The organism is Rudaea sp., assembly GCF_057139185.1.
Map to the genome: position 1 here is coordinate 115,343 of NZ_DBNHDN010000017.1, position 47,031 is coordinate 162,373.

The 47,031-nt window shown below is 64.6% G+C and carries 39 protein-coding genes and 1 riboswitch (1 of these 40 running past the window's edge); of the genes, 21 read left to right on the forward strand and 18 right to left on the reverse strand.

Going from position 1 to position 47,031, the window contains the following annotated elements:
• From rdgB to AC16HO_RS07050, 18 genes are all read left to right on the forward strand, one after another.
• Nucleotides 1-350, forward strand: the 3' portion of a protein-coding gene (gene rdgB, locus AC16HO_RS06965; protein ID WP_395643799.1) for an RdgB/HAM1 family non-canonical purine NTP pyrophosphatase. The gene continues 247 nt to the left of window position 1, outside the view; 350 of the gene's 597 nt are visible here — the last part of the coding sequence; its start codon lies off the left edge, out of view; the stop codon is at nt 348-350.
• Entirely contained in the window at nt 347-1,519 is a 1,173-nt protein-coding gene (gene hemW, locus AC16HO_RS06970; protein WP_395643800.1) for a radical SAM family heme chaperone HemW, read from the forward strand. Before rdgB ends, hemW begins: the two co-directional genes overlap by 4 nt.
• Entirely contained in the window at nt 1,516-1,716 is a 201-nt protein-coding gene (locus tag AC16HO_RS06975; RefSeq protein WP_395643801.1) for a CPXCG motif-containing cysteine-rich protein, read from the forward strand. Before hemW ends, AC16HO_RS06975 begins: the two co-directional genes overlap by 4 nt.
• Before the next feature lie 178 nt (nt 1,717-1,894).
• A riboswitch (cobalamin riboswitch) is annotated at nt 1,895-2,093 on the forward strand.
• A gap of 130 nt (nt 2,094-2,223) precedes the next feature.
• On the forward strand, nt 2,224-4,065 hold the full coding sequence (locus AC16HO_RS06980; protein WP_395643802.1) for a TonB-dependent receptor domain-containing protein: 1,842 nt from the start codon (nt 2,224-2,226) through the stop codon (nt 4,063-4,065).
• Nucleotides 4,066-4,325: 260 nt separating this feature from the next.
• Complete coding sequence (gene pepQ, locus AC16HO_RS06985) at nt 4,326-5,648, forward strand: Xaa-Pro dipeptidase (protein ID WP_395643803.1); 1,323 nt, start codon at nt 4,326-4,328, stop codon at nt 5,646-5,648.
• 120 nt (nt 5,649-5,768) lie between these two features.
• A complete protein-coding gene (locus AC16HO_RS06990; protein WP_395643804.1) occupies nt 5,769-6,245 on the forward strand; it encodes an EF-hand domain-containing protein in 477 nt (158 codons plus the stop codon).
• Between the two features lie 170 nt (nt 6,246-6,415).
• A complete protein-coding gene (locus AC16HO_RS06995) occupies nt 6,416-7,678 on the forward strand; it encodes a histidine kinase (protein WP_395643805.1) in 1,263 nt (420 codons plus the stop codon).
• Nucleotides 7,671-8,429 carry a LytR/AlgR family response regulator transcription factor gene (locus AC16HO_RS07000; protein ID WP_395643806.1) on the forward strand — a complete coding sequence of 253 codons (759 nt, stop codon included), beginning with the start codon at nt 7,671-7,673 and terminating at the stop codon, nt 8,427-8,429. The genes AC16HO_RS06995 and AC16HO_RS07000 overlap by 8 nt, the downstream gene beginning before the upstream one ends.
• 19 nt (nt 8,430-8,448) lie before the next feature.
• Nucleotides 8,449-8,829, forward strand: a complete 381-nt coding sequence (locus tag AC16HO_RS07005) for a hypothetical protein (RefSeq protein ID WP_395643807.1) — start codon at nt 8,449-8,451, stop codon at nt 8,827-8,829.
• 98 nt (nt 8,830-8,927) lie between these two features.
• On the forward strand, nt 8,928-9,674 hold the full coding sequence (locus AC16HO_RS07010) for an electron transfer flavoprotein subunit beta/FixA family protein (RefSeq protein WP_395643808.1): 747 nt from the start codon (nt 8,928-8,930) through the stop codon (nt 9,672-9,674).
• On the forward strand, nt 9,674-10,615 hold the full coding sequence (locus tag AC16HO_RS07015) for an electron transfer flavoprotein subunit alpha/FixB family protein (RefSeq protein ID WP_395643809.1): 942 nt from the start codon (nt 9,674-9,676) through the stop codon (nt 10,613-10,615). Before AC16HO_RS07010 ends, AC16HO_RS07015 begins: the two co-directional genes overlap by 1 nt.
• A gap of 165 nt (nt 10,616-10,780) precedes the next feature.
• The gene (locus tag AC16HO_RS07020; protein WP_395643810.1) at nt 10,781-12,739 is read left to right on the forward strand and encodes an acetoacetate--CoA ligase; all 1,959 of its coding nucleotides are present in this window, start codon (nt 10,781-10,783) and stop codon (nt 12,737-12,739) included.
• Between the two features lie 9 nt (nt 12,740-12,748).
• Nucleotides 12,749-14,176 carry a UbiA family prenyltransferase gene (locus AC16HO_RS07025; protein ID WP_395643811.1) on the forward strand — a complete coding sequence of 476 codons (1,428 nt, stop codon included), beginning with the start codon at nt 12,749-12,751 and terminating at the stop codon, nt 14,174-14,176.
• A gap of 1 nt (nt 14,177) precedes the next feature.
• Nucleotides 14,178-15,473 carry an FAD-binding oxidoreductase gene (locus AC16HO_RS07030; RefSeq protein ID WP_395643812.1) on the forward strand — a complete coding sequence of 432 codons (1,296 nt, stop codon included), beginning with the start codon at nt 14,178-14,180 and terminating at the stop codon, nt 15,471-15,473.
• 151 nt (nt 15,474-15,624) lie between these two features.
• Complete coding sequence (locus AC16HO_RS07035) at nt 15,625-16,365, forward strand: SDR family oxidoreductase (protein ID WP_395643813.1); 741 nt, start codon at nt 15,625-15,627, stop codon at nt 16,363-16,365.
• A gap of 77 nt (nt 16,366-16,442) precedes the next feature.
• Nucleotides 16,443-17,366 carry an NAD-dependent epimerase/dehydratase family protein gene (locus AC16HO_RS07040; protein WP_395643846.1) on the forward strand — a complete coding sequence of 308 codons (924 nt, stop codon included), beginning with the start codon at nt 16,443-16,445 and terminating at the stop codon, nt 17,364-17,366.
• 13 nt (nt 17,367-17,379) lie between these two features.
• Nucleotides 17,380-18,675, forward strand: a complete 1,296-nt coding sequence (locus tag AC16HO_RS07045) for an NAD(P)/FAD-dependent oxidoreductase (protein ID WP_395643814.1) — start codon at nt 17,380-17,382, stop codon at nt 18,673-18,675.
• A 7-nt stretch (nt 18,676-18,682) separates the two neighbouring features.
• Nucleotides 18,683-19,165 carry a GtrA family protein gene (locus tag AC16HO_RS07050; RefSeq protein WP_395643815.1) on the forward strand — a complete coding sequence of 161 codons (483 nt, stop codon included), beginning with the start codon at nt 18,683-18,685 and terminating at the stop codon, nt 19,163-19,165.
• Nucleotides 19,166-19,211: 46 nt separating this feature from the next.
• Here the strand turns inward: AC16HO_RS07050 and AC16HO_RS07055 are convergent, their stop codons facing one another.
• The 13 genes from AC16HO_RS07055 to AC16HO_RS07115 all read right to left on the reverse strand — a co-directional run bounded on the left by AC16HO_RS07055 (nt 19,212) and on the right by AC16HO_RS07115 (nt 34,593).
• Entirely contained in the window at nt 19,212-21,344 is a 2,133-nt protein-coding gene (locus tag AC16HO_RS07055) for a hypothetical protein (protein WP_395643816.1), read from the reverse strand.
• Nucleotides 21,341-21,973, reverse strand: coding sequence for a NeuD/PglB/VioB family sugar acetyltransferase (locus tag AC16HO_RS07060; protein WP_395643817.1), 633 nt, complete (start codon nt 21,971-21,973; stop codon nt 21,341-21,343). The genes AC16HO_RS07055 and AC16HO_RS07060 overlap by 4 nt, the downstream gene beginning before the upstream one ends.
• A complete protein-coding gene (locus tag AC16HO_RS07065) occupies nt 21,970-23,682 on the reverse strand; it encodes a glycosyltransferase (protein ID WP_395643818.1) in 1,713 nt (570 codons plus the stop codon). Before AC16HO_RS07065 ends, AC16HO_RS07060 begins: the two co-directional genes overlap by 4 nt.
• Nucleotides 23,673-25,964 carry a glycosyltransferase gene (locus tag AC16HO_RS07070; protein ID WP_395643819.1) on the reverse strand — a complete coding sequence of 764 codons (2,292 nt, stop codon included), beginning with the start codon at nt 25,962-25,964 and terminating at the stop codon, nt 23,673-23,675. The genes AC16HO_RS07065 and AC16HO_RS07070 overlap by 10 nt, the downstream gene beginning before the upstream one ends.
• Nucleotides 25,961-26,713, reverse strand: coding sequence for an ABC transporter ATP-binding protein (locus AC16HO_RS07075; protein WP_395643820.1), 753 nt, complete (start codon nt 26,711-26,713; stop codon nt 25,961-25,963). Before AC16HO_RS07075 ends, AC16HO_RS07070 begins: the two co-directional genes overlap by 4 nt.
• Entirely contained in the window at nt 26,710-27,495 is a 786-nt protein-coding gene (locus AC16HO_RS07080; protein WP_395643821.1) for an ABC transporter permease, read from the reverse strand. Before AC16HO_RS07080 ends, AC16HO_RS07075 begins: the two co-directional genes overlap by 4 nt.
• A gap of 3 nt (nt 27,496-27,498) precedes the next feature.
• Nucleotides 27,499-28,650, reverse strand: a complete 1,152-nt coding sequence (locus tag AC16HO_RS07085) for a DegT/DnrJ/EryC1/StrS family aminotransferase (protein WP_395643822.1) — start codon at nt 28,648-28,650, stop codon at nt 27,499-27,501.
• Nucleotides 28,651-28,660: 10 nt separating this feature from the next.
• The gene (gmd, locus tag AC16HO_RS07090) at nt 28,661-29,755 is read right to left on the reverse strand and encodes a GDP-mannose 4,6-dehydratase (protein WP_395643823.1); all 1,095 of its coding nucleotides are present in this window, start codon (nt 29,753-29,755) and stop codon (nt 28,661-28,663) included.
• Between the two features lie 118 nt (nt 29,756-29,873).
• A complete protein-coding gene (locus AC16HO_RS07095) occupies nt 29,874-31,034 on the reverse strand; it encodes a trans-sulfuration enzyme family protein (protein WP_395643824.1) in 1,161 nt (386 codons plus the stop codon).
• An 87-nt stretch (nt 31,035-31,121) separates the two neighbouring features.
• Nucleotides 31,122-32,492, reverse strand: coding sequence for a pyridoxal-phosphate dependent enzyme (locus AC16HO_RS07100; RefSeq protein ID WP_395643825.1), 1,371 nt, complete (start codon nt 32,490-32,492; stop codon nt 31,122-31,124).
• A gap of 253 nt (nt 32,493-32,745) precedes the next feature.
• Entirely contained in the window at nt 32,746-33,048 is a 303-nt protein-coding gene (locus AC16HO_RS07105) for an HP1242/YdcH family protein (RefSeq protein WP_484335343.1), read from the reverse strand.
• A 178-nt stretch (nt 33,049-33,226) separates the two neighbouring features.
• Nucleotides 33,227-34,204 carry an OmpA family protein gene (locus AC16HO_RS07110; protein WP_395643827.1) on the reverse strand — a complete coding sequence of 326 codons (978 nt, stop codon included), beginning with the start codon at nt 34,202-34,204 and terminating at the stop codon, nt 33,227-33,229.
• Nucleotides 34,201-34,593 (reverse strand): DUF4398 domain-containing protein, encoded by a 393-nt coding sequence (locus tag AC16HO_RS07115; protein WP_395643828.1) that lies wholly within the window; start codon nt 34,591-34,593, stop codon nt 34,201-34,203. Before AC16HO_RS07115 ends, AC16HO_RS07110 begins: the two co-directional genes overlap by 4 nt.
• Nucleotides 34,594-34,858: 265 nt before the next feature.
• Here AC16HO_RS07115 and AC16HO_RS07120 point away from each other — a divergent pair, with 265 nt between their 5' ends.
• Nucleotides 34,859-35,971, forward strand: a complete 1,113-nt coding sequence (locus AC16HO_RS07120) for a PilT/PilU family type 4a pilus ATPase (RefSeq protein ID WP_395643829.1) — start codon at nt 34,859-34,861, stop codon at nt 35,969-35,971.
• 74 nt (nt 35,972-36,045) lie between these two features.
• Here AC16HO_RS07120 and AC16HO_RS07125 read toward each other — a convergent pair whose 3' ends face one another.
• The 3 genes from AC16HO_RS07125 to hppD are packed head-to-tail and all read right to left on the reverse strand — an operon-like array spanning nt 36,046 to nt 39,460.
• Nucleotides 36,046-37,044, reverse strand: coding sequence for a fumarylacetoacetate hydrolase family protein (locus AC16HO_RS07125; protein ID WP_395643830.1), 999 nt, complete (start codon nt 37,042-37,044; stop codon nt 36,046-36,048).
• The gene (hmgA, locus tag AC16HO_RS07130; protein ID WP_395643831.1) at nt 37,041-38,360 is read right to left on the reverse strand and encodes a homogentisate 1,2-dioxygenase; all 1,320 of its coding nucleotides are present in this window, start codon (nt 38,358-38,360) and stop codon (nt 37,041-37,043) included. Before hmgA ends, AC16HO_RS07125 begins: the two co-directional genes overlap by 4 nt.
• A complete protein-coding gene (hppD, locus tag AC16HO_RS07135) occupies nt 38,357-39,460 on the reverse strand; it encodes a 4-hydroxyphenylpyruvate dioxygenase (RefSeq protein ID WP_395643832.1) in 1,104 nt (367 codons plus the stop codon). The genes hmgA and hppD overlap by 4 nt, the downstream gene beginning before the upstream one ends.
• Nucleotides 39,461-39,602: 142 nt before the next feature.
• On the opposite strand from hppD, the gene AC16HO_RS07140 reads away from it, so the two are divergent.
• Nucleotides 39,603-40,076, forward strand: coding sequence for a MarR family winged helix-turn-helix transcriptional regulator (locus AC16HO_RS07140; protein WP_395643833.1), 474 nt, complete (start codon nt 39,603-39,605; stop codon nt 40,074-40,076).
• A gap of 63 nt (nt 40,077-40,139) precedes the next feature.
• Here AC16HO_RS07140 and AC16HO_RS07145 read toward each other — a convergent pair whose 3' ends face one another.
• Nucleotides 40,140-41,699: a peptide MFS transporter gene (locus tag AC16HO_RS07145; protein WP_395643834.1), complete on the reverse strand. Its 1,560-nt coding sequence runs from the start codon at nt 41,697-41,699 to the stop codon at nt 40,140-40,142.
• A gap of 117 nt (nt 41,700-41,816) precedes the next feature.
• Nucleotides 41,817-42,686 (reverse strand): tryptophan 2,3-dioxygenase, encoded by an 870-nt coding sequence (locus AC16HO_RS07150; RefSeq protein WP_395643835.1) that lies wholly within the window; start codon nt 42,684-42,686, stop codon nt 41,817-41,819.
• Between the two features lie 204 nt (nt 42,687-42,890).
• Between AC16HO_RS07150 and AC16HO_RS07155 the strand changes: the two genes are divergently transcribed.
• The coding region (locus AC16HO_RS07155) for a lamin tail domain-containing protein (protein WP_484335344.1) at nt 42,891-47,031 on the forward strand (4,141 nt) is incomplete at its 3' end.

Genomic DNA, 47,031 nt, shown 5'->3' on the forward strand with positions numbered 1-47,031 from the left:
TGTACTCGGCGCGCTACGCAGGCAGGCACGGCGACAACGCCGCGAACAACGCCAAGCTGCTCGATGTGCTGCGCGATGTACCGGACGAACAACGCGGCGCGCATTTCCACTGCACCCTGGTGCTGCTTCGTAACGCGGACGATCCCGCGCCGCTGATCGCCGAAGGCCTCTGGCGCGGCCACATCCTGCGCGCGCCGCAAGGCGACAAGGGCTTCGGCTACGACCCGGTGTTCTCCAGCGCAGAGCACGGCCCCGCGGGCGAACTTGACGCGGCGACCAAGAATCGCGTCAGCCACCGCGGACTCGCGCTGGCGCGCCTGCGCGAGTTGCTCCACGCAGAAACGCGATGACGCTGCCACCACTGTCGCTGTACATCCACATCCCGTGGTGCGTGAAGAAGTGCCCGTACTGCGATTTCAACTCGCACAATGCACCCGATTCACTGCCGCAGCGCGAATACGTCGAGGCGCTGCTCGCCGATCTCGATCGCGATCTGCCGCTGGCGCAGGGCCGGCCGCTGCGCAGCATCTTCTTCGGCGGTGGCACGCCGAGCTTGTTTTCGCCGGACAATATCGGCCGCATTCTCGACGGCGTGAATGCGCGGCTCGCGTTTGCGCCAGGTATCGAGATCACGATGGAGACCAACCCCGGCACGGTCGAGCACGGTGATTTCGCCGCGTATCGCCGCGCCGGCGTCAATCGCCTCAGTTTCGGCGTACAGAGTTTCGACGACGCGGCGTTGCAGCGCATCGGCCGTATCCACGACGCGCGGCAAGCCGAACGCGCGATCAAGCGCGCGCAGGACGACGGCCTCGACAATCTCAATCTCGATTTGATGTACGCGCTGCCGCAGCAGACGCTGGACGGCGCGCTGGCCGATATCGAGCGCGCGATTGCATTCGGCACGCCGCACCTGTCGCACTATCAGCTCACGCTGGAGCCGAACACCGCTTTCGCCGCGAATCCGCCGCCGCTGCCCGACGAGGACTGCGCCTGGGATATGCAGGAAGCCTGTCAGACGCGCATCGCCGCCGCGGGTTTCGGCCACTACGAAGTCTCGGCCTACGCAAAGCCGGGACGCGAAAGCGCGCACAATCTCAACTATTGGCATTTCGGCGACTATCTCGGCATCGGCGCGGGCGCGCACGGCAAGTATTCGAGCATCGATGAAGTCGGCGCGCTGCAGGCGCGGCGGCGCTGGAAGGTGCGTGCACCGCGCGGCTATCTCGAACATGCGAAGTCGGAGCGCGTGATCGGCGGCGACGACGCGGTGGCGCACGATCAGTTGGCGTTCGAGTTCATGCTCAACGGCCTGCGCCTGAGCGGCGGTATTCCGCTCGCGGATTTCCACGCAACCACCGGGCTGGGCCTTGACGCCATCCAGCCACAACTGAACGAAGCGACCCGGCGCGGCTGGCTCGCCATCGAAAACGCGATGCTGCGACCGACCGAATCGGGCCAGCGTTTCCTCAACGACCTGATCACGCTGTTCCTGCCGGACAAAGGCCGCCAAGCATGAGCGACATGGCGCTCGAATTCGTGCGCATCGATTGTCCGTATTGCGGCGAGAGTTTCGAGACGCAGGTCGACCTGTCCGCCGGCTCGCAAAGCTACGTCGAGGATTGCGCGGTGTGCTGCAGGCCGATCGAGATCGCGCTGCGCGTGAGCGAAGAAGGCGAGCTGCTTGGCGTCGAAACACGCACCGATCGGGAGTAGATTTTCCTTCCCTGCTGCCGCCGGGAGAAGGTGGCGCTACGGCGCCGCGTGAGGGAAAGACGCCGGTTCTTCTGCGACATCATGAAGGAACGCAACGCCCTCCCCTCATCCGCCCTTCGGGCGCCTTCTGCCGGCGGGAGAAGGGAAGCAAGCGCTTGCCTCAACCCAGCCCCGCCCCTACACTGCGCGCCTCGCAGGTGCCCGGACGAGCAAATCCGGGTGAAACGGGAAGCTGGTGCAAATCCAGCGCTGCCCCCGCAACGGTAAGCAAGTTCGAGTTCGATCACACGCCACTGTGCATGCACGGGAAGGCGATCGGACCTGGCGTCGAGACGCCGCTTGCAAGCCCGGAGACCGGCCTGCGTCGGGGATCGCACTGCGATCCCGCAGCTTGCGGTGTTGCGGCGGGCAACGGACGGGCGTATCGCGCGTCGTCCGCACGCCGCTACTCCTCTCCGGAATCCTCCCATGCCGCGTCTTTCAGCGGGTGTGCTTCCGGAGTATAAAATGCCGCAAAAATCCATTCTGTTTCTTGCCGTCGGCGCCGCGCTATGCGGTTCCGTCCTTTTTGCTTCCGTCGCGCAGGCACAGGAAGCGCAGTTGCAGCCCACGATCGAAGTCACCGCCTCGCGCGTCGCGCAGACGGTCGACGCGAGCCTCGCCAGCGTTTCGATCATCACCCGCGCCGACATCGAAAAAACCAATGCGCCCGACCTCATCGAAGTGCTGCGCCTGCAGGCCGGCGTCGACGTCGCGCGTCTCGGCGGGGCGGGCACGCAGACCAGCGTGTTCCTGCGCGGCACCAATTCCAATCACGTGCTCGTGCTGGTCGATGGTGTGCGCGTGGCCTCGGCCAACACCGGCGCGTTCGCGTTCGAGAATCTGCCGCTGGATGCGGTCGAGCGCATCGAGATCGTGCGCGGCCCGCGCGCGAGCTACTGGGGTTCGGATGCGGTCGGCGGCGTGATCCAGATCTTCACGCGCAGGCTCGACGGCGCGCATCTCGCCGCGAGCGCCGGCAGCTACGGCAGCGCCGACGGCAGCGTCGGCTATGGCATGCAGACGGATACGTGGGGCGTTTCGGCGCAGGCCGGCGGTCGCCATGTCGATGGATTTTCCGCCTCCAACGCCCTCTCCGGCCCGTATGTCTACAACCCCGACGACAACCCGATGCAGAACCACAATCAGGTCGCGCAGGCCTGGACCAGGCTCGGCACGCAAACCTTGTCGGCCAGCGCGTTGCGCAGCGTCGGCACGCAGAGTTTCGACAACGGTGATTTTGGACCCGGCATTTCGCACACGCTCGATCAGGCCATCGGCATGAACCTCGAAGGCGCGATCAGGTCCGACTGGCAGCATCGGCTGTCCATCGGCACGACGCGCACCAACATCGACACACCCGCGTTCGGCTCCGCGTATCGCTCCACGCGCGAGCAACTGTCGTGGACCAACGATGTCGCCATCGCCGCGAACCAGCACCTCATCGCCGGCATCGACTACGTGCACGACCGCGGCCGCAGCCTCGACGCCTACGCGGGCACGCAGTACGACAAGACGCGCGACAACACCGGCGTCTTCGCCGGCTGGCGCGCGCAGGCCGACGCGCTCGACGGCGAAGTCTCGGGTCGCTACGACCACAACAGCGATTTCGGCGGCGAATTTTCCGGCTCGATCGCCGGCGGCTATCAACTCACCGACGGTCTGCGCTTCGTGGCCAGCTACGGCACCGCATTCAGCGCGCCGACGCTGAGCCAGCTCTACTCGCCGGGCTACGGCGGTTATTACGCCGGCAACCCATTGCTCGACCCGGAGCGTTCGCGCACGGGCGAGGTCGGCCTCGAGTGGAAGATCGACAGCGCCAATCGCCTCGACGCGCGCGCCTTCACCACACGCGTGCGCGACCTGATCGACTTCTCGGGCGGCGCGATGTTCCAGGCAATCAACATCAATCACGCCGCGATCGATGGCCTGGAGCTGACCCACAGCCTGCATGCCGGCGCCTATTCGTGGACGAACACGCTGACCCTGCAGGATCCGCGCAACGAGGACACCGACACGCAATTGCTGCGCCGGCCCAGGCGGAAATTTTCGAGCGTGTTCGACGCGCAGTTGAACGATGCAGTCAGCGCCGGCGCGGAGGTCGTCTATGCCGGCCGCGCGAACGACTTCGGCGGCAAGCTCGGCGCGTATGCGATTGTCAACTTGCGTGCGAGCTACGTGATCAATCCGCAATGGCGCCTCGGCGCGCGTCTGGAAAACCTCGGCGACCGGAGCTACCAACTCGCCTACGGCTACAACACGCCGGGGCGCTCGGGATATCTCACCGTGAGCTGGTCGCCGGGAAAGTAATCTTGCCTTTTCCCGACGGGAGACACTTCGGCAGGATTGCCGAAGTGCACGGCGGAGCCGCCCGCAGGATGAGGGCCATGGATGGCCCGAATGTACGTGCCCGAAGGACGGATGAGGGAAGAGCCTCACACGAATGCGAGGAAGGGAGAGTTGTCGCGCTCTCCCCTCATCCGGCGCTGTGGCTTTCGCGGCCTCCCCCGATGGGAGAAGGGAAGCAAGATGCGGCACAATACGCGCATACGAATCCGTGGATGCGCGCCATGACCGATCTTCTCGCCAAACTCTACCCCGCTCATCTTGCGACGCTGAAGCAGCGCAGCGATGCCGCGCTCGCGCGCAGCGGCCACGACCACCTCGTCATCGCCGCCGGCCGGCCACGCATGCAGTTTCTCGATGACCGTCCGTATCCGTTCGCGGTCAATCCGCATTTCAAACACTGGCTGCCGGTGACCCGCGCGCCGGGTTCGTGGATCGTGTACACACCGGGGCAGCGGCCCAAACTCGTCTACTTGCAGCCGCACGACTATTGGCACGTCGTACCCGACGCACCGGCCGGCTACTGGGTCGAGCATTTCGACATCGCGATCATCCGCGACGCGGACGAAGCCAAGGCGCACCTGCCGAAGGATACCGCGCGCTGTGCGATCATTGGCGAGGACAACGCGGCACTCGCCGGCTACGTGCCGAACAACCCTCAAGTTGCGCTCAACTACCTGCACTGGCACCGCGCCTACAAGACCGACTACGAACTCGGCATGCTGCGCGTCGCCTCGAAACTCGGCGTGCGCGCACACCGCGCCGCCGAAGCGGCGTTCCGCAACGGCGCAAGCGAATACGACATCAACACGGCCTATCTCAATGCCGTGCACGAGACCGAAAACGAATTGCCGTACTCCAACATCATCGCGCTGAACCAGCATGGCGCGGTGCTGCACTACACGGACCTCAACCGTGCGCCGCCGACGCATTCGAATTCGCTGGTGATCGACGCGGGCGCGAGCTTCCATGGCTATGCCGCCGACATCACCCGCAGCTACGCCTCGAAGCAGGCGAGTGAATTCCAGGCCTTGGTCGATGCGGTCGATTCAGCGCAAAAGGGATTTGTGGAAAAAGTGCAAAATGGCACGAACTACGCAGACCTGCACGTGCGCGCGCACCACGTCCTCGCCGGCATCCTGCGCGACCAGGGCTTCATCCGCATGAGTGCCGAAGCTGCGGTGGCATCGGGCGTGTCGAGCGTGTTCTTCCCGCACGGCCTCGGTCATCCGATCGGCCTGCAGGTGCACGACGTCGGCGGATTCCAGAAGGACGAGAGCGGCGGCACGATTGCGAAGCCGCCCGGCCACCCCTACCTGCGCATGACGCGTACGCTGGAACCGCGCATGGTCGTGACGATCGAACCCGGCCTCTACTTCATCGACCTGCTGCTGGCCGAACTCAAGGCCAAACCCGAGGCCAGGGACATCGCCTGGGACAAGGTCGAGCACTTCCGCCAGTACGGCGGCATCCGCATCGAGGACGACGTCGCCTGTACCGATTCAGCCCCGGAAAACCTCACGCGCGAGGCGTTTGCGGCGGCCTGATACTGCACAAAGAATTCCGCGCTCGCTTACGTTCGTTTACCGCGCCCCGGTAAACGTCGCGTGGCGTACGGCGTTGTATCCGCTGTGGCCAAGCCACCTTATCCCAGTACGGAGCAACCCATGTCAGTCATACGCAAACTTCCCCTCGTCGCGGTGCTCGCCGCCTTCGTCGCGGCACCGCCTGCCGCGTTCGCGCAGTCGAACGAGGCGCCCGCCGCGACTGCGCAGCCATCGCTGTTCGGCCACATGCTGAAGAAGATGGACTCGGACGGCGACGGCAAGATCTCCTCGGCCGAGTTCCAGGCCGCCGCCGCCGCGCGCTTCGCCGCGATCGACACCCAGGGCAGCGGCAGGATCAGCGCGGAGCAGATCGCCAATTCGAAGTCCGCCAGGCAGCGCGACCTGAAATTCGCCGACCACGAAGTGAAGAGGATCGGCAGCGACGGCACGATCAGCCGCGACCAGTACCTGGCCGCCGCGCAGGCGCGCTTCGCCAAACTCGACAGGAACGGCGACGGCTTCATCAGCGCCGACGAGATGCCGGCGGGCCAGCATGGCCATAGCCACGCCGGCAAGAACGCCGCACAACAACAGTAGCGCGCCGTTACCGCCGCATCATTTGCCCCGGGCCGCGCAAGCGGCCCTTTTTTCGCGCAGCCGAATGGCGGTTTCATCGCCGCCATAGCGGTTTCGTCGCAGACCGCGATACATCCGCGATGTGCACGGCTATGCTGCGCGCCAATCGGTTTTGACGGAACTTCGCGGTCATGGCAGGTCTTCTCTTCATCGCACGCACAGCGCTGGTCTGGTTCATCGTGGCGCTGGCCGTGACGGCGCTCTGGCACATCGTCGGCTTTCCGCACATCCGCCCTCTCGACTGGCTGTTCGCGGTCGCGGTCATCGGCTTCTTCGCGGCCAAGATCATCCATGCGATCGCGCACCTGCGCCGCGTGCAGTTGATCAAGGGCCGCATCGATACGGATGCGCTGAGTCCGCGCCAGCGCCGCCAGATCGAGATTCCGTTCGATGCCGCCGAAGCGTTCGCGATCGTCGATGCGTCGGTCCGCGAACTGGCGGACGTTCACGTCGACGAAAGTGCGCGCGACAGCCTCAACCTGCGCGCGCGCGTCGAAAAGCCGGTCGCGCCCAGGGCCTACGTCTTCGCCGGCATCGACTTCGGCTTCCTCGTCGTGCGTCGCCACCAGATTCTCGCCACACTGACGCCGGCGAACGGCACCAGCAGCGCGCTGCTGATCTGCGAGGCCGCGGGCGGCATCTTCAGCGACTGGCTGCAATTCGACGATGGTTCCAATCTCGAAAACGTGGAGGCGCTGACGCGCGCGATCACGCGCCGCATCGCCGAGCGCCGGCGCGGCGAACAGGCAAGCGTGCAGCAGACCAGCACGGAGAAGGAACTCGCCGTAGCCAGGCTCAACCTGCTGCACGCGCAGATCGAGCCGCATTTCCTCTACAACACGCTGGCGAGCGCGCAGATCCTCACACGCACCGATCCCGCGCGCGCCGACGAGATGCTCGGCAACCTCATCGCCTACTTGCGCTCTTCGGTGCCACGCGCCGAGAACTCGCTGTCCACGCTTGGCGAGGAGCTCGAACGCTCGCGCGCCTATCTGGAAATCCTGCGCATCCGCATGGGCGATCGGCTCAAGCTGCAGATCGAAGTGCCGGGAAACCTCGAGCCGACGCCGTTCCCGACGATGATGCTGCAGACCCTCGTCGAGAACGCGATCAAGCACGGGCTCGAACCGAAGTTCGGCGGCGGCACGGTCTGGATTCTCGCGCGCGAAAGCGCGGGCAAGCTCGTCGTCACCGTCGCCGACGACGGCCAGGGCTTCAACGCGCAATCGAGCGGCACAGGCATCGGCCTGAAGAACGTGCAGGAACGCTTGAAGCTCGCCTACGGTGCGGCAGCGTCGTTCGTCATCGCGGCGAATTTCCCTAACGGCGTCGCCGCGACAATCACGGTGCCGGCCTCGACGGACGCCGCCGCGACGGGAGCGAATCATGCCTAAGTGCATCGTTGCCGAAGACGAAGAACTGCTGCGCGAGTCGCTCGTCGGCCTGCTGCGCGAGGTATGGCCGCAATGCGACATCGTCGCCGAGTGCGAGGACGGCGGCGCGGCGCTCGAGGCAATCGCGCAGCATCAGCCGGACGTCGCCTTCCTCGATATCCGCATGCCGGGCCTGACCGGGATCGAGGTCGCCGCGGCGGCCGCCGAGGCGAGCCCGGCAACGCAGATCGTGTTCGTCACCGCGTACAACCAGTACGCGATAGCCGCCTTCGACAAGGGCGCGGTCGACTATCTGCTCAAACCGATCGCGCGCGAACGTCTAGCCGCAACCGTCGCGCGACTGCAGGCGCGCGGCACGCGCGACAAGGAGACGCTCGCCGCGGTGATCCGCCAGCTCGGCATCATGCCGCAGGTCGCCGACAAGCCGCCGCTGGCCTGGATCACGGCGAGCGCGGGCAAGGAAACGAAACTCATCCTCGTCGACGACGTCGCCTATTTCCAGGCCGACAACAAGTACACGGTCGTGATGACGCGCGACGGCGAAGCGCTGCTGCGCACACCGATTCGCGAATTGCTCGGCTTGCTCGATCCGACGGCATTCAAGCAGATCCACCGTTCGACGATCGTGAATCTGAAAGCGATCGCCTCGATCGCGCGCGACGACAGCGGTCGCGGCACGGTCAAGCTGAAGACACGGCCGGAAACGCTGACCGTCAGCCAGCCGTTCATGACCCTGTTCCGCTCGATGTGACCTCCACGGAGATCCGACCATGCGCCCGCTATCCTGCCTCGCCGTGTTGCCGCTGCTGCTGACCGGCTGTACCTTTTCTCCGAACGTTTCGATCACGACGACGACCACTATCGACGGTGCCGACGTGCTCGACTCCGCGATCCGCGAATCGCCGCCAGGCATCACCCGCTTCGCCTGCAACGAAAGCGCGAGCGGGCATTGCTACTACACCGTGTTCACCAGCGACTGCCGCGCCGACGGCAAGGACGCAAGGGCAAGCACCTGCACCACGCACCGCATCGCGGATTTCGCGCTGGCCCGCGGCGAATCGAAATCGCTGACCGGCCTGCCCGCCGACTACCGGCACTGCGTCGCGCGCAGCGCGCCCGTGGCACCGTACTGCGCAGCTCCGCCGGGCTGAACGGCGCGCTTGCAGATTTTGCTCCGGCCAATAGGGTAAAATCGCCTTCCCCTCGCGCCACGGCGGCGTACGCGATCCACCAGGGAAGTCAACACTCGATGAAAATTCTTGTCGGCTACAAGCGCGTCGTCGATTACAACGTGCGCATCCAGGTCAAGCCGGACGGTTCCGGCGTGGTTACCGAAGGCGTCAAACTGTCGGCCAATCCGTTCGACGACATCGCCCTCGAAGAAGCATTGCGTCTGCGCGAGAAGGGTATTGCGAGCGAAGTCGTCGTGGCCACGATCGCACCGGCCGACGCCCAGGCGCACCTGCGCAACGGTCTGGCCATGGGCGCGAACCGCGCGGTCCACGTCGTCACGAGCGAGGCGATCCAGCCGCTGACCGCGGCGCGGGCGCTGCTCAAGCTGGTCGAGAAGGAACAGCCGCAGATCGTGCTGCTCGGCAAGCAGGCGATCGACGACGACTGCAACCAGACCGGGCAGATGCTGGCCGCGCTGTGGAACCGGCCGCAGGCGACATTCGCATCCAAGGTGGAAGTGTCCGGCAACACCGCGAAAGTAACGCGCGAAGTCGACGCGGGGCTGGAGACGATCGAAGTCGACCTGCCGGCCGTGATCACCACCGACCTGCGCCTCAACGAGCCGCGCTTCATCAAGCTGCCGGACATCATGAAGGCCAAGTCCAAGCCGCTGGAGACCTTGCAGCTCGCCGACCTCGGCGTCGCCTCGGGCGACACGCTGAAGACCACGAACTACGCGCCGCCGGCCAAGCGCAGCAAGGGCGTGATGGTGAAGGATGCCGCCGAGCTCGTCGCGGCGCTGAAGACGAAGGGGTTGCTGTGATGTCCAAAATCCTGATCATCGCCGAACACCTGAACGGCAAACTCAATCCGAGCACTGCGCGCTGCGTGAGCTGCGCGCAGGCGATCAAGGCTGCGGCGATCGACGTGCTCGTACTCGCCGATGCGCCGGATGCCATAGCCGCCGAAGCGGCGAAGATTGCCGGGGTGTCGAAGGTGCTTGCCGTCGCCAACCCGGCCAGTGCACACGCACTGGCTGCGGTCTACGCACCGCAAGTCGTCGCCGCCGCCAGCGGCTACAGCCATGTGTTCGCGCCGTCGACCACGTTCGGCAAGGACGTCGCACCGCGTGTCGCCGCGCTGCTCGGCGTGGCCCAGGTCAGCGACATCATGAGCGTGGTCGACGCGCACACGTTCACGCGCCCGATCTATGCGGGCAACGCGATCGTCACCGTGCAGGCCCCCGCCGACCAGACCGTGGTTGCGACCGTGCGCACGGCCTCGTGGCCGGCGGCCGCGGGCGGCGGCTCCGCGCCGGTCGAAGCCCTGACCCTGAATGTCGAGGTGCCGAGCCACACGCGCTTCGTCGAACTCGCCCAGGGTTCGAGCGAACGCCCGGACTTGCAGAGTGCGTCAAAGGTCGTCTCCGGCGGCCGCGGCGTCGGCTCGGCGGAAAACTTCGCGATCATCTTCAAGCTCGCCGACAAGATTGGCGCCGCGGTCGGCGCCTCGCGCGCCGCGGTCGATGCGGGCTACGTGCCGAGCGATCTGCAGGTCGGACAGACCGGCAAGATCATCGCACCGGAGCTGTACGTGGCGATCGGCATCTCGGGCGCGATCCAGCACCTGACCGGCATCAAGGACGCCGGCACGATCGTGGCGATCAACAAGGACGCCGAGGCGCCGATCTACGAGATCGCCGACATCGGCCTCGTCGGCGACCTGTTCAAGATCATTCCGGAACTCGAAGCGGCATTGGGCTAGGGTTCGGGCCGGGGCCGGGGTTCATCGCGCCCTGCCCGCGCTTGGGACCGCGTCGATCCGCCGACGTCCGCGCCACTCCTGCGCAAACTCCTTAAGTCGCAGGCAGGCGGCAACGGGGCTGATCTATAATCGGCGCTCTCGAAGACACTGCTGAGGGAACGCCGCTTGAACACCCAACGTCCCATCTGGGAGCCGAGCAAGGAGCGCATCGAGCGCGCGAACCTGTCCCGCTTCATCCGCTTCGTGCAGACCGAGCACAAGGCGCAGGTCGAAGACTACTTCGGTCTCTACGACTACTCGATCCGCCAGCCGGAGGCATTCTGGCGCGCGGTATGGGAGTTCTGCGGCATCCGCGCCTCGGGTGATTTCGACGAGGTGCTCGTCGATGCCGGGAAGATGCCCGGCGCGCGCTGGTTCCCCGGCGTACGCCTGAATTTCGCGCAGAACCTGCTGCGCTACAAGGACGACCGCGTCGCGCTGCTCGCACGCAATGAGTGGGGACACAAGCGCGAGTTCACCTACGCGCAACTGCACGAGGAAGTCGGCAGGCTGGCGCACGCGCTGCGCGAGGCCGGCGTCGTCGCCGGTGACCGCGTCGCCGGCTTCATGCCGAACATCCCCGAAACCGTCATCGCGATGCTTGCGGCGACCTCGCTCGGCGCGACCTGGTCGTCGTGCTCGCCCGACTTCGGCATCAACGGCGTGGTCGACCGCTTCGGCCAGATCGCACCCAAGGTGCTGTTCACGGCCGATGCGTATCCGTACGGCGGCAAGAGCTTCGATTGCCTGGCCAAGATCCGCGACGTGCTCGCGCAGATCCCGTCGATCGAGAAACTCGTCGTCGTGCCGTATTCGGGCGCGGCGCTGAAACTCGGCGACATCGCCAACGCGATCGCATGGTCCGACTTCGCGGGCGGCGAGGCGCGCGAGATCGAATTCACCGCGACCGCATTCGACCATCCGCTCTACGTCATGTATTCCTCGGGCACCACGGGCGTGCCGAAATGCATCGTCCACGGCGCCGGCGGCACGCTGATCCAGCATCTGAAGGAGCTCGTGCTGCACACGGACCTCAAGCGCGAGGACAAGATCTTCTACTACACCACCTGCGGCTGGATGATGTGGAACTGGCTGGTCTCGAGCCTCGCGGTCGGCGCGACACTCGTTCTCTACGACGGCTCGCCGTCACACCCGGATGCGACGACGTTGTGGGATCTGATCGACGAAGTCGGCATCAGCGTGTTCGGCACGAGCGCGAGGTGGATCGCGGCAAGCGAGAAGGCCGGGGTCAAGCCGCGCGAATCGCACAAGCTGACGACGCTGAAGACGATCCTCTCTACCGGTTCGCCGCTGGCCGACGAGAGCTTCGACTACGTCTATCGCGACGTGAAGGAGCGCCTGCTGCTTGCCTCGATCTCCGGCGGCACCGACATCATTTCCTGCTTCGCGCTCGGCAATCCGCTGCTGCCGGTCTACCGCGGTGAGCTGCAATGCCGCGGCCTCGGCCTCAAGGTCGAGATCCTCGACGACTCCGGCCAACCACTGCGAGGCGAGAAGGGCGAACTCGCCTGCACCGCGCCATTCCCGTGCATGCCGGTCGGTTTCTGGAACGACGCCGACGGCTCGAAGTACAAGAATGCGTATTTTTCCAAAGTGGAAAACGTCTGGTGCCACGGCGACCACGCGCTGCTGACCGAGCACGACGGCATCGTCATCTACGGACGCTCCGATGCCGTGCTGAATCCGGGCGGCGTGCGCATCGGTACGGCGGAAATCTACCGCCAGGTCGAACAGTTGCCCGAAGTGCTCGAATCGATCGCGGTCGGCCAGGACTGGGACAACGACGTGCGCGTGGTCCTGTTCGTGCGCCTGCGTGAAGGCTGCGTGCTCGACGATGCGCTGCGCGAAAGGATCAAGAAGCAGATTCGCGCCAACACGACGCCGCGCCACGTACCGGCGAGGATCCTGCAGGTCGCCGACATTCCGCGCACGATCTCGGGCAAGATCACCGAGATCGCCGTGCGCGAAGCGATCCACGGCCGTCCGGTGAAGAACACCGACGCGCTCGCCAATCCGCAGGCATTGCGCCTGTTCGAGGCGTTGCGCGCGGAGCTTTGCGTCTAGGCATTGCGCATGACGACTGCGGAGCAGCGCGACGACATTCCGTTGTGCGTCGATCTCGACGGTACGCTGATCCGTTCCGACCTGCTGATCGAGTCCGCGTTGGGCCTCGTTCGCCGCAATCCACTCAACATTCTGCGCTGCGCGGTCTGGCTGCTGCGCGGCAAGGCGGCGATGAAGCGCGAGATCGCGGTGCGCAGCGAGATCGATGTTTCCCTGCTGCCCTACGACGAGCGCGTCGTCGGCCTGCTGCGAGGCTCGTCGCGGTACCGGGTACTCTGCACGGCGTCGGATCGCAGGTACGCGGAAGCCATTGCCGCGCATCTCGGCGTATTCGACGAGGTGCTCGCCAGCGATGGCGAGCGCAATCTCGCCGGCGCCAACAAGGCGCAAGCGCTGGTCGGCCGCTTCGGCAGACGCGGCTTCGACTACGCCGGCAACGCGGTTGCGGACCTCGAGGTATGGCGGCAGGCGCGCAACGCGATCGTCGTCAACGCACCCGGGGATCTCGCGCGCCAGGCCTCCGCGGTGACGTCGCTCGCACAGACGCTGCCGCGCGACAGCGGCGGCGCCGGAACCTGGGCCAAGGCGCTGCGCCTGCATCAGTGGCTGAAGAACTTTCTCGTTTTTCTGCCGCTGCTCGCCTCGCACAGGCTGTTCCAGGCGGACGCGGTACTGCTGTCGGTGATCGCCTTCGTCAGCTTCGGCCTGTGCGCCTCTGGGGTCTACATACTCAACGATCTGCTCGATCTGGAGTCCGACCGCAACCATCCGCGCAAGCGGACGCGGCCATTCGCGACCGGCGCGCTGTCGCTGGCGTCCGGTCTGGTCGTCGCGCCGCTGCTGACGTTTTCGGCATTCGCGCTGGCGCTGGCGGCCGGCAAGGAATTCGTGCTCGTGCTGCTCGGCTACTGGCTGCTTACGCTGGTCTATTCGTTCCGCCTCAAGCGCATCGCCATGCTCGACACCGTCGTGCTCGCCGCACTCTACACGCTGCGCATCATCGCCGGCACCGCCGCTATCCACGTTACGCTGTCGTTCTGGCTGCTCGCGTTCTCGATGTTCCTGTTCCTGAGCCTGGCCCTGGTCAAACGCTACACCGAATTGCGCAGCCTGATGCAGCAGGGCCGCGGCCGCAGCGACGGACGCGGCTACGAAGTAGATGACGTGGGCCTGATCGCCTCGCTCGGCGGCTCCAGTGGCTATCTGGCCGTGCTCGTGCTCGCGCTGTACATCAACAGCGCGGCCAGCGAAGTGCTGTACCGGCACCAGCAGGTGCTGTGGTTGCTGTGCCCGCTGCTGCTGTACTGGATCAGCCGCGTCTGGTTCAAGGCGCATCGTGGCCTGATGGACGACGACCCGGTCGTGTTCGCGCTGACCGACTATGTCAGCCGGATCGTGCTCGCCCTGTGCGCCGTCGTCGTGGCCATTGCCATCTGACATGGCCGTTGCCGGGACATCCTGGGGCCGCTATCCGCGCGCGCGGCAGGACATCGTGCCGTTGCATTGGCGCGACGCGCCGCTGCCGACCGTCGACGGCAGCATGCTCGCCTACGGCAACGGCCGCAGCTACGGCGATGTTTGCCTCAACGACGGTGGCACGCTGCTGCATACGCGCGGGCTCGACCGTTACCTCGCCTTCGATCCGGTGAGTGGCGTCCTGCGCTGCGAGGCCGGCGCGCTGTTCGCCGACATCCTCGACTTCGTCGTGCCACGCGGCTGGTTCCTGCCGGTGACGCCGGGCACGCGCTTCGTCAGCGTCGGCGGCGCGATCGCCAACGACGTGCACGGCAAGAACCACCACGGCGCAGGCACGTTCGGCGAGCACTTGCTGCGCTTCGAGCTGTTGCGCTCGGACGGCACACGCATCGAATGCAGCCCGACAAAAAATGTGGATTTGTATACCGCAACGATCGCCGGCCTCGGCCTGACCGGCCTCGTCGTCTGGGCGGAATTCCGCCTGCTGCGCATCGCCGGCCCGTGGATGACGCAGGAGACGCGGCGCTTCGCGAGCCTCGGCGAATTCTTCGCCTTGTCCGCGCAGTCCGAACGCGACTACGCCTACACCGTCGCCTGGATAGATTGCGCCGCGAGCGGCGGCGCGTTCGGCCGCGGCCTGTTCTTCCGCGCCAATCACGCGCCGGCCACGACCGCCGCTCGCGCGTCGCGTCAGCGTCGGCTCGTCGTGCCGTTCACACCGCCGTTCTCGCTGATCAATTCGTTCAGCCTGCGCGCATTCAACGAGCTGTATTTCCGCCGCGCACGCGAAGGCCACGCAATCGTGTGCTACGAGCCGTATTTCTATCCACTCGATGCGGTCGGCGAGTGGAACCGCATCTACGGTCCGCGCGGTTTCCTGCAATACCAGTGCGTGGTACCGTCCGCGGCAGCGGAAGCGGCAGTCAGCGAATTGCTCAAGCGCATCGCGGCGGCTGGCAGCGGCTCGTTCCTCGCTGTACTCAAGGTGTTTGGCGATCGCCCGCCCGCGGGTATACTTTCATTCGCGCGTGCCGGTACGACGCTGGCGCTGGATTTCCCCAACCACGGTGCGGCAACGTTCTCCCTGCTCGACCGGCTCGACGACATCGTCGCTGCAGCCGGCGGCGCCGTCTATCCGGCCAAGGATGCGCGCCTGAGCGGCACGCGCTTTCGCCAATATTTTCCGCGCTGGCAGCAGATGCTGGCACACATCGACCCGAAATTTTCCTCGGGCTTCTGGCGCCGGGTGATGGAATGAATCACGGGCACCTCGAAAAACCTACTGCGCTCGACAATTTGCGCGCCGGCGGTGCTCGGAATCCTCATGTACATCTGAGTACACTCCGGTTCCTGCGCTCCGGCGACGCGCAAATTCTCTTCGCTCGCTACGCTTTTTCGAGGTGCCTTCCATGAAAAGAGTCCTGATCATCGGAGCGACCTCCGCGATCGCCGAAGCCACCGCGCGCATATTTGCCGCGCGCGGCGATGCGCTGTTCCTGGTCGCGCGCAATGCCGAGCGACTGCAGGCTATCAAGGCCGATCTCGACGTGCGCGGCGCCGTGCGCACAGCGATCGCAACGCTCGACGTTGCCGACTTCACCGCGCACCGGGCGATCGTCGATCGGGCCGAACGCGAACTTGGCGGCCTCGATACCGTGCTGATCGCGCACGGCACGCTGTCGGACCAACGCGAATGCGAAGGATCCATCGACGCACTGCGTCGCGAATTCGACGTCAACGCGCTGTCGACGATGGCGATATTGACCATGCTCGCGAACACGTTCGAAACGCGCAAGGCCGGCATGCTCGCGGTGATTTCCTCGGTCGCTGGCGATCGCGGCCGCCAGAGCAATTACGCCTACGCTGCAACCAAGGCCGCGGTGACGGCGTTCCTCTCGGGCCTGCGCCAGCGCCTGGCGAAATCGGGCGTCGACGTGCTGACGATCAAGCCCGGCTTCGTCGATACGCCGATGACCGCGAACATCGCGAACAAGGGCGCGCTGTGGGCCAAACCCGACATGGTGGCAGCGGGCATCGTGCGCGCGATCGACAAGCGCCGCAGCGTCGTCTACCTGCCGTGGTTCTGGGCGCCGATCATGCTCGTGATCAAGCATATCCCGGAGTCGATCTTCAAGAAGTTGAAGTTGTGAACATGGATCGAGCGCCATCGTCGTCCCGGCCCCGGAATGGCCGGGCCCCGGTTCCAGGGGAGGGAAAACACGCGAGAATCGTCTTGACCGGCGCCGCCGGCCTGGTCGGCCAGAATCTCGTCGTCGAACTGAAGGCGCAGGGTTACCGCAACCTTGTCGCGATCGACAAGCACGAGTACAACCTCGGCGTCCTGCGCCGACTGCATCCCGACGTGCAGGCCATCCTTGCCGACGTCGCCGAGCACGGCGAGTGGGAGTCGAGCTTCGACGGCGCCACCTGCGTCGTGCAACTGCACGCGCAGATCACCGGCAAGCAGCCGCAAATTTTCGTGCGCAACAACATCGATGCGACGCGTGTCGTGCTGGCCGCAGCGAAGCGTCACGGCGTACCCTACCTCGTGCACATTTCTTCGTCGGTCGTGAATTCGGTTGCGAACGACGACTACACGAACACGAAGAAAGCGCAGGAAAAACTCGTCGTCGATTCCGGTATCAGGCACTGCGTGCTGCGGCCGACGCTGATGTTCGGCTGGTTCGATCCCAAGCATCTGGGCTGGTTGTCGCGCTTCATGGCGAAGACTCCGCTGTTCCCGATTCCGGGCGACGGCAAATACATGCGCCAGCCGCTGTACGAGCGCGATTTCTGCCGCTGCATCGCCAGGTGCATCGAGACGCAACCGGACGGCGCTGCCTACGACGTCTGCGGCGACACGCGCATCGACTACGTCGACATCATTCGCACGATCAAGCGCGTCAAGCGGATGCGCACGCTGATCGTGCATATTCCCTATCCGCTTTTCCGCGCGTTGCTCAGAATCTACGCGCTGTTCAGCGGCAAGCCACCGTTCACCGCCGACCAGCTCGAGGCGCTCAGCGCCGGCGACGAATTCCACGGCGTCGACACGCGCGTGGCGTTCGGTGTGACGCAGACACCGTTCGAGGATGCGGTGCGCGAAAGCTACTGCGACCCGCGTTACAGCGCTGTCGTCTTGAAGCGCTGACCGGGGGGTATTCGTGACAGCGAAAAAAACCGCCGTGATCGGCGCCGGCCCGATGGGTCTGGTCTGCGCACTCGACCTGCTCAAGGCCGGGCACGAGGTCGACGTCTACGAACGCGATGACCGCATCGGCGGCATGTCCGCACATTTCGATTTCGACGGACTCGCGATCGAGCGCTACTACCATTTCATCTGCAAGACCGACCAACCGCTGTTCGGCCTGCTTGCCGAACTCGGCCTGTCCGGCCGACTGCGCTGGACGGACACGAAGATGGGCTTCTTCTGGAACGGCCGCCTGTACAAGTGGGGCACGCCGCAGGCCTTGCTGCGCTTCGACGGTCTGAGCCTGATCGAAAAATTCCGCTATGCGCTGCAGGTGATGAAGATCAAGGGCGTCAAGGACTGGACCGCACTCGACAAGATCGGCGCATTGCCGTGGCTGAAGTCGTGGCTCGGCGAACGCGCCTGCAAGGTGCTGTGGGAACGCTTGTTCCATCTCAAGTTCTACGAACTGAGCGACCAGCTCTCGGCCGCGTGGCTCGGCACCCGCATCAAGCGCGTCGCGCTGTCGCGACGCAACCTGTTCCATGAATCGCTGGGCTATCTCGACGGCGGCTCGATCACGCTGCTCGACGCGCTGCGCGCGCGCATCGAGGCGCTCGGCGGCCGCATCCATCTGTGCTCGGGCATCGACAAGGTGGCGACCGACGGCGCCGGCAAGGTGCGCGGCATCGTGGTCGCGGGCGAGGAACGTGCGGTCGACAATGTGGTCAGCACGGCGCCGATCCAGTATTTGCCGCAGCTTGTGCCCGACCTGCCGCAAGACTTCACCGCGCGCATCCGCGCGATCAAGAATATTCCGGTCGTCTGCGTCATCCTGAAGCTGAAGCAACCGCTCAGCGAGAATTTCTGGATGAACATCTGCGACGAAGGCATCGAGATTCCGGGCCTGATCGAATACTCGAACCTCAACCCGGGCGCGGGCCCGGCGATCGTCTACGCGCCGTTCTACATGCCGAAGACGCACCCGAAGTACGCGCGAAACGACCACTCCTTCATCGACGAGACGATAGGTTGTCTGTCAAAGCTCAATCCTCGGTTCAAGCCGGAGTGGGTGCTCGCGAGCCACTGCCACCGCTACGATTTCGCGCAAACGATCTGCCCGCCAGGTTTTGCCGCGATGTTGCCGCCGACGCGCACGCCGATCACCGGGTTGATCATGGCCGACACTTCGTACTACTACCCCGAAGACCGCTCGATTTCGGAGAGCGTGAAGGTCGGGCGTGAACTCGCACGCACCCTGCTGGCTTGAGGTCCACATGAAACGCATCGGCGGCAACAGCGACGACACGCCGCAACCGAGGGAATCGCGCAGATTCCTGCACTTCCTCGCTGCCGGCGGCATGGCCGCGACCGCCAACTTCTGCTCACGCATCCTGTTCAGCCAATGGCTGACGTTCGTGCCCGCGGTCGTGCTGGCCTATCTGGTCGGACTGACGACGGCATTCGTGCTGTTCCGCCACTTCGTCTTCGCCCGTTCGGACAAGTCGCTGCCCCGGCAGATGTTCTGGTTCGTGATCGTCAACGTAGTGGCGCTGCTGCAGACGGTGCTGATCAGCCTGCTGCTGGTCGATTGGGCCCTGCCACGTCTGCACGTCGTCCGGCACGCCTACGAAATCGCGCATGCGTGCGGCATCGCCGCGCCGGTGTTCACCAGCTATCTGGGGCACAAGTGGCTGTCGTTCTCGTCCCGGCAACGTGGCGACGAACACGACCGCGGTGCCGGCAGCGCCGATTCCTGATCCTCCGCGAGTGCCTCGATGGACTCCCATCGAGCGCCGTGACGGCCTAGCGGCTGGATTCGTCCGGAACCAGGCTGAAGGAAACTAGCCGCAACGCAAGGTCGTAGTAGTTCGGCTCGGTCGGCGCGGTGAATTCGATTGCGTTGCCGACCTTGCGCAACGACCGCGCGTCGACCTCTCCCTCGCATTCGCGGTACGACGTCCACCGGCATTCGACTGGCGCATCGTTCAGCGCAATGTGCACGGCGCTGCGCACCCTGTCGCTGGCGAACATCGCAAACTTGACATGCAGACGGTAGGTGGCGGCGGATGGGGCGAGATCGAAATAGAGACCGGCTGTGGTTCCCGTTTGCCACGCCGATGCCACGTGGTGAAAACGCGAGGATACTTCCCACTCGGTTTCGCGCCAACCGTAGCCGCGCATCGGTATGTCCATGCTCCACCATCGCCCGAAGCTGCCATGGTACGAATGGCCGGGGCCTTCCGACCCGAATATCGCGGCACGATGGTCCCAGGTCGGCGGCGCAAGCACGTTGCGGTATCGCGTTGCGAGTTTGCTTCTGCCCGACTGCAATTCCGTGCGGTACGCATCGAGCCGCGGATCGCTGACGATGTGGCCATCGGCGCCGATCCGGATGACGATGGCGCGATCTTTTGCGATACGCTTGCCACTGGCCTCTGCCGGCTCTTCGGTAGTGTGGAACACCCACTCCGTCTCCGCTTCGCTGCAGATTCCCCTCTGCGGCAGAAGGTTCACGTCTTGCCAAATCCATTCCATGCTCGGAGCACGGCAGATCTCGATACCGTTGAGCCGATGCTGGTAGAAATACTCGAGCGCAAGGCGCAGGTTGACCGGCAGGAATACCCACGTCTGGCCGAGATAGTTGCTGCCATCGACCACGATCAATGTCTTGCCGTCCATGTTGCCGTCGAAGTTTCCGACTATTCCGCGCAGCAGATTTCTCTGTACGTCGGCGATGCGTGCGTAGTGCTCGAACTGGACCAGTTGCGCGCCGAGGCCGAGAAGCAGCAGGGCAACGGCGGTCGACGCGGCCAGCAACCGCGAGACGAACGCCATTCCGAGCAGCAATGCCGTCCACAGCAGCACGGCCCCGAACGAGGCGAACAGATAGGTGCGCTGGCTGATCGCCATATGTGCCGGCGAAGACAGGTAGGGCAGATAACCGGCGGCGATCAATGCGATCCCAATACCGGCGAGGCGTGCGAGCCGCGCCATGCGCGAGCCCTGCGCCGGTGCGTCCACAAGCGCCGCCTTGCGGCTGCCTGCCCAGACCAGTCCCGCGAGCACGAGCGCGGCGACAACCGGGTAGACCAGGGATCGATATTCGCTGGCCAAAATCTGCGCCGCATCGAACCAGCCGCCGAGAATCGCGCGACTCTCGCCGATCGTGAACAGTTGCGGCAGCGTCTGGGTGAACAGGGAACCCAGACTTCGGCCGCTTATCAGACTGGCCTGGTAGGTGGCCACCCTGCCCGACATCCAGATCGCATAGACCAGGTACAGCGCAGCCGCGGTGACCCAGACCCACAGCAACGCCAGGCGATCGCGCAGGCCCGAGAGTAATCCGCGCAGGCCGTCGCGCGCGAAAACGACCAGAAACGGAATCACGAAACAGGTCAGCGCGACCTCGTAGACCAGGATCGCCAGCAAACCGGCCGCCGCCGCGACGACGGCAACGCCAGGTCGTCGCCGATCCCAGGCGTAGACGTAGATCGAGCAGGCGAGCAAGGCCAGCGACAGCGACCAGTTGATGTGCAGCGCGCGAAACGACAGCTGCATGGTGTCCGCCGGATACAGCACGATCAGCGCGGCCGCGACCAAGGCGACGGCAAACGAGCCGGTCGCCCGGTACGCGAGCTGGCCGGATGCGCAGCCCTTCACCACCAGCGCCAGCATCAGCAGCAGATGCCAGGAAACGAGTGAGTTCGGCCCGAGCACATACGCGGCGGCGAACGGGAGATGACTCATCGGCCGCAGCGCGTCAGCCTCTGGACGGACGATGTTGGCAAAAAACACCGGGCCGTCCACGGTGAAATTGCCCAGTTCCTGCCACTCCTCGATCAGGCCGGTCATGCCGAAACCGAACGGCAACCAGATCGCCAGGACACATACGAGCGCAACGGCAACGAAGATCCAAGTGCGCTGGCGCGCGCTCACGGCGATGCCCCCCGCAACACACGTGCGGGCACGCCCGCATACACGCCCGCCACGTCGATCAGACGCACAACGACAGCGCCGGCACCGACGACGACTCGATCACATACGCCGACACCGTCGATGACGGTGGCGCCGGCGCCGATCATGCACGCGGCGCCGATCCGGCTGCGGCCGGCGATCGTGGCGTTGACCGAGACGTGGGTCCAGTCGCCGATCGTGCACTCGTGCTCGACGATCGCGCCGGTGTTGATGATGCAGCCTTCGCCGACCACGGCGTCGGGGCCGACATGTGCCGATCGCGCGACCAGCGTCCCGACACCGATGCGGCTCCCGAAGCCCAGCGTGGCATCCGGCGCGACCAGCGTGGCGATCGGCAAACCGGCCTGGCGGAATGCGGCGATCTGGCGCCGACGCGTAGCGCCGTTGCCGGACGCACTGAACACGGCCCAGCCCGGCGGCAACGGCCCGCCCCATTCGCTGCGCACCTCGAATCCGTGAAACGACTCGCCCGGTCGCGCATTCGCATCGATGAACAGCAACTGTGCGACGCCGCAGGCCAGCGCGATGTCGGCGACGCTGCGCGCGTGGCCGCCGAAGCCGTGGATCAGCAATCCGGTCGGGGTGTTCATACCGGCCGCAGATGCTGTACGGCTGCATCGCCTGCGATGCGTTCGAAAGCTTCGACGTGCTCGTCGACGACGTCGCTCCAGGTGCGCCGCGCCAGCTCGGTGTAGGTTCGCGATTGCAATTGCAGCAGCTCCTCGCGATGGCCGATCGCCCATTCGATGCGGCGCGCCATGTCGCGCCAGTCGTACGGATCGAAAAACGTCGCCTGCTGCAGTTCGGGATCGGTCAACACTTCTTCGCTCACCGCGATCCTTGCCATTACGACCGGCGTGCCGACCGACAATGCCTCGGTGAACGTGAACGGGCAGCCGCCTTCGCTGAGGCTGGGATTGATTGCCAGATCGGCCAGCTTGTAGCAGGCAGCCAGCTCCTGTACCGGCAATCTGTACAGGCAGAGCACATCGTTCTGCAGGGAAAACTTTTCGATGAGCTCGCGCACCGGCTGGAACTCCTGCGGACTTCCGGTCAACAGCAGCTTGTGGCCAATATGCCGCTTCCTGAGCAGGTGCTCGTAGGCGGTAATCAACATGGTCAGGTTCTTGTTCGGGCGAAACTGGCTTGCGTAGAACAGATACTTGAACGAAACATTGAGGAATTCGCCGGAGTAGGCCGGAACGGTGGATTTGGCGAGCGCGCTGCGGATCAGCGTCCCGCAATAGTAGCGCTCGGTCGCCCCGCCATCGGCAATGTCCTTCGCGCTGACCCAGCGGCTCAGGTCACTCGGCGCATGCCGGATCGTGGCAACGTCCTCGGCGCGGATTCCATAGCGACCGACCAGCGTCCCGTACTTGATCGTGTCGCTGTAGGTCACGAAGTTGCGCCCGCCGTAGATCGCGGCCTCGACGGCCTCGAACGCCTTCAGATAGCGGCTGCCGCCGGTCTTCGCGAACGTTGCCGGGAACTCGCTGAGAACGACGTCGGGCACGCACATCAGCCGCGGGGCGCGGATCCGGTTGAACGCCGGCCAGAATGCCGAGGGACTGTACCAGGCGCGTACATCTTGCATGCCGTCGATCAGGCGCAGCATCCGTTCGCTCTCCGCTTCTTCCATGTACTTGTACAGGTGCAACACCCATTCGTTGTCCTTGGGTGGATGCAGCAGCGAACCGAAGCGCGAAGCGATGTACTGCAGGACGGCGACATCCGCGCCGGTCGCGCGCTTCGCTGCTTCCTGCCGGACCAGTGCGGTCGCCGCGCGCAGGCCGCGCCTGATGCCGATGACGGCCAGGCCCACCAGACCGACCATCAGCGCAATCGGGCCGAGAATGACCGCTAACAGCAGGAGCAGCGCCAACAGCACCGCCAATTCGAGGAGGACCGGCAGCAACGCCGCAACCGAATAGGCGACGCCGAGACGACGCTCGATGTGATCGACCCACCAATTCAATCGCTGCGTCGCCGACGAGACGATGCGATACCAGAGACTGCGGCTGCGCACGCGATTCCTGTAGCGCAGGAACGCCTCGTACCAGCGCAGGATCACCGGCTTGCCGGAAGGAGTGACCAGGTCGAAATCGCCGGCGACGCCCTCGGTCTTGAATAACGCCTGCAGCCCCTCCCGCGCCCAGCTCGGGCAGAGCAGGACGAAGTGCACGTCGCGCCGTTCCGCGGCTCCCTTCAGGAACGATGCGAGATGCCGGCCGAGTCCATCGTGACGCAGATCGACCGTGGGCGGATACGCCAGATACATGCCATATCGTTTCACAGACATTCGCGCACCACCTTCCAGTACTCGCCGGCGAGTTCGCCGACGGCCTGTTTCGCGAGGATTTCCGCGGACGGCAGATGACTTTTCCTTTGCCGCCATGCCGATTCCATCGTCTTCAACGCGGTCGCCATGCTGCGCGGCCGCGTCGCGTCCATCCAGGCCAGATGCAACGAGAACTGCGCATCCATTTCGCGCATCGCGGGATAGTCGCTGCTCAATGCGGGCACGCCGGCTGCCGCCGCCTCGACCACGCTGAAGCTGCCGTTGTCCATGCTGCCGGCATGCCAGAGGAACGCGGCGCCGGCGAGCGTTTTCCGGTAACTTCCTTCACCGAGCTCGCCCAGCCAGCGCACGCGCTTCTTCAACAGCTTGCTGGCCTTGAACAGGTTTGCGCTCTTTTCCAGGTGCGGCGGCGGCTCCTTCATCAGCTTCGCCGTGTTGACCCCGGTGACGATGCAGGCGAGCTGCCCGTCCAGTTCCTCGTAGTAGATCCTCAGCGCTTCGAGCGCGCGCTCATGGTTCTTGTGTGGGGCGGCGTTCGTCGTCCACAGGAAGTAGTCGTTGCCGCGATCGGCGTCCATCGGAGCGAATCCGGTATAGGCCGGCGCGAGCATCGGCAGCCTGGACAACCGATCCTCCGGCACACCCGCGTATTGCAAGGCGTCGCGATAGGTGAACTCGGTCGTCACCATAACGCGCGTGGCGCGGCGCGCGGCGGCGAGGAACATATGGTCCGCGCCGGGTGACATGATCGGAACGTAGCGTTGGATGTAGTCGTACACCATCAGCATGTATGGCCGCAGCGGGAGCAACGGCATTGAAAGCCGGTCGGAAATGACGATCCACACATCGCAATCCATCAGATCGGCAACGCCATCGTCCGGCAAGATGTAGTGCAGCGAAGCCGGCTCCCAGCCCTCGTGGCCGGCGAAGCGCATGGCGCGGGTGGCCTCGACGCCGTCCATGGTTTTCCAGTTGAACGGGCGGCGGACGATTCCTTCGGGCAGGTCGTCGAATTCCTCTTCCGGGTACAGGCCGCGGTCGTCGAGATGCAGCAGCACCACATCGGCATCCTCGCCGAAGCGGCGGCTGCCGACATGAATCGCCTGCGCCAGCAACTTCGCGCCGCGCAGGCTGCCGCCGCGATAACCGACCGGCACGATCACCGCAATGCGCTTTTTCCTGTTCGTGGTGACGGGCTGGCTGCGACGCCCGGCTTCGAGATCTTCGACGACCAGGCGCAGGTTCCTGCGCCATTCCTCCACGCAGTTCTCGGCACGCATCGGCTCGAGCAGCGTGACCTGCGTCCTGCAGATGTCCTCGATCAGGGCGCGGTCGTCGTCGAGGATGCGACGCACCTTCTTGCGTGCCTCCTCGATGGTCGCGCAGCGACCCGGCATGCCTTTCCCGCCAAGCCGATCAAGCAGACCGCCACCCATGAAGACAAGCGGCATGCCGGCGCGAATCGCCTCAAACGGGTGGTAGTGGATGTGGTTGGGTTCGGTCGAGTGATAGAACATGAGGCGAAACTCCCGCATGTTCCGTTCGTGCACTTCCTGGGGCACGAAGCCGAGCACGTCCGCATGCCCCGGATCGATCGCCTGCATCCCGCCGACCACATGCGGAAAGCTGCCGAAGGATTTCCTGAATTCGTTGTATACGTTGGCGTAGTACGGATTGGTGGCGATATTCGGGCAGACGAAGAAGATCTTCTTGTCGTTGCCGCTCCAGCGGGCGTTGACCCGGGTGTCGATCAAGCCCAGCGGCAGATACAGGCGCCGACGCGCAAGATATTCCGGCTCGACTTCGTGCAGATGCGGATACGCCTCCGCGAACCAGAGGCGGCGCCCCAGCGACTTCGTCTTGTACGTAGCCTCGTTGGGCGAGATCTGCTTCAGGATGCTGTCGTAGGTGACGCCCTGCGCGACGCCGTAGGTGCGCCACAATGCCGCGCCGTGGAAATGATTCGCGATGCTGGTGAGTATCTCGGGTTTGTAGAAGATGAAGAACAGGACGTCGAAATGCCGGTTCGCGATGTCCCAGGCCTGCCGCGACGGCGAGCGATACCAGTCCTGCTCGTTGAGGACGGCCAGGTCGTCGGCCGGGATGGTGAGGTTCGCGTCTTCCTCCCAGGAAACGGAGGCGGAGCGGAACTCGATGTCCGCCACGTATTTCTTCGGCAGGAAAAACTCGTCGACACCGGCCTGCTTGAGCATCGGCACTTCGAACTTTCTCGCCGAGGTATGGTTCAACAACCACATCACGCGCAGGGGTTTGCCACTCATTGCGCCAGCCCGTTCAGTTGCTTGTATTCGTCGATGCATGCATCCATCGCGCCGTCGAAACGCAATTCTCCGTGGTGGAACACGAGGCCGCGCTCGCAGGTCGAGCGCAGGGTTGCGAAGTCGTGCGAGGCGAGCAACAGGACTTCGGATTTCTCGATCAGTTCGCGGATGCGTTGCCTGGCCTTGAGCATGAAATTGGCATCGCCCGCGCCGATGACCTCGTCGAGCAGGAGCACGTCGCCGCCGACCGCGGTGGTGATCGCGAATGCCAGGCGCACGAGCATGCCGGCGGAATAGGTCTTGATCGGATAGTCGATGAATTCGCCAAGGTCGGCGAACGCGACCACCTCGTCCTCGATGGCGCGCATGAACTTCGGCGTCAGCCCGAGCAGCAGCCCGCGATAGAGAATGTTCTCCCGCCCGGTCGCATCGGGCTCGAAGCCGAGACTGAGGTCGAACATCGAACGCACCACGCCTCGCACCGTGCGCGTGCCGGCGGAAATCGGATACAGCCCGGCGACGACCTTGAGGAACGTGCTCTTGCCGGCGCCGTTGTGGCCGAGCAGGCCGACGCGCTCGCCCGAGCGGATGTCCACGCTGACGTTTTTCAGCGCCTTGATGTCCTGCACCTCGATCCGCCTATTTTTCGGGCGCAACAGGTTGGTCATCGCGGTCTTCAGCGAGCGCTCCTTGAACGCGGTCGAGGCATAGCTCAGATCGACGTTCTTCATCGAGATCAGATTGCTCATAGATAGAAGATGACCTTCTTCTCGACGCTGCGCCCGAACAGCCATGCGGCGAACGAAAGCACGGCGACAAGACCGAAGCAATAGGCATAGTTCGTCGTCGTCGGCCACTCTCCCTGCAACAGCGGAGCACGCACGATCTGCAGCAGGTGATAGAGAGGATTGTAGTCGACAAGATAGTCGAGCTTGGCGCCACGAAACGCCTTCTCCTCGAAATAGATCGGCGAGACGAACCACATCGCCTGGAGGATCAGGTTGAGCGCGTGGGGAAGGTCGCGAAATCGGGTCGCGACGTAGGCAAGCAGGGTGGAGCTCGGCCACATGATCAGCGCGACGATCGGGAAGATCGTGGTCGCGGCCAGCCAGGGCCAGCCGAACCGGTCCGGCATCACGGCCAGCACCCAGACCACGAGACCGGACGTGGCAAGCAGAAGGACGACAAGATTGGTCAGCACAGCCCGCAGCGTGTAGATCGCCAGCGGGTGCCCGTATTGCTTGATGTAGGCATCGGCCTGGACGAACGACAACGAGCCACCGATCGCGCAGGCGACGACGAAGTCCCAGACCACGATTCCGGAGAGGATGTAGGGCGCGTATTCGCGGATCGATGTGTGAAACATGTTGCTGAACACGAACGAGATCAGCAAAGTCATGCCGAGCGGCTGGATCAGGGTCCAGAGAATGCCGAAAAAGGATCTGCGCCAGCGCGAGCGCAGGTCCGACATGGCCAGATGGATCCAGAAGTGGCGGGCCGCCCAGACACCGCCGAAATAGCTGTCGGCCATCGCTCAGACCGCGGAGCCGGCCGAGGCGTACCGGCGCAGGCCTGCGGAATCCACCGCTTGTCCACGCGCTGCCCGCTGGAAGTAGGCATGGATCGAGGCGCAGACCTGTTCCACTTGCTTGCGCGTGAGCGCGGGATAGCTCGGCAGGTTGATGCCGCGGGCGGACAACGACGATGCGACCGGGAAATGGCCCTCGACTGCGCAATGCGGCAGGGTGTGGCAGGCGTGGAACAACGGCCGCGTCTCCACGTCCGCGGCGCGCAGGTGTTCGCGCAGCGGCTGGCGATCGGCGGCATCATCGACCGCGATCGAGCACATCCAGTACGAATGCACCGTACCGGGCAATTCGTCGTGGAACTTCAGCGGCAGGCCGCGCAGTGCCTCGCGATACCAGTCGGCGATCTGGCGCTTCTTCGCGATGATCGACGCCGCGCTTTCGAGCTGGGCCAGACCTATCGCCGCGCAGATGTTGGTCATGCGGTAATTGTAGGCAACGACATCGTGCCAGTACTCGCGTGCCGGCGATACGCCCTGGTTCTTGAGATGGTACGCACGCTCGATCACGGCCCTGCAGCGCGCGACAACCATCCCGCCCTCGCCGGTCGTGATCGTCTTGTTGCCGAAGAAACTGAATGTGGCGATGTCGCCGAAAGTACCGACGTGCTTGCCGTGATACCAGGTGCCGAAGCCTTCCGCGCAATCCTCGACCAGCAGCAGCCCATGCTCTTCGCAGATGCGCGTGAGGCTATCCATGTCGCAGGGCAGGCCGTACAGGTGCACCGCCATGACCGCCTTGGTCCGCGGCGTGATCTTGCGCCGCACGTCTTCCGGATCGATCTGCCAGGAGTGCTCGAGCGAATCCACGTACACCGGTTTGGCGCCGGTCTGCAGAATGGTATTGACCGAGGCGACGTAGGTCAGCGTCGGCACGATCACCTCGTCGCCGGGACCGATGCCGAGCGCTTCGAGTGCAAGGTGGATCGCCACCGTGCCATTGGCCACGCTCGTCGCATGCGGCGAGCCGATGTATTCGGCGAAGGCCTTCTCGAACTTGCCGATGAACTCGCCCTTGGACGATATCCAGGTCGAGTCCAGGCATTGATTGACGTAGTCCTTCTCGCGGCCGGTGAAATACGGCTGGTAGACGGGAATCATGGCCGCGATCTCACTCGTTGTAGTTGAAATACTTGAACCCGTTCTGGCGCGCCAGTTCGTCGCGCTGCGCCACCTTCAAGTCTTCGCGCATCATCTCCGCGACGAGCTCGGCAAACGTCGTATGCGGCTCCCAACCGAGCTTTCGCTTGGCCTTGCTCGGATCGCCGAGCAGGGTTTCCACTTCGGCCGGACGGAAATAGCGCGGGTCGACCGCAACGATGCACTTGCCGGTTGCCTCGTCGTAGCCCTTCTCTTCGACGCCCGCGCCTTGCCAGCGGATTCGGATATCGATCTCTTTCGCCGCCAATTCGACGAACTCCCTGACCGAATGCTGCTGGCCCGTCGCGATGACGAAGTCCTCGGCGACTTCCTGTTGCAGCATCAGCCATTGCATCTCGACATAGTCGCGCGCATGCCCCCAGTCACGCAACGCGTTCAGGTTGCCCAGATACAGGCAATCCTGCAAGCCGAGCTTGATGCGTGCGAGGGCGCGCGTGATCTTGCGCGTCACGAATGTCTCGCCGCGCACGGGCGATTCGTGGTTGAACAGGATGCCGTTGCACGCGTAAATCCCGTAGGCCTCGCGATAATTCACCGTAATCCAGTACGCGTACAGCTTGGCGACCGCATACGGCGAGCGCGGATGGAACGGCGTCGTCTCGCGCTGCGGAATTTCCTGCACGAGGCCGTACAGCTCGGACGTCGACGCCTGATAGAAACGCGTCTGCTTTTCCAGTTTCGCGATGCGGATCGCCTCGAGCAGACGCAATGCGCCGAGCGCGTCCGAATTTGCCGTGTATTCCGGCTCCTCGAACGAAACAGCGACATGGCTCTGCGCGGCGAGGTTGTAGATTTCGTCGGGCCGAATCTCCTGCACCACGCGGATCAGGCTCGACGAATCGGTGAGATCGCCATGGTGCAAGGTCAGGTCGAAACCCTTGTTGTGCGGGTCGTGATAAAGGTGATCAATGCGATCCGTGTTGAACAGCGACGCACGCCGACGCAGGCCATGCACCGCATAGCCCTTTGCCAGCAGCAATTCAGTCAAATAGGCGCCATCCTGCCCCGTAATGCCGGTGACGAGAGCAATCTTCTTCTGGCTCATAGAACTCCACTACTCATGCAAACTAGATATCGACGACCCCTTGACCGCTAAATATCTCATTTTACTTGGATTTCATCTGCCACGCAGCAAACGGCAGACCGGCGTCGCGGACTTCGCTTCAGCTCAGCGCCGCCGCCAGTTCATCGCGCAGATCGCGCACGTCCTCGACGCCGACCGAAAGCCGGATCAGGCCGTCGCTGATGCCGAGCTTCTTGCGGTTCGCCGGCGGAATCGAGGCGTGGGTCATGATCGCCGGGTGCTCGATCAGGCTCTCGACTCCGCCCAGCGACTCGGCGAGCGCGAACAGCTTGCAGCGTTCGAGCACACGCCGCGCTTTGCGCAGACCGCCTTTCACTTCGATGCTGATGATGCCGCCGGGACCATCCATCTGCTTCTTTGCCAGCGCATGTTGCGCGTGCGTTTTCAGGCCCGGGTAGATCACGCGTTCGACCGCGGGATGTTTTTCCAGCCAGCCGGCGAGTTCCTGCGCGCTCGCGCAATGCGCGCGCATGCGCAGGTGCAGCGTCTTCAGCCCGCGCATCGCGAGGAAGGCGTCGAACGGCCCCGCGATCGCGCCGACCGAGTTGTGCAGAAACGCCATCTGTTCGGCGAGATCCTTGTCGTCGCCCGCGACGACGATGCCGCCGACCATATCGGAGTGGCCGTTGAGGTATTTCGTCGCCGAATGCAGCACGAGGTGCGCGCCGTATTCGAGCGGCCTTTGCAGCATCGGCGAGCAGAACGTGTTGTCGACGACGAAAATCAGTCCGTGCTTGCGCGCGAACGCGCCGACCTTGGCCAGATCGACCAGGGTGAGCATCGGATTGGTCGGAGTCTCCGCCCAGATCATGCGCGTGTTCGGCTTGAGCGCGGCTTTCAAGGCGGCCGGATCGTTCAAGTCGAGGAAGGTGAAATCCAGGCCCGCGGAGCGCCGGCGTACGCGCTCGAACAGGCGATAGCTGCCGCCGTATAGATCGTTCATCGCGATCACGTGACTGCCCGAATCAAGCAGGTCGAGCACCGTGCTGGCCGCAGCGAGACCCGAGGCGAACGCGTAGCCGCGCGTGCCGTCTTCGAGGTCGGCGACGCAGCGCTCGTAGGCCATGCGCGTCGGGTTCTGCGTACGGCTGTACTCGTAGCCCTGATGCACGCCCGGGCTGGACTGCACATAGGTCGAGGTCGCGTAGATCGGCGTCATGATCGCGCCGGTCGAGGGGTCGGGATACTGACCGGCGTGGATCGCGCGCGTGCCGAGGCCGAGAGAATTCGTCTTCTTCATTTCGATCCTGCTTTTTTTCCAGAATTTCAAATGCCTGCTTTCGCTGCGTCATTCCCGCTTTCGCGACACTGGCAGCGAGAACAAATCCTACTGTACCCGCCGGCGCAGATAGTTGAGCAAGTCGATGCGCGTGATCAGGCCAAGGAATTTGTCGCCATCGACGACGATCGCGACGTGGCCGGCGTCGAACACCGGCAGCAGCGCCTCGATCGGCGATTCGACGTCGAGCTTCTGCAGCTTGCCGACCATCGCAGTCGAAACCGGGTCGCGGAAGCGCGCCTCGTCGCTGTAGACGTGCAGCAGGACGTCGGACTCGTCGACGATACCGACGATCTGATCGCCGTCCATCACCGGCAATTGCGAGACGTCGTACAGCTTCATGCGCTGATACGCAGTGACGAGCGGCTCGGCCGGACCGACGACGACGGTGTCGCGCTGCGAGTACGGACGCAGGATCAGGTCGCGCAGATCACCGTGGTGCTCGCGCTCGAGGAAGCCGTTGTCGAGCATCCAGTAGTCGTTGTACATCTTCGACAGGTACTTGTTGCCGGTGTCGCAGACGAACACGAGCACGCGCTTCGCCGTCGTCTGCGCGCGACAGTACTTGAGCGCCGCCGCGGTCAACGTGCCGGTCGACGAGCCGCCGAAGATGCCTTCCTTCGCCAGCAGTTCGCGCGCGGCGAGAAAGCTCTCCTTGTCGCTGATCGCGTAGGCCTTCTTCACGCGCGAGAAATCGGAGATCGACGGCAGGAAATCCTCGCCGATGCCTTCGACCATCCAGCTCGCCGACTTGGTCGACAGCGTACCCTCGTTGATGTACTGGGCGAGAATCGAACCGACCGGGTCGGCGAGGACCAACTCGACATTCGGCGCGGCCCCGGCGAAATAGCGCGACAGGCCGGTCATCGTGCCGGACGAACCGCAGCCGAAAACGATCGCATCGAGCTTGCCGTCGAGTTGGCGCAGGATCTCGGGGCCGGTGCCCTCCTCGTGCGCACGCGGATTGTCGGGGTTGCCGAACTGGTTGATGAAGTAGGCGCCGGGCGTGTCGCGCGCGATCTGCTCGGCGAGATCCTGGTAATACTGCGGGTGGCCCTTGGCTACGTCCGAGCGCGTCAGCACGACCTCGGCACCCATCGCCTTGAGGTTGAAAATCTTCTCGCGGCTCATCTTGTCGGGCACGACCAGGATCAGCCGGTAACCTTTCTGTTGCGCGACGAGCGCGAGACCGATGCCGGTATTGCCGGCAGTGCCTTCGACCAGCGTGTCACCGGGCCTGATCTTGCCGGCCCGCTCCGCGGCCTCGATCATCGACAGGCCGATGCGATCCTTGATCGAGCCGCCCGGGTTGGCGCTTTCGAGCTTGAAGTACAGTTCGCAGGGGCCTGCGTCGAGACGTTGCGCCTTGACGATCGGCGTCTCGCCGATCAGTTCGAGCACGCTGCGGTGTACGCTCATGGAGACTCCTGAATGCGCTTGCCGACGCAAGGGGCCGGCAACGGGACCGGCTATGATACAGGAGTGCTCCTACCTGGATCGCTGCGATCGGGCGACCCGGTCTTGATACGGCCACTCGCGGGCCTCGGGGCGTGATTCGTCACGCCCGACAATTGTCCTTAGCGCTGGAAGCAGCGTACGCGCGATGCATGCACCGACTTTCGCGCGGGACGCGCGCCGGCCGGGTCCCGCTGCTTTCGCGCGGTGCCCTGGGTCAGTGCAGCGCCTGGTGGCGGTCCCACAACTCGGTGAGGCGGTCCTTGGCACGCAGTTTCTCGCGCTTCATGCCCATCAAGGTCGTGCTGTCCATCGGCAGCACGCCGATTTCGGCATCATGCACTTTCTTGTCGAGATCCTTGTGATGCCGGTACAGGTCGCGAAACTCCGTGTCGCTGGCCAGCAGGGCATCGATTTCGCTTTTCTGACGATCTTCGAACATCGGCCAATCTCCTGTTTCAGGGGCGCAAGCAGGCACCACGCCGACCATCGGGCCGGGGCGTCGGATGCGCAGGGTCAAGGAAAGGAGCGAAGAGCGCATGCCGACTACGCTTCACCGCGACGGGTGAAGTGCAGGCGCGATGGAAGGCGATGGCTGCACTCATGGGCTCGGCTGCCGGACCCGCTCAGGGCGAACCCGGCAGCTGCACGCTACTCCTTTGCCCGCCTACGCGCAACCACCGACTCGACGATCCGGTTCAGTGGTCGGTGAAACTCGCCACGGCGCCGCGCGCGACCCCGGATTTCGCGCCGGCGCCGACCGCAACGATGCGCTTGGCCGGCACGCCGGCAGCGACCAGCGCCTCGCGGATGGCCTGCGCACGCCGCTGCGACAGCGCCAGGTTGGCCTTGGCGCCACCACCGTCACTCGCATAAGCCTCGATGCGCACGAACTTGCCCGAGGCCGCGGCGGCAATCCTGGCGACCTGCGCATTGCCGGCCGGCCTGAGCACGGACTGCCCTGGAGCGAAGGCGCCCTCGCCGAACGCGATCGACGCGGCAGGTTTGGCTGCGGGCGCAGCGGGCGCGGGTTTGCCCGCACCAGAGGATGGCTTGGCACCGCTCGCGGCGAGCAGTTCGGCCTCCTTGCGCGCGAGTTCGGCCTCGCGCGCCTGCGCGTCGGCGAGCCTGCGTGCCTGCGCCGCCTGCTTCTTCGCGGTCTCGGCCTGCTTGCTGGTCTGCGCGCTGGCTTCGCGCGCCTCGTCGGCCTCGGCGCGCAGGCGGTCGGCCTCCTCCTGCTGGGCGAGGCTCTGGATGCGCTGACGCTCGAGCTCGAGCCGCGCCTGCTCGGCGTCGCGCCGACTCGCGGCGATGAGGATCTGGTCGTGCTCGCGATCCAGCGCCTGGATGCGGCGTTCCTGCACCACGGCCTGCGCCGCGGCGTAGGCGATGTCGATGCGGCGCTCGGCGAGGAAAACGTAGTGATCGTGCAGCTTGCGTTTGCCGCCGAATTCGGCGAGGTTGGCCAGCGCCTGTTCGGCCAGCGCGATTTCCGCAGGGGCCAAGGCGCCGAGCGTGCGGTCGCCAACCAACTGGTTGAGATTGCCGCGCAGGCGGTCGTAGTCCGGATCGTCCTTCTGCGCCCAGGCCGTGCCGGCGAACGCGAGCAGCAGCGCAGCAGCGGCGAGTCGCGCCGGCCGGGCGCCGGCTTGCAAAGCTTTCTTCGCGGCTTTCACTGGAATCCCTCCTGCTTCGCCTCGACCGGTATCGACAGGTCGTTGCGCAATTGCGCGTTTTCGCGCGTGCGCGCGTCGACGCGCTCGCGCGCCTTCCCGAGTCGGGCCCTGGCCTGGGCGAGGTCGCCTGCAACCTGGGCCTCGTCGGCAAACTGCGCGGCCGCGTCGTAGTCTTCCTGCTTCATTGCGGCGCGCGCCTGGCCAAGACGCTCCTGCGCCATGCGCAATTCGCCCGGCGCGTAGGTCGAGGCGTCCGCCTCGCGCGCGCTGTCGACGTGACGCCCCGCCTCCTGCAGTTCCGCGAGTGGTGGCTTGGTCTGCGCACAGCCGGCGGCGCAGATCATGGAAACGGAGAAGCCCATCCGGACAATGGCACGCAGGTTTGTCATATCATTCCGCAGGTTTCAAAGGCTCGGCATCGACGCGCGCATTGTCCACAATGCACGGGCACAATGGCAACGGCGACCGGAAACGCCGGGTAAGCCCTGCCTTTGCGCGAACAGTGGTCGGCACGTCGCCAATTCGGCATGAGCGCCCGGTTCGGCGTAACCTAACCCCGACACGCGCAGGATTCGGCGCGTGTCCGGGGATCCGGCAGGGGTATTCAGGTCATCCAATCATCGGGATCGCAACGACAGGGGCGAAACGCAACACATGGACATCGGCTATTTCCTCAAATTGATGAACGACAAGAACGCCTCGGACCTGTTCCTGTCCACCGGCGCTCCGATCAACATCAAGATTTCCGGCGCACTCACGCCGCTGGGCACCGCCGCGATGCCTTCGGGCCTGGCCAAGCGCATCGCCTACTCGATGATGGACGAGGCGCAGGTCGCGCGCTTCGAGCGCGACCTGGAAATGAACCTCGTCACCCACCTGAGGGACGTCGGCCGCTTCCGCGTCAACATCTTCCGCCAGCGCGGCGAGATCGGCCTGGTTATCCGCGCGATCAAGGCGGTGGTGCCCAGCGTCGCGGAGCTGCAGTTGCCGCCGGTGCTCAACGAACTGATCATGGAGCCGCGCGGCTTGCTCCTCGTCGTGGGTTCGACCGGCTCGGGCAAATCGACCACGCTCGCCTCGATGATCGATCACCGCAACACCAGCTCGTCGGGCCACATCCTGACGATCGAGGATCCGATCGAATACCTGCACCAGCACAAGAAGTCGATCGTCAACCAGCGTGAAGTCGGCTTCGACACGCGCAGCTACCACGAGGCGCTGAAGAGCGCGATGCGCGAGGCCCCCGACGTGATCATGATCGGCGAGATCCGCGACTCGGAAACGATGGAGGCAGCGATCGCGTTCTCCGAAACCGGCCACCTGTGCCTGGCCACGCTGCACTCGAACAACGCCGACCAGGCGCTCGAGCGCATCCTCAACTTCTTCCCCGAGGCGGCGCACCGCAACGTGCTGCTCAACCTCGCGCTCAACCTGCGCGGGATCATCGCCCAGCGTCTCGTCGTCGGCAAGGACGGCCAGCGCATCCCGGCCTGCGAAGTGCTGATCAATACGCCGCACATCCGCGACATGATTCGCCGCGGCCAGGTGCATGAGATCAAGGAAGCGATGGACCGCAGCCTTTCGGAGGGTACGCAGACGTTCGACCAGTCCCTGCTCAAGCTCTACCGCGATGGCCGCATCGATCTCGAAGAAGCATTGTCCAAGGCGGATTCGCGCGACGGGCTTGCACTCAAGATCCGTCTCGGCGAGGGCAGCGACGACGCGCACCTGCCGATGCTGGATACCTTCGAGATGCCGACGTTATAGGCGGCCCGGCCCCGATCGCGCAGGCAAAAAAACCGGCCATCGGTCGCCGCGCCATGCAATACAATCTTTCTCGATCAGGCGCGTTCGATTTTTTGCTCGATCGCGCCGAACACGCTGACGCCGGTGCGGTCGAACATCTCGATGCGCACGCGGTCGCCGAACTTGAGGAACGGCGTCGACGGCTTGCCGTCGCGGATCGTTTCCAATGTTCGCCGCTCGGCGAGGCAAGACGCGCCGCGACTCTCGTCCTGGTTGGCAATCGTGCCCGAGCCGACGATCGTGCCGGCCGACAGCGGCCGCGTCTTCGCCGCGTGCGCGACAAGGTCGGCGAACGAGAATTGCATGTCCTCGCCCGCCTCGGGTTGACCGAACAGCTTGCCGTTGATGTGCGTGGTCAGGGCCAGATGCACCTTCGAGTCCCTCCACGCATCGCCGAGTTCGTCCGGCGTGACGAACACCGGCGACAGCGCCGAACGCGGCTTCGACTGCAGGAAGCCGAAGCCCTTGGCCAGTTCGCCCGGAATCAGGTTGCGCAGGCTCACGTCGTTGACCAGACCGATCAACTGGATATGCTCCGCGGCCTGCGCGTCCGTCACCGCCATCGGCACGTCATCGGTGACGACGACGACTTCGGCTTCGAGGTCGATGCCGTAGTCCTCGCTGGTCACGCGCACCGCATCGCGTGGCCCATAGAACCCGGCACCGACGGCGTGGTACATCAGCGGATCGGTGTAGAAACTCTGCGGCACCTCGGCACCGCGCGCGCGGCGCACGCGCTCGACGTGCGGCAGGTAGGCGCTGCCGTCGACGAACTCGTAGCTGCGCGGCAGCGGCGCGGCGAGCGCGACCGCATCGAGTGCGAACACGGCTTCGCCATTGATCGTCTGCGCACGCGCCGCGTCGTTGAGCAACTCGTAGACGCGACGCAGGCGCGGCGCGGCGTTGTGCCAGTCCTCCAGCGCTCGCTGCAGCGTGTGCGCGATGTCGGTCGCGCGCACGGCGCGCGCGAGGTCGCGGCTGACTACGACCAGCGTGCCGTCGCGACCACCTTCCTTCAGGCTTGCGAGTTTCATCGAGGGGTATCCTGGGGCTGATTCCGTGGCAGGCGGAAGTTCTTCTTCAACCCCTGCCAGCATTGGTGATAGTCGCGCTGCAACTGCGGCGATTCCAGCGCCTGCTGCGTCGGCCGGAGTACCGCGCGCGTCTCGAACATGAAAGCCATCGTGTCGACGATGTGGTCGGGCTTCGCCGTATCGGCCGCGCTGGCCTTGTCGAAGCTCGCCGCGTCGGGCCCGTGCCCGCTCATCGAATTATGCAGGCTCGCGCCGCCGGGCACGAAACCGCCGGCTTTCGCATCGTAGGCGCCGTGCACAAGGCCCATGAATTCGCTCGCGACGTTGCGATGGAACCACGGTGGACGGAACGTGTCCTCGGCCACCAGCCAGCGCGGCGGAAAGATGACGAAATCCATGTTGCTCGTGCCGGGCGTGTCGCTCGGCGAGTGCAGCACGAGGAAGATCGACGGATCGGGATGGTCGTAGGAGATCGAGCCGATCGTGTTGAAACGGCGCAGGTCGTACTTGTACGGCGCGCAGTTGCCGTGCCAGGCGACGACGTCGAGCGGCGAATGATCGATCTTCGCCGACCAAAGATGCCCCTGGAACTTGGTGAGCAATTCGAAGTCGCCATCGACATCTTCGTAGGCAGCGACCGGGGTGAGGAAATCACGCGCATTGGCCAGACCGTTCGAGCCGATCGGACCGAGGTCGGGCAGGCGCAGCATCGCGCCGAAATTCTCGGCGACGTAGCCGCGCGCCTCGCCGTCCGGCAAGTCGACACGGAAGCGCACGCCGCGCGGGATCACCACGACTTCCTGCGGTTCGATTTCGAGCACGCCGAATTCGGTCGCCACACGCAGACGGCCGAGCTGCGGCACGATCAGCAGCTCGCCGTCCGCATCGCAGAAGTAGCGCCCGTGCATCGACCGGTTCGCCGCATACACGTGGATGCCGATGCCGGTCTGCGCCGCGGGACCGCCGTTGCCGGCGATCGTGACCAACCCATCAACGAAATCAGAGGGCGTGCCCGGCAACGGCCACGGATCCCAGCGCAGCTGGTTCGGCGTCGCCGGAACTTCGTCGAACCTGTTATGGAAGTTTCGACCCCTCAGCATCGCGAACGGCTCGTGCATCGCCGCCGGACGGATGCGATACAGCCAACTGCGCCGGTTCGCGTGGCGCGGCGCGGTAAATGCGGTGCCGGACAATTGCTCGGCGTAGAGCCCGTGCGCCGCGCACTGCGGTGAGTTGCGGCCCTCGGGCAATGCGCCGGCGACCGCCTCGGTCGCGAACTCGTTGCCGAAGCCGGACTGGTATTCGAACGTGCTCACAGCACTCCACGCTCCATCTGCTCGCGCTCGATCGATTCGAACAGCGCCTGGAAATTGCCCTCGCCGAAGCCGCTGTTGCCCTTGCGCTGGATGATCTCGAAGAAGATCGGGCCGACGCAGTTCTTGGTGAAGATCTGCAGCAGCAGCTTCTGCTTCGTCTCCGCATCGGCGTCGATCAGGATCTTGTTCTGCTTCATGCGCGCCACGTCTTCGCCGTGGTTCGGGATGCGCGCATCGATCACGCTGTAATACGCGTTCGGCGTGTCGAGGAACTCGATCCCGTGCGCGCGCATCGCCTCGACGGTCTCGTAGATGTTGTCGGTGAAGCAGGCGATGTGCTGAATGCCCTCGCCGTTGTACTGCTCGAGGTATTCGTTGATCTGGCTCTTCGGGTCGGACGACTCGTTGAGCGGAATGCGCACCATGCCGTCGGGCGCGGTCATCGCCTTCGACAGCAGGCCGGTCTTCGCGCCCTTGATGTCGAAGTAGCGGATCTCGCGGAACTGGAACAGGCGTTCGTAGTAGTCCGCCCACTTCGCCATGTTGCCGAAGTAGAGATTGTGGGTGAGATGGTCGATGAAGGTCAGACCGAATCCACGCGGCATCATCTGGGCGCCGGGCAGCCACTCCCAGTCGGGGTCGTGAATGGTGCCTTTGTCGTCGTAGCGATCGACGATGTAGAGCATGCAGCCGCCGATGCCCTCGATTACCGGCGCGGCGACGGCTTTGGATGTTTCCTTGTACTCGATCGACCGGGCGCCGTTCTTCAGCGCCTGCACGCGTACCCACTCGGCCAGCTTGGACACGCGAATCGCGAAGCCGCACGCGCTCGGACCGTGCTGGCGCGCGAACTCGGCGGCGAACGAATCCGGATCTTCGTTGATGAGAAAGGTGCAGTCGCCCTGGCGATAGTTGGTGATCGGCCGTGTCTTGTGCCGCGCGACCTGGACGAAGCCGAGATTGCGGAACAACTGATGCAGTTTTTCGGGTTCGGGCGAGGCGAACTCGACGAATTCGAAGCCGTCGATGCCCATCGGGTTTTCGAAGACTGCCGGCTGCGTGCCGGACTGCCGGGACTGCGTTTGCATCTGCGCGTTCATGCCTGGTTCCTCGACCCGAGCTTTCAAACCGGAAAATTTGGTCGAGAAGCGCGCCAACCGACCGGCGCTTCCCGATCTTGCAATCACGAATGATCGCAGGAATAATAGTTTCAGTTGAAACCATTTGCAAGCTAGATTCGCCATGACCGGCACCGGCAAATCCAGGCACAAGGTTCTGGAACTCGAGCGCTTCCTGCCCTATCGGCTGTCGGTGCTATCGAACACGATCAGTCGGGCCATCGCCGACATCTACGAACGCCGCTTCGCGCTGTCGATCGCGGAATGGCGCGTCATGGCCGTGCTGGGCCGCTACGAGGGACTTTCCGCGCGCGAAGTCGCCGAACGCACCGCGATGGACAAGGTCGCGATCAGCCGCGCGCTCACGCGTCTTGCCGATGCCGGCCGCGTGCGTCGGCGCATGGCCGATCACGACAAGCGGCAATCCGTGCTGCAACTCAGTGCGAAGGGCTGGAAGGTCTACGACGAAGTCGCCCCGCTCGCGCTTGAGCACGAGCGGCGCCTGCTCGCGCATCTCGACGCCGAGGAGCAACGCTGGCTCGCGCGCATTCTCGACCGGCTGCGGGAGGCGGAGCTGGAGGAATTCGCCGGGGAATGACCGACCGGGCTTTCTGCCATTCCGGCACGGGCCCGAACGGCGGGGGCGGGTTTTACCGCGACGTCATTTCGTCCCGTGCATCAGCCGGTTCACGAGCGGTGAAACGAGGAAGAGGATGATGCCGGCGACCAGCAGGATCCAGAATCCCTTGGTGTAGGCATCGAGCGCACTCGCCGTCGTCATGCCGGTTTCGCCACTGGCCTCTCCGGCAAAGATACCAGCCAGGTTGTTGCCGATTGCGATCGACAGGAACCACGCGCCCATGGCGAAACCGGTCAGCTTGGGCGGCGCCAGCTTGGTCGTCATCGACAGGCCGATCGGCGACAGGCACAGTTCGCCGACCGACTGGATCACGTAGACCATGACCAGCGTCCAGAACGGAATCTTGCCGGTATCGGAGGCGACCAGATGCGTCAACGAATACATGAGCAGGAGAAACGCCAGCGCGTTGAACACGAGGCCGAAACTGAACTTGCGCGGGATCGTCGGGTTGGCCTTGCCCATGCGAACCCAGATCCAGGCGATGACCGGCGCCAGCGCGATGATCGCGACCGAGTTGACCGACTGGAACCACGACACCGGGAAATTCGCTTCGCCCGCCAGGACCTGGAACAGGCCGTGCAAACCGATGTCGCGGTCGATGATCTTCTCGGCGAGAAAGTTGAACGAACTGCCGGCCTGCTCGAAATAGCACCAGAAGAAAACATTGAACGCGAGGATGATCAGCATCGCGAATACCTTGTCGCGCGCGACCTGGCCTTCGCGGACGCCTTCGATCACGAGCATGATCGCCGGGCCCACGAGCAGCAGCATGAGGATCACCTGCAGGTACGTCGCATCGATGGTCAGCAGGAAATAGAACAGCGGCACGCCGACCAGCACGCCCAGCGCAAGCACGATCAAGACGTTGCGCACGCCCGATCCGCCAGCCTGCGGCAGACCGATGCCCTGCAACTGCCTGCGTCCGAACCAGAACCAGACCAGGCTGAGCAGCATGCCGACGCCGGAGGCGATGAACACGACCTTGTACGCCGGCATGTTGTCGATGCCGAACACCTTTTTTGCCAGGTACTGGGTAATCAGCGGCGACACCAGTGCGCCGAGGTTGATGCCCATGTAGAAAATCGTGAAGCCGGAATCGCGGCGTTCGTCACCCTGCGCGTAGAGCTTGCCGACAAGCGTGGAGATGATCGGCTTGAACAAACCGTTGCCGACGATGATGGTCGCCAAGCCGAGGCGGAACACGTGCTCGCTCGGTATCGCGATCATGAACAGGCCGGTCGACATTATCAGCGCGCCGAGCAGGATCGAACGCTGATGCCCGATCAGCTTGTCGGCGACGTAGCCGCCGAAAATCGCGCCCGCATACACCAGCGCGAGATAGGCGCCGTAGAGTTCACTGGCCGGCTTCTCGCCGGTCGCCGAACCGTTGTAGAACTGCGCGACGACGTAGAGCACCATCGCCCAGCGAATGCCGTAGAACGCGAAGCGCTCCCAGAACTCGGACATGAACAGCATCCACAACGGAGCCGGATGTCCCGCCGCGGTCGCGAATTCGCGCCGGACGCCGTCGTCGCCGATCACGACATTCGTGCCGCCGATGTTTTCCGCTGCTGCCGTCATTTTCGACTCCCCGATGCCGCGTCAGTGCGCGGCGCACATTTGGTCGTGCAGATGTAACCGCTCCGCCGCACTTCGTCAAACAAAACCGATGCGGCGCCGCGGGATTCCACGTTCAATTCATTTGGCCGATGAGCCGGTGCCGATCGTCGTGCGCACCTCGAACAGCTCGGGGAAGAAGGTCAGGTCCAGCGCCTTCTTGAGGAAGCCGACGCCCGAGGATCCGCCCGTGCCGCGTCGGTAGCCGATGATGCGCTCGACCGTCTTCATGTGGCGGAAACGCCAGAGCTGGAACTGCGTTTCCAGATCGACCAGATCCTCGCACAGCGCGTACTCGCGCCAGTAGCGGTTGGTGTCCTCGTAGATGCGTTCGAACACCGGCAGCAGCTCGCGGTCGGACACGTGCGCCTGCGCCCAGTCGCGCTCGAGATTGCGCGCCGGCAGCGCATGGCCCCAGCGCGCGAGATAGCGCAGGAACTCGTCGTACAGGCTCGGCGCCTCGAGCACTTCGCGCAGGCGCGCGTGCGCGGGCGCGTCGTGCGCGAACACGCGCAACATCGCCGCGTTCTTGTTGCCGAGCAGGAATTCGACGATGCGGTACTGCAACGACTGGAATCCCGACGACGGCCCGAGCACGTCGCGGAATTGGAGATATTCCGCCGGGGTCAGCGTCTCCAGCACCGACCACTGCTCGACGAGTTGGCGCAACACCTGCTTGACCCGGGCGACGATCTTGCCGAACTGCCAGACCTGGTCGCCACGCAGGCATTCGATCGCCGCGCGAAGCTCGTGGATCATCAGCTTGAGCCACAGTTCCGATACCTGATGCTGGATGATGAACAGCATCTCGTCGTGGTGCGGCGGACTCGACAGCGGCTGTTGTGCGGACAACAGCCGGTCGAGTTGGAGATAGCCTCCGTAGCTCAGGCGATCGCGCAGATCGGTCTCGATGCCGGCTTCGAGCTCGCGGCGGTTGTCGGGCGCAGTCATCGCCCGCGTGTCCGAATGCGCTTACAAAAATGAATGAGCTTCATGTTGCCAACCGTCACAAAGTGTGCAGAAAATCCAAGCTCGGGGCTCAACGTAGACGGGGTAGAAGTCATGCAGCAGAGTATAGCCGCGCGCGATGGCGCAGGCGGGAGTCTTTCTTTTTCCGACGCCCACATCAGGGCATTGCGCAAACCACGCGCTTCCTTGTCCGGCATATTCGGCCTCGCAGCGCTCGCGCTCAGTGTGCTGCCGCTGGGCGCCACCGCCGCCGGAAGCCCCGATATCGTCATCAGCCAAGCGTACGGCGGCGGCGGCAACACCGGCGCTACCTACAAGAACGATTTCATCGAGCTGTTCAATCGCGGCAGCACACCCGCGAACCTTAGCGGCTGGTCTGTGCAATACGCGGGCGCCACAAGCAACAGTTGGCAGGTCACCAACTTGACCAACGTGACATTGCAGCCCGGCCAGTACTACTTGATTCAAGAAGCCGCCGGAAGCGCAGGCACCGCGAATCTGCCGACGCCGGACGCTACGGGCACCATTAACATGGCCAGCGCTGCTTTCAAGATTGCGTTGGCCAGCTCGACCGCGACTTTGAGCGGCGCATGCCCTACCACCAACGTCGTCGACTTCCTCGGCGCCGCATCCTCGGGAACGAACTCCTGTTTCGAAGGCAGCGGGCCGGCTCCCGCACCATCCAACACGACGGCAGATGTTCGCGCAGCGAACGGCTGCACCGACACGGACAACAACGCGACCGACTTCACCACCGCCACACCCAATCCGCGCAATTCCGCGATGGCGTTCGCTGCGTGCAATGCCAGCACCAACCCGGGCGGCACCGGCGCTGCCAATCCGAGCTTGGCGGGACCGGGCGACACCGTGCTGCTCACCATCGCAACCACGCAAGGCGCGAATCCGGCCAGCCCGATCTCGTCGGTGACGGTCGATCTGACTTCGATCGGTGGCTCGGCCACGCAGACGTTCTACGATAACGGCAGCAACGGCGACGCGACCGCGGGCGACGGCACCTGGTCGTACAGCACCAGCATCGGTGCGGCCACCGCCCTCGGCTCGAAGATCTTGCCGGCGACGATTACCGATGGTGTGCCGCGCACCGGTAGCGCAACGATTTCGCTGACGGTCATTCCGCCGCCGGAACCGCACACCATCATGGAGATCCAGGGCCATGGCGCGCGTTCGTCCTTCGCGGGCTCCGGCACCGCCCTCGGTACGACCTATGTCATCACACCGAGCACAGGGCACCAGAACATCGTCACCGCGGTCGGTCCGAAGGGCTTCTTCCTCCAGGACACCGTCGGCGACGGCGACCCGACCACGTCCGATGGCATCTACGTGTACACCGGCAACGCTCCCGCCTTGCTCGTTGGCGATCTGGTCAGCGTCACCGGCCGCGTGCAGGAATTCAGCGGCTCGACCGAAATTGCCGGCGGATCTTCGTACTCGGTCGTCGGCCATGACGACAATTCGATCCCGGCGGCTTACGACCTGACGGCGAACTTGCCCAACCCCGACCCGAGCTCGGGCATCTGCACGGGCGCAGGTTCGACGATCCAGGTGCCTTCGCTCGACGGCCTGACGCGCAACGACGGCTACCAGGCCGCCAACTTCGCCTGTCTCGACGGCATGCTCGTCACGATGAGCCACGGCATCGTCAACGCGCCGACCTATACCACCGCGAACAGCGGCATTACCCCGTCGCCAACCTCGCCCAACAATGGTTTCTTTGCGGTTGCCGGTGGCCCTCGCTCGTTGCGCAAGGCGGGCATCCTGGGCAGCGACCCCAACCGCACGGCGAACATCCCGACCTTCTGGGGCAATCCCGAGCTGATCCAGGTGTACTACCCCGGCCTCGGCGTCGCCGCGGGCAGCCTTCCGCAAGCCCAAAACATGCCTGCAGGCGGCATCTATGACGGCGGGCAGGAAATCAAGCTGACCGGAGTCATGCAGGGCTTTCAGTCGGCCACGATGCCGGACCCGACCTACGAATTGTATCCACGCTCGGGCGCCGATCTCGTTCTTCTCGGCGCGCCGAACTACCCCGTCGCCGTGCCCGACCCGGTCGCCGGCAAACTGCGCATCGGCACGCAGAACATGCTGCATTTCTTCGATGCATCGTTCGACGGTGCCGACACCTCGGCTTACACCGACCGATGCCTGGCATCTCCCGCAGACGTCGCCGGCAACGTCAGCGGACTCAACACGCCCTTGACCCCGGGCGCGGACGATACGTGTCCGACATCGACGCAGTACCAAACGCGCCTGACGAAAATGTCGCTGCAAATTCGCACGGTACTGAAAGCCCCAGTCGTGCAGGTGGTCCAGGAAGCGGAAAACTGGGAAGTGATGCATGATCTCGCAGCGCAGATCCACAGCGACGACGCCTCGATCACCTATCAGCCCTATCTGCTCAAGGGCAACGACCCGGGCGGCATCAATATCGGCATCTTCGTGCGCAGCGGTGTCACCGTGACCTCGGTGACCCAGTTGTATCTCGGCACGACGACCACGGCCTGCAGCAGCGGCGGTACCTGCCTGCTCAACGACCGCCCGCCCGTTCTGCTCGACGCTACCTATCAGGGTTACCACTTCCGCGTGCTGGCGATCTATGACCGTTCGCTCGGCAGTCTCGGTGCCGCCGGCAAGGACTACGTCGGCCAGAAGCGCCGCGCGCAGGCCGAGCAGGTGGCGTGCATCATGCAGGCGCTGCAAACGACGGGGGCAGCGGTCGATTGCGACGCAAACACGCCCGGCGCGGCGGCAGGCAACGCGCAGCAGGACGCCAGCGGCACGGTAACCGCCGGTTCGTTCCCGATCTCGGGCGACGCAACGGTACCCGTCATCGTGCTCGGCGATTTCAACGCCTACGAATTCAGCGACGGCTATGTCGATGTCACCGGCACGATCATGGGCACGGTCGATGCCGTTCCGACGCACAGCGTCTACCCGCCCACGGCGAGCTACGTGCGCCCGAATCCCGTGCTGTTCGACACCGGCAGCATGGCGACGCAGGCCCAGCATTATTCCTACAACTTCGGCGGATACCTGCAGGAAATCGACCATATCCTGCTGACCTCGATCGCACAGAACGATTTCATCGCGGTCGACAGCGGCCGCGGCAATTCGGACAGCTCGGTCGTATCGCTCACTCTCACCCAGGCGGACACGGCACGCCGCACTTCCGACCACGACGGCCAGGTGGTGACGCTCGGCTACGTGGTGACGCCGAGTTCGGACGCAAACAGCACGATCAGCGCCGCAACCGTGCAGACGGTCGGCAGGAATGCACAACCAACCTTCACGATCACGCCCGTGGCGGGCTATACGGCGACCGTCGGCGGCAGTTGCGGCAGCAGCGGACCATCGAGCGGAACCGGCACGTTCATCTACACCGTCAACGCCGTTACCGCCGATTGCACGGTGAGCGTGACCTCGACGTCGATCAGCTACACCGTCTCTTCCAGCGCGGGCAGCGGCGGTTCGATCGGCGCCACTCAGGTGGTCGCGCACGGCAATACCGCATCGTTTACGGTCACGCCGGATCCCGGCTACCACACGACCAGCGTCACCGACAACTGCGGTGCCGGCGGCACGAACAGCAACCCCGGCTACGGCGGCGGCACTTATGTGACCGGGCCGATTTTCCACGATTGCACGGTCACTGCGTCGTTCTACATCAACAGCTATCTGGTCAAGACCAGTGTGCCGGGCGGTGGCGGCCAGATCAGCGCGCCCACAACCCATAGCGTGGACTACAACGCGACCACGAGCTTCACCGCAATACCTGACTCGGACCATCACCTCGCCAGCGCAAGCGGCGATACCTGCAGTGCCGATGTGTCGGGCAACACGATCACGACCGGCGCAATCACCGCCGATTGCACGATCACCGTGGTGTTTGCGCTGGATGTGGTGAACGGCGCCTGCGGCTCGGCCAGCGGCGGCACATTCACCACGCTGACCTCGGGCGATGCGAACCTGTGCAGCGCGGGCACGGTGGCGAACTTCACCGGCAGCGGTCCGTGGAGCTGGACGTGCAACGGCAGCAACGGCGGCGCCAGCGCGAACTGTTCGGCCAGCATCAACACCTGGAACGTGAACACCACCGGCAGCGGCATCGGCGGCACGATCTCCGCTCCGGCCGCCGCCACGGTAAATCACGGCAGCGCGACGACCTTCACCGTCACCGCGAACAGCGGCTACTCGATCGCGTCCGTCACCGGCGATACCTGCACGCCGAGCGTGCAGAGCGGCAGCACCTGGACCACCGGGCCGATCACCGCCAATTGCACGATCACCGCCTCCTTCGCGCAACTGGCCG

What these genes read in the sequence shown, in the direction of transcription:
- hemW (WP_395643800.1), top strand. Translation starts at nt 347, where the DNA reads ATGACGCTGCCACCACTGTCGCTGTACATCCACATCCCGTGGTGCGTG.
- AC16HO_RS06975 (WP_395643801.1), top strand. Translation starts at nt 1,516, where the DNA reads ATGAGCGACATGGCGCTCGAATTCGTGCGCATCGATTGTCCGTATTGC.
- AC16HO_RS06980 (WP_395643802.1), top strand. Translation starts at nt 2,224, where the DNA reads ATGCCGCAAAAATCCATTCTGTTTCTTGCCGTCGGCGCCGCGCTATGC.
- pepQ (WP_395643803.1), top strand. Translation starts at nt 4,326, where the DNA reads ATGACCGATCTTCTCGCCAAACTCTACCCCGCTCATCTTGCGACGCTG.
- AC16HO_RS06990 (WP_395643804.1), top strand. Translation starts at nt 5,769, where the DNA reads ATGTCAGTCATACGCAAACTTCCCCTCGTCGCGGTGCTCGCCGCCTTC.
- AC16HO_RS06995 (WP_395643805.1), top strand. Translation starts at nt 6,416, where the DNA reads ATGGCAGGTCTTCTCTTCATCGCACGCACAGCGCTGGTCTGGTTCATC.
- AC16HO_RS07000 (WP_395643806.1), top strand. Translation starts at nt 7,671, where the DNA reads ATGCCTAAGTGCATCGTTGCCGAAGACGAAGAACTGCTGCGCGAGTCG.
- AC16HO_RS07005 (WP_395643807.1), top strand. Translation starts at nt 8,449, where the DNA reads ATGCGCCCGCTATCCTGCCTCGCCGTGTTGCCGCTGCTGCTGACCGGC.
- AC16HO_RS07010 (WP_395643808.1), top strand. Translation starts at nt 8,928, where the DNA reads ATGAAAATTCTTGTCGGCTACAAGCGCGTCGTCGATTACAACGTGCGC.
- AC16HO_RS07015 (WP_395643809.1), top strand. Translation starts at nt 9,674, where the DNA reads ATGTCCAAAATCCTGATCATCGCCGAACACCTGAACGGCAAACTCAAT.
- AC16HO_RS07025 (WP_395643811.1), top strand. Translation starts at nt 12,749, where the DNA reads ATGACGACTGCGGAGCAGCGCGACGACATTCCGTTGTGCGTCGATCTC.
- AC16HO_RS07030 (WP_395643812.1), top strand. Translation starts at nt 14,178, where the DNA reads ATGGCCGTTGCCGGGACATCCTGGGGCCGCTATCCGCGCGCGCGGCAG.
- AC16HO_RS07035 (WP_395643813.1), top strand. Translation starts at nt 15,625, where the DNA reads ATGAAAAGAGTCCTGATCATCGGAGCGACCTCCGCGATCGCCGAAGCC.
- AC16HO_RS07050 (WP_395643815.1), top strand. Translation starts at nt 18,683, where the DNA reads ATGAAACGCATCGGCGGCAACAGCGACGACACGCCGCAACCGAGGGAA.
- AC16HO_RS07060 (WP_395643817.1), bottom strand. Translation starts at nt 21,973, where the DNA reads ATGAACACCCCGACCGGATTGCTGATCCACGGCTTCGGCGGCCACGCG.
- AC16HO_RS07065 (WP_395643818.1), bottom strand. Translation starts at nt 23,682, where the DNA reads ATGTCTGTGAAACGATATGGCATGTATCTGGCGTATCCGCCCACGGTC.
- AC16HO_RS07070 (WP_395643819.1), bottom strand. Translation starts at nt 25,964, where the DNA reads ATGAGTGGCAAACCCCTGCGCGTGATGTGGTTGTTGAACCATACCTCG.
- AC16HO_RS07075 (WP_395643820.1), bottom strand. Translation starts at nt 26,713, where the DNA reads ATGAGCAATCTGATCTCGATGAAGAACGTCGATCTGAGCTATGCCTCG.
- AC16HO_RS07080 (WP_395643821.1), bottom strand. Translation starts at nt 27,495, where the DNA reads ATGGCCGACAGCTATTTCGGCGGTGTCTGGGCGGCCCGCCACTTCTGG.
- AC16HO_RS07085 (WP_395643822.1), bottom strand. Translation starts at nt 28,650, where the DNA reads ATGATTCCCGTCTACCAGCCGTATTTCACCGGCCGCGAGAAGGACTAC.
- gmd (WP_395643823.1), bottom strand. Translation starts at nt 29,755, where the DNA reads ATGAGCCAGAAGAAGATTGCTCTCGTCACCGGCATTACGGGGCAGGAT.
- AC16HO_RS07095 (WP_395643824.1), bottom strand. Translation starts at nt 31,034, where the DNA reads ATGAAGAAGACGAATTCTCTCGGCCTCGGCACGCGCGCGATCCACGCC.
- AC16HO_RS07100 (WP_395643825.1), bottom strand. Translation starts at nt 32,492, where the DNA reads ATGAGCGTACACCGCAGCGTGCTCGAACTGATCGGCGAGACGCCGATC.
- AC16HO_RS07115 (WP_395643828.1), bottom strand. Translation starts at nt 34,593, where the DNA reads ATGACAAACCTGCGTGCCATTGTCCGGATGGGCTTCTCCGTTTCCATG.
- AC16HO_RS07120 (WP_395643829.1), top strand. Translation starts at nt 34,859, where the DNA reads ATGGACATCGGCTATTTCCTCAAATTGATGAACGACAAGAACGCCTCG.
- AC16HO_RS07125 (WP_395643830.1), bottom strand. Translation starts at nt 37,044, where the DNA reads ATGAAACTCGCAAGCCTGAAGGAAGGTGGTCGCGACGGCACGCTGGTC.
- hppD (WP_395643832.1), bottom strand. Translation starts at nt 39,460, where the DNA reads ATGAACGCGCAGATGCAAACGCAGTCCCGGCAGTCCGGCACGCAGCCG.
- AC16HO_RS07140 (WP_395643833.1), top strand. Translation starts at nt 39,603, where the DNA reads ATGACCGGCACCGGCAAATCCAGGCACAAGGTTCTGGAACTCGAGCGC.
- AC16HO_RS07145 (WP_395643834.1), bottom strand. Translation starts at nt 41,699, where the DNA reads ATGACGGCAGCAGCGGAAAACATCGGCGGCACGAATGTCGTGATCGGC.
- AC16HO_RS07150 (WP_395643835.1), bottom strand. Translation starts at nt 42,686, where the DNA reads ATGACTGCGCCCGACAACCGCCGCGAGCTCGAAGCCGGCATCGAGACC.